The organism is Actinomadura kijaniata, assembly GCF_014138665.1.
GTDB lineage: Bacteria > Actinomycetota > Actinomycetes > Streptosporangiales > Streptosporangiaceae > Spirillospora > Spirillospora kijaniata.
Map to the genome: position 1 here is coordinate 564,565 of NZ_JACJIA010000002.1, position 54,110 is coordinate 618,674.

Below are 54,110 nucleotides of genomic sequence, written 5' to 3' on the forward strand. Positions count from 1 at the left end.
GTGTCGGTCTACCGCCCCTGATCCATGGCCTCGTCCCGCAGGACGCTGTAGAGGACGCCGTCGCGCCAGGCCCCGTCGCGGAACGTGACGCTGCGCATGACCCCCTCGCGGGTGAAGCCCGCCTTCTCCAGGGCGCGCTGCTCGGCGCGGTTGTCCACCTCGGTGCCCGCCTGGATCCGCACGGCCTGGGTGTGCGCGAACAGGTAGCGGACGAGCCGGCGCTGCGCCTCGGTGCCGATGCCCCGGCCGCGCGCCTCGGGCAGCAGGTTGATGCCGATCTCCCAGCAGAACGAGGAGCGCGAGGTGACGACCTTCCACCAGGCCACGAACCCGTGCGTCTCGGTGTCGGAGCAGACCATCAGCATGCTGCGGTCCGTGCCGAGCAGGCCGTCGTCGGCCCAGCGGCGGCGCCAGACGTTCGGGTCCGACCAGCCGTACCACTCGAACGCGCCCGTGGCCTCCGGGTCCGTCAGGTAGCGGTCGAGGACGTCCAGGTCGCCCTCCAGTACGGGACGGAGCCGCACGGGGGCGGGGACTGAGGTGTCAACGGGCTCGGCGCTCACAGGTCACGCATCGTAGGCCCGCATGGCGAGCGCGGCCACCCTCTCCAGGTCTTCCCTGCTCGCGCCGTCCTGGGCCTGGCGGGACATTCCCTGGATGACGGCGGCGTAGTAGGTGGCCAGGGCGGTGACGTCGGTGCCGGCGGGCAGGCGGCCCGCGCGGACGTCGTCGGCGACGCGTTCGCCGATGGCGCGCTTGGACGCCTCGCGGTGGCCGCGCAGCTCCTCGACGACGTCGGGGTCGGCGCAGTTGGTCGCGGCGGTGATGATGAGGCAGCCCGGCGGGTGGGCCGGGTCGGTGTAGTCGGCGGCGGCCCGCGTGAGGACGCGTTCGATCGCGGCGCGGCCGGTCGGCTCCTCGCGCAGGGCCCGCGTCGTGGCCGCGCCGTAGGTCTCCTGGTAGCGGCGGATCGCCTCGGAGAACAGCGTCCGCTTGTCCCCGAACGCCGCGTACAGGCTCGGCGGGCGGATCCCCATCGCGCCGGTCAGCGCGGCGATGGAGGTGGCCTCGTAGCCGTCGCGCCAGAACGCCACCAGGGCCTTCTCCAGCGCCGCGTCGCGGTCGAACGAGCGGGGCCGGCCCGCGGTCTTCGTCATACCCGGATTCTATAGCGATCGATACAGCTTGACCTCAAGTTAAGTCGAGGTCGCAGTCTGGGGGGCAGGCCGTCGAACCCAGTCATCCGACAGATTCCCCCGGCGGCCCGGCCCCGTAGCTTCACAGAAGTCGAAAACCGGCTCTGATCAGGGAAAACAGGAGGATGTCATGACCGAGCAGCCGCTGCGCGTCGCCATCATCATCGGCAGCACCCGGGACGGCCGGTTCGGGCCGACCGTCGCCCGGTGGGTCGAGGAGCAGGCGGGCGGGCACCCCGGGCTGGACGTCGAGGTGATCGACCTGGCCGACATCCCGCTGCCGCACGCGCTGGGCACCCGCCCCGCCGACCCGGCCGGGCTGGACCGGGCCACCACCGCGCTGGAGACCGCCGACGCGTTCGTCGTGGTCACGCCCGAGTACAACCACAGCTTCCCCGGCGTGCTGAAGAACTTCATCGACACGCACTTCACGCAGTGGCAGGCCAAGCCGGTCGCGTTCGTCTCCTACGGCGGGATGGCGGGGGGCCTGCGGGCGGTCGAGCAGCTCCGGCTGGTCTTCGCCGAGCTGCACGCCGTCACCGTGCGCGAGTCGCTGTGCTTCCACAACCCGTGGAACCGGTTCGGCGAGGACGGCCGCCCCGACGACCACGAGTCCGCCTCCGTCGCCGCGAAGAAGATGTTCGAGCAGCTCGCCTGGTGGGCGCACACCCTGCGCGACGCCCGCGCCACCCGCCCCTACGCGGCCTGATCCCCCCGCTTCCCCCGCGAACCCCTAGGAGTTCCCCATGGCCACCGCCGCCCCGCCCCGGGAGGATGCCGCCGCGTCTCCCGCCGCCGACCCCCGCGCGATGACGATCGCCCTCGTCCTCGTGCTCGGGGCGATCATGACGACCCTGGACATGACCATCGTCAACGTCGCGATCCACCGGTTCACGCTCCAGTTCGACGCGCCCCTGGCGACCGTGCAGTGGGTCACGACCGGGTACTCGCTGGCGCTGGGCGCGGTGATCCCCAGCACCGCGTGGGCGGTGGGCCGGTTCGGCGCGAAACGGCTGTACCTCGTGGCGATCGTGCTGTTCGTGGCCGGGTCGGTGCTGGCGGGGCTGGCGTGGAACATCCAGTCGCTGATCGCGTTCCGGGTGGTGCAGGGCCTCGGCGGCGGGATGGTGATGCCGGTCGGCATGACGATCCTGATCCGGGCGGCCGGGCCGGACCGGATGGGGCGGCTGATGTCCACGCTGGGGCTGGCGATCCTGGTCGGCCCGCTGGCCGGGCCGGTACTGGGCGGCTACCTGGTGGACGAGGTGTCGTGGCGGTGGATGTTCCTGCTCAACCTGCCGCTCGGCGCGGTCGTGCTGCTGCTGGCCACGCGGATCTTCCCCGCCGACGTGCCGGGTGAGCGCCGCCCGCTGGACGTGCTGGGGCTGGCGCTGCTGTCGCCGGGGCTGGCGGCGTTCGTGTACGGCGTGACGGCCGGGGGCGAGCGGGGCGACTTCGGTTCCGCCGGGGTGCTGGTCCCGACGGTCGCCGGGGTCGTGCTGGTGGCGGCGTTCGTGGCGCGGGCGCTGACCGCGCGGTACCCGCTGATCGACCTGGGGCTGTTCCGGAACCGGGCGTTCGCGGCGGCGACCGCGACCACGACGGTGTTCGTGCTCGGCTACTTCGGCACGATGATCCTCGGCCCGCTGTACTTCCAGGTGGTGCGGGGCGAGAGCGCCACGGTGGCGGGCGCGCTGGGCATCCCGTTCGCGCTGGCGTCGGGCACGGCGATGCAGGTGACCGGGCGGATCGTCGACCGGGTGGGGCCGGGCCGGGTCGTGCCGTTCGGGGTCGTGACGGCGGTCGCCGGCTTCGGGCTGTTCGTGTTCCTGCTGTCGGCGGACGTGCCGTACTGGGCGCTCGGCGGGGCGATGCTGCTGATGGGCGCGGGCGGCGGATCGACGATCATGCCCGCGATGACGGCCGCGACCAAGCAGCTCGCCCCCGGGCAGGCCGCGTCGGGCAGCACGACCGTCAACCTGGTCAACACGACGATGGGCGCGGTCGGCACGGCGGTGATCTCGGTGGTGCTGGCCGCGAACCTGCCCGGCGGGTCGGGCGCGCTGCGCGGCGCGGTCCCGGCCGACGCCGGGGCGCTGGCGGAGGCGTTCCGGGGGACGTACGTGTGGTCGCTGGCGTTCGTCGCGCTGGCCATCGTGCCCGCCCTGCTGATCCCGCGCCGGAGGTGACCGCGCCGGCGGCCCCGGTCCCGCGTGGACCGGGGCCGCCGGCGTGCCCGGTTCAGCGCGCGGACGACAGGGCGCGGACGGCCTCCACGACGGCCGCGCGGCGGCGGGCGAGGGCGGCCTTCCCGTCGTCCTCGTCCAGCATCAGGCGGCACAGCTGGGGGACGGCGAAGTTCCAGGCGATCAGGCCGAGCAGCGTGAACATCCAGTCCTGGGCGGCGCGGACGCGGGCCCCGTCGGCGAGCGCGTCGGCGGCGTACCCGGCCTCGATCCACTCGCGGACGTGACCGCGGTAGGCGTCGCGGCGCTCCGGCTCGCCCTGGACGGGGCCGGGGCCGTTCTCCAGCGCCTCCCAGAGCAGGAGGCGGATCAGCTCGGGGTGCTCCTGGTACCAGTCGAACAGCCGGCCGACGGTCTCGGCGGCGGCGTTCGGGTCGAGCGCGTCGACGTCGCAGACCTCGTCCACCTTGGCGCGCACGACCGCGCCGAACAGCTTCTCCTTGTTGCCGAAGTAGAGGTAGATCGCCTGCTTGTTGGCCTTGGCGGCGGCGGCGATCCGCTCGATGCGCGCCCCGGCCAGGCCGTGCGCGGCGAACTCCTCGGTGGCGGCCTGGAAGATCCGGCGGCGGGTGGCCTCGGCGTCGTACCCCATGACGAAATTAAACCATCCGGTTGACTTTCCGCCCGCATCCGATCATTCTCTAAACCAACCGTCTGGTTTATTTCGAACGGAGAACCCCATGGACCTCGCCGCCGCCCCTCTCCCGGTCCGCTCGCCGCTGCCCGACGGGCTCGCCGGATCGACCGCCGTCATCCTCGGCGGCACCTCCGGCATCGGGCTGGCCGCCGGACGCCTGCTGGCCGGCCTCGGCGCCCGCGTCGTGCTGTCCGGGCGCGACCGGGACCGGCTGGACGCCGCCCTCGCCGGGCTGCGCGCCGAAGCCCCGGCCGGCGCCGTGCTCGGCGGCACCGCCGACGCCGCCGACGAGGACGCCGTCCGCCGCGTCTTCGACCTGGCCGAACGCGTGGACCACGTCCTGGTCACCGCGGGCGGCTACGTCGGGGCCGGTCCGCTGGAGGAGCTGACCCCCGACACCGTCCGCGCCGTCGCCGACCTGCGCCTGTGGGGCGCGCTGGCCGCCGTCCGCGCCGCCGCCGAGCGGCTGCCGGCCGGCGGATCGGTCACCCTGACCTCCGGCACCTTCACCGTCCGGCCCGTGCCCGGGGTGAGCGGGGCGGTCGCGGCGGTCGGCGGCGTGGAGGCGCTGGCCCCCGCCCTCGCGGTCGAGCTCGCGCCGCGCCGCCTGCGCGTCAACACGGTCCGGTACGGCGCGTTCGACACCCCGCTGATGCGCTCGGCCGGCGGGCTGGGCACCGACGCGAAGATCGCCGAGGCCGGGGCGGCGGTGCCGCTCGGCCGGTACGGGACCGCCGAGGAGGCCGCCGCGGCCGCGCTGTTCCTCATGGCCAACCCCTACATGACCGGCCAGGTCGTCACCGTCGACGGCGGCCAGACCCTCGCCTGACCCGCCCGCACGGCTACGAGGGGATCGGGATGCGCACCTTCGGCAGCGTGGGGCGGGACTCCCGCCACGCTCCCGACAGCAGGACGGCCAGGGTGTAGATGTGCCAGGTCTGGAGCACCCACTTCCCGGAGACCGCGGCGAAGTGCTCCTTGGCCTTCACCTCGTCGACGATGTCGAACAGCTCGCGCGGGGCCGCCGTCACCTCGTCGCGCAGGAGCTTCAGGAACGCGTCGTCGTAGCTCTTGCGCCAGTTGAAGCCCGAGGTGCGGCCCCGGGGGACGACGGCGGCGCGGCGCCGCCAGGCCAGCACGTCGCGCAGGCCGCACGGGCGGTTCTCCTCGAACCGCCAGCGCTTGCCCTCGGGCGGGATGTCGGCGAGCTCGGGCGCGAGCGTCTCGATCAGCCGGAAGACGACCTCCTCGCTCGCCCGCCAGCCCGGCGGCAGCGCCAGGGCCTCGCGGACCACCCGGTTGTCGAAGAACGGGTGGTAGTAGGGGCCGTTGGTCAGCGTCGCGGTGTGCGAGCCGACGATCCAGCGTCCCGAGCGGTAGTAGAGGTAGAGGCGGTCGAGGACGCCCGCGCCGTCGCGCTCGGCGCGTTCGGCCCAGGGCCGGAGCGCCGCGCGGGCGCGGTCGTTGGCGTCCGGGGTGCAGAACCGCTCGGCCGACAGGAAGATCGTGCGGACGCGCCCGGCGATGCCCGCCGGGGACCGGTCGCCCTGGTCGTAGAGGAAGCCGCCGCGCAGCGTCTCCCCGCCGGACCCGGAGGTGCGCGGGGTGAGGGAGTAGGGCGTCCAGCCGTTGACCCGCTCGTAGGCCGAGGTCATCCCCTCGCAGCGCCGGATGATGTCGTAGGCGCGCAGGAACGGGTGCTCGACGACGACCTCGTCGCGCGCGTCGTCGGTGGCCGGCAGGCTCACCCGGTGCTCGATCCCGAGGCGGCGCGCGATGCGGGTGGCCAGCACGACGTCGGGGTCGTCGGCGAACCCGTGGGTGGCCGCCGTCATCGGCACGCCCGCCGCCTTCAGCACGGCGGCCATGAGGCGGCTGTCGCGGCCGCCCGACAGCGCCAGGGTGACCGGTTCGCCGTGCCGGGCGAGCGGCGCGGCGGACGCGACCAGCGCCTCGGCGAGGTCGGCGACGCGGGCGCGGGCCCGGCGGGGGCCGCCGGGGGCGGGCTCGGCGACGGGGGTGGGGACCTCGCGGGTCTCGGTGGGCTCGCCGGGACGGGCGGTGAGGACGGTCGCGGCGGGCAGCGCGCGCACGCCCCGGAAGGGGGTGTCGTCGTTGGTGAAGAACCCGTGCCGGATCATCGGCTGCAACGCCGGGACGTCGAGGTCCACGCCGGGGTCCACGCCGGGGTCGGCGGCGCCGCTCCCGATCGCGCGGGCGACCAGGTGGACCAGCAGCGCGCGGGTGCCGATCACCCGGGCCCCGCCGGTCTCGGCGTGGTAGACGGGGCAGACGCGCGCGATGGAGGTGGCGGCCTCGACGCCCTCCGGGCCCGCCCGGAAGACCGAGAAGCAGCCGCCGAGCGTCTCGGTGACCGGCCCGACCCGGTCGGCGGCCAGCAGCGCCCGCTCCCCGGCGTCCGGGTCGGCGAGATAGCCGCAGTAGCCGAGGGCGCGTCCGCCCTCGCGCCGCAGCGGTCGGGGCAGCAGGGCGTGCTCGGGCTCGTTGGCCCAGGCGAGCAGGGTGACCGCGCCGTCCTCGCTCGCCCAGCGGTCGGCCGTCAGGACGTCGGCCGGAACGGGGACCGCCTCGTGCACGGCCCGCTCCGCGGCCTCGATGACGCGCCGGGGGACGGGTCGGCCGCGGTCCACCGCCACGACGGCCAGATACGCGCGCATGCGACTCCTGTGCGGGGTGGGACTCCCCATCGAAGCAGCGCGCGGTGAACGTCCGTCGAGCCGGACGGTAGCGCCGCGTGAACGCCGTCTGGCGTCCGGCGCGGCCGGGGTCAGTGGACGAGCTCCCCCTCTCGCTCGGCGCGGCGGTCGTAGGTGTGGCGGGCCTCGGCGATCTCGCGCTGGTGGCTCTCGGTCCAGTCGACCAGGGCCTTGATGGTGGCGTGCAGGCTCACCCCGAGCGGGGTCAGCTCGTAGTCCACCCGCGGCGGGACCACCGGGTGGACGGTGCGCCTGACCAGGCCGTCGCGTTCGAGGTGGCGCAGGGTGCGGGTCAGCATCCGCTGGCTCACCCCGTCGATCTCGCGCTTGAGCTCGGTGAAGCGCAGGCTCCGCTTGTCCAGCAGCGCGATCACCAGCAGCGACCACTTGTCGGCGACGCGGTCGAGGATCTGCCGGACCTCGCAGCCCTCGCGGGTGTCCCACTGGAACGCGTCGTAGTCGGGGCCGGTATCACAGCGGGTACCGGGGAACTCTGAAGTGCCGTCTTCCATGGTCACCAATGGTGACCCAAGATGAGGTCGGTAACAAGAGGGAACCGGCGCCCCTATCGGTGACCGCCCCTCGTCCCCCTTTCCTTCCGACGAGGAGACAGCCATGTCCGCAACGCTGTCCGGCGCGCGTCCGCCGGGCCAGATCACCGAGATGAACGGCCGCGCCTGGGCGATGCTGCTGGTGCTGTGCGGTGCGATCTTCCTGGAGGGGATCGACGTCGCGATGCTGAACGTCGCCCTGCCGAAGATCCGCACCGACCTGGACCTGTCCACCGGGATGCTGAGCGGTGTCGTGTCCGCCTACGTGCTCGGGTACGGCGGGTTCATGCTGCTGGGCGGGCGCGCCGCCGACCTGCTGGGACGCCGCCGCATGTTCCTGACGTGGCTGGTGGTGTTCCTGGTGTTCTCCGGCCTCGGCGGGTTCGCCACCGAGGGGTGGACACTGCTGGTCTCCCGGTTCGTGACCGGGGTGGCGGCGGCGTTCCTGGCCCCGGCCGGGCTGGCGCTGATCACCACGAACTTCGCCGAGGGGCGGGCGCGCAACCGCGCGCTGATGTTCTACGCGGGCACGGCCGCGGGCGGCTTCACGCTGGGCCTGGTCGTCGGCGGTCTGCTGACGATGGCGGGCTGGCGGTGGGTGTTCTTCGCCCCGGTCGTCTTCGCGGCGCTGATCCTGGCGGCGGCGGTTCCGCTGGTGCGCGACGACGCCGTCCCCGTGCGGGTGCGCGGGCGGTTCGACCTGGCCGGATCGTTCAGCATCACCGGGGCGATGCTGCTGCTGGCCTACGGCGTGGTGCGGCTGGAGCACCCGGCGGACGGGCCGTGGCTGACGGTCGCGGCGTTCGCGGCCGGGCTGGCGCTGCTGGGCGCGTTCGTCGCGATCGAGCGCCGGTCGGCCGCCCCGCTGGTGCGGCTGGGCGTGCTGCGGTCGGGGCCGCTGGTGCGGACCAACATCGCGGCGCTGCTGTTCATCGGCTCGTTCGCGGGCTTCCAGTTCCTCGTGACGCTGTACCTCCAGGAGCTGCGCGGCTGGTCCACGCTGGAGACCTCCCTGGCGATGCTGGTGATCGGGATCGACATGGTGCTCGCGCCGACGGTGACGCCGAGGCTGACCGAGCGGTTCGGCAACGTGCGGGTGCTGTTCGGCGGGCTGGTGCTCGGCGCGATCGCCTACGCGCTGTTCCTGCAGGTCTCCCCCGACTGGTCGTACGCGGCGATGTTCCCGGCGTTCCTGCTGCTCGGGCTCACGTTCTCGCTGGTCTACGGGCCGCTGACGGTGGCGGCCACCGAGGGCGTCGCGGAGGAGGAGCACGGGCTGGCCGGTGGCCTGCTCTACACGTCGATCCAGTTCGGGACGGCGCTCGGGATCTCGGCGGTGACGGCGGTGAGCGTGGCGGCCGGGCCGTTCGGGATCGACGCGGTGCGGGCCGCGATGGTGGTGCCGGTGGCGGGCACCGTGGCGGCCCTGCTGGTGACCGCGTTCGGGCTGGGGCGGCGGGTCTCCGCCGACGTTCCCGCCCCCGCCGCCGAGCGCGTCGAGGCGGGGGTCTGAGCCATGGCGATGAGGGTGAGGTCGTTCGCCGACCTGCGGGAGCAGTTCGAGGCGTACGTCGGGAGCATCGTGTACGCGACGATGACCACGGTCGACAAGAAGGGACGGCCGCGGGCCAGGGTCCTGATCCCGGTGTGGGAGGTCGTGGACGGGAAGCCCGTGGGGTGGCTGGCCACCTACAAGACGCCCGTGAAGGCCGCGCACCTGGCGAACAACCCGCACACGACGTTCTCCTACTGGACCCAGCGGCAGAACGCGGTCAGCGTCGACACCGTCGCCCACTGGGTGGAGGACCGCGAGACCAAGCGGCACGTGTGGGAGCTGTACCGGCGGACCAGCCCCCAGGGCGCGGGGTACGACCTCGGGCAGTTCTGGAAGGGGATCGACGATCCGGAGCTGCACGTGCTGCGGCTCGACCCCTGGCGGGTCCAGGTGATCCGGGGAACGGACCTGGCCAGCAAGATCTGGCGGAGCGAGTGAGGGACGGACGAGAGAGAAGACCCCCTTTCCCGGGGGTCTTCTCCTTTTCGTCTAGGCGATGTGGTGGTTGAGGCGGAACAGGTCCGACGGGTCGAGCTTCGCCTTCAACGCCACCAGCCGCTCGTGGTCGGCGGGCTCGTAGGCGCGGCGGACCTCGGCCTCGGTCGCGTTGTCCCCGTAGAGGAAGTTGACGCTTCGGCCCAGGTCCCAGGGGGCGAGCGCGCCGATGAACGCCTCGTGGCCCGGCCTCGACGCCTCGGGGCCGTGGCCCGGCAGGATCGGGGACAGCACGGCCGCCAGGTACCGCGCGTCGCGGTGGCCGACGGCGCTCGGCGTCGCCGGGGGCCGGGACATCGCGCCGCCCAGGTGCCGGATCTCCACGATGAACCGCTCCCCGGCGTCCAGCGCGGCGGCCACGATCGCCGGGTCGAGCTCACCGACCAGCGCGTGCGCGCTGTGGTAGGCCATCGGGAACGGCGGCTCGGCGTGGATGGTGGCGCACTCGGCGTACGGCATGTCCCGCACGGTGTCGATCAGGCGGGGGGCGACGGCCCGCAGCGGCTCCACCAGGCGCTCACCGGTCGCGGAGTCGCCCGCGTGGATGATCCGGACGTGCGCGGCGTACCGGCCGCGCAGCGGCTCGGGCACGCCCGGGGCGTCCGGGAACGGCACCAGCGCGACCGAGGAGGTCATCTCCTCCGGAACGGTCGCGGTCCACTCCCGGTAGGCGTCCAGCACGGCGGGGATGTGGCCGGTGTCGAAGTACAGGCCGCCGCCGTGGATCCGCTCCACCGGCACCAGGTCGAACTCCAGCGCCGTGACGACGCCGAAGTTGGCGCGGCCGCCGCGCAGCGCCCAGAACAGGTCCGGGTCGCTCTCGGCGGTGACGTGCCGGAACGCGCCGTCGGCCGTGACGACGTCGATGGAGCGGACGTGGTCGGAGGCGAACCCGAACCGGCGCGACAGCAGGCCGACGCCACCGCCGAGCGTGTACGACACCGCGCCGACGGTGGGTGAGGAGCCGTTGACGGGGGCCAGCCCGTGGTCGGCGGCGGCCGCGACGACCGCGCCCCACCGGACGCCCGCCTCGACCCGCGCCGTGCGGGCCGCGGCGTCGATCCGGACCCCGTCCATCCGGCCCGTGGTGATGAGCATGCCGCCGTCCGCGCCCCGCGGCAGCCCGTGCCCGGTGGCCTGCACGGCGATCGGCGTCCCGTGCGCGGCGGCGGACGCGACGGCCTCCCGCACGTCCTCCGCCCCGGCCGCCGCGACGATCACGTCCGGGCGGTGCTGCCCGTGGAGCTGGAAACCGGAACGCTCCGCGTCGTAGCCCTCGTCGCCGGGGACGAGCACCGCGCCCGCGATCCGGTCGGCCAACCCCTGATGGTCCTTCATTTCGGTCTCCCCGTAACGGTCGTTCTCGCGTTACCCCCAACCCTGCCGCCGCCCGAACCAGAAGTCCAAGAGATGGTTTTGCTAGATATGAGAAGCGATACTTATAGCGATGGCCGTGCCGGACCCCGAGGGATCCGGCACGGCCAGGGGTGTCGCCTACAGCCCCTTCAGGGAGCCGCCGTCCACCACGACCTCGGCCCCGGTCGTGCTGCCCGAACGCGGCGACGCCAGCAGCACCACCGCGTCGGCGACCTCCTGCGGCTCGACCAGGCGGCCGGTGACCAGGTTCATCATCTCCGGCGCGACCTTGTCCATCACCGCGTCCCGGTCGGCGCCGGTCGCGCCCGCCAGGATGTCGGCCGCGCCGCCCTCCTCGGTCCACCACGCGGTGCGCACCGGACCGGGCGAGACGGTGTTGACGCGGATCCCCTGCGGGCCGAACTCCTCCGACAGCCCCTTGGTCACGTTGGCCAGGCCCGCCTTGGCGGCGCTGTAGTCGTAGTTCATCGGGCCGGGCTGGCGCGCCATGGTCGTGGACACGTTGACGATCGCGGCGGCGTCGCTCTCCAGCAGGCGCGGCAGCGCCTCCCGGATGAGCCGCACCGGCGCGAACAGGTTGAACTCGAACATGCGCCGCCAGTCGCCGTCGTCCGGCGTGGTGAACCCGAACTGCGGCAGGCTCACCCCGGGCGGCGGGCCGCCGGCGTTGTTGACCAGCACGTCCACGCCGCCGAACGCCTCCACCGCCCGCGCGACGATCCGCGCCGGGGCTCCCTCGTCCATCAGGTCGGCCGCGACGTGCAGCAGGTTCGGCCCGGCCAGCGCGTCCAGCTCGGGGGTGGTCCGGCGGGAGACCGCGACCACCTTCGCGCCCTCCTCCAGCAGGGTGCGGGTCACGGCCAGGCCCATGCCCTTGGACGCTCCGGTGACGATCGCGACGCGGCCGGTCAACTGCAGATCCATATCGGTTCCTCTCATGGGGGACAGGGGGTGGAACCCCGTCCCCGCCCCGGCGGTTGCAGGGGAGATCAGGAAATCTCGGCGAGATCGACCGCGTCGGCCATCGCGCGGTATCCGGCGGCGTTGGGGTGCTTGTGGTCGCCGCTGTCGAACGCCGCGCGCAGCCGCTCCGGGTCGCGGGGGTCGGCGACGGCCCGGTTGAAGTCGGCGACCGCGTCGTACTCGCCGGAGGTGCGGATCCAGTGGTTGAGCCGCCGGATCTTCTCGGCCGAACGGGGCGTGTGGTACTCGGCGCCCTTCATCGGCAGCAGCGTCGCGCCGATCACCTTGACGCCCCTGGCGCGCGCCTGCCGGATCAGGGCGCGGTGCCCGGCGACCAGCTCGGCGAGCGAGCGGTCCGGGTTCGGCTTGTAGGTGGGCAGGTCCACCTCGCTGAAGCCGATGTCGTTCAGGCCGTGCAGGACCACGACCGTGCCGACGCGCGGGTCGGCGAGCGCGTCCCGGCGGAACCGGTCGAGCCCGCGGTCCCCGAACCAGGCCGAGTCGGACAGGATCATGTTGCCGCCGATACCCGCGTTCAGGACCGGGCGGGGGCGGCCCGCCTTCGCCAGCCGCTCGGCGAGCGCGTCGGGGTAGCGGGCGTCGGTGTCGTTCCCGGCCCCGAACCCGTCGGTGATGGAGTCGCCGAACGCCACCACCGTGTCGCGCCGCGCGGCGCCTCCCGCCACGTCGATGCCGCTCAGGTAGTACCGGGAGTGCGTCACCTTCTCGGCGCCGGTGGGGAACGCCCCGCCCGCGTCGGCCGTCCGGTCGCCCTGGGCGCGGTAGGCGGTCGCGTACCCCTGGAGGTGCGCGGTCGCCGGGCCGGTGGTCTCCGGCAGGTACATCGTCACGGTCAGCGACTCCAGCGGCGCGACCTTCAGCTCGGCCCCGTCGCTGACGACCTGCCCGCCGACCGGGACCACCACCGACCGGGACCGCCCGAACGTCAGGTGCCGCAGGCTGCCGGGCCGCACCGCCGGGCCCCGGCCCGCCTTCGCGACGGTCATCGCGGCGACCTTCAGCGGGGAGGCCCCGTAGCGGTTCGACAGCCGCACCCGCACCGCCGACCCTCCGGCGGTGATCCGCATGACCTGCCGCACGGTCTGCCCGGAGAACCCCTGCTCCGACCAGTTCGGCTCGAACCCGACGCTGGGCCGCTGCGGGGCCGCCGCCCACGCGGCCGTCCACTGCCGCGCCGCCTGCGTCCCCCGCTCCGTCCGCTCCGCCCGCTCCCGCGCCGCCAGCGCGATCCCCGGCGTCGCCGCCACCAGGGCGAACCCCACCGTCGCCGCCATCAGCTTCCGCATCACTGCCTCCGTTCATCGGTCGAACGGGAGACAGCCTGCTGCGCGCCGCACCGGCCACCCAGCCACCGTGCTTTCGTACCACCGGCAGGGTCAGGCTGAGGCGTCGAAGCTCTCCAGGACGTTGCGGCGCGAGTGCTGGAAGATCACCGAGGTGCGGAAGCCGCCGATCTCGGGGCGCGGGGCCAGCCGCTCCACCAGGAACGCGTGCAGGTGGTCCAGGTCGGGGACGGCCACGTGCAGCACCAGATCGTCCTCACCCGCCACCACGAACAGCCCCATCACCTCCGGCATCCGGGACACGTCCCCCTTCACGCCGTCGATCGCCGCCCGGTTCGGGGTCCGCAGCCGCACCGACACCAGCGCCTGCACGCCCCGGTTCAGCGCGGGCAGGTCGATGTCGGCGTGGTAGCCGCGGATCACGCCGCGGCGGGTGAGGGAGCGGACGCGCTCCAGGCAGGTGGAGGGGGCCACGCCGATCCGCCGCGCCAGCTCGCGGTTGGACAGCCGGGCATCCGTTTGGAGGAGCCGCACGATCTGCTCGTCGAGTTCGTCCATGACCGGATTATGGGCTCGATTCCGAACGAACGTTCGGCAGAGGACCCAACCTTCCGTGCGAGTGCCTAACTTTCGTGGCGTTTCGCCTCCCCCCTCCGAAGGACCCTCCATGACCGTCTCCACTTCGGCCCGGCCGCGCGCGGACGTCGCGGCCGGGCACCGGCTCGGGCTGGGGCAGGGCACCGCGCTGCTGACCGGCGCGGTGCTCGGACCCGGGATCCTCGCGCTGCCGCACGCGGCCGCCTCGGCGGCCGGTCCCGCCGCGCTGGCCGCCTGGGCTCTGCTGCTGGCGCTGAGCGTGCCGGTGGCGTTCACGTTCGCGGCGCTCGGCGCGCGGTTCCCCGACGGCGGCGGGGTCGCGGCGTTCGCGGCCCGCGCGTTCGGGCCCCGCACCTCGGCGGCCGTCGGCTGGCTGTTCCTCGCCGTCGTCCCGGTCGGCACCCTGGCGGGCGCGATGATCGGCGGCGGGTACGTGGCGAACGCGGCGGGCTGGGGACGGCCGGGCGCGGCGGTCATGACGGCCGCGCTGCTGGCCGCCGCGTTCACCGCCAACCACGGCGGGCTGCGCATGTCGGGCCGGGTCCAGCTCGTCCTGGTGGCGGGGCTGGCGGTGCTGCTGGCCGTCGCCGTCCTCGCGTCCGCGCCGCACGCCGACGCCGCGCACTTCACGCCGTTCGCCCCGTACGGGATCGGCGGGGTGGTCCACGCGGTCGGCGTGCTGTTCTTCGCGTTCGCGGGCTGGGAGGCGGCCAGCCACCTGTCGGCCGACTTCGCCGACCCGCGCCGCCTGCTGCCGCGCGCGACCGGGCTGGCGCTGGCCCTGGTCGGAACGCTCTACCTCGCGCTGGCGGCGGCCGTCACCGGCGTGCTGGGCGAGCGCGCCGAGACCTCGGCCGTCCCGCTGGCCCTGCTGATGGAGACCGGGCTCGGCGACCTGGCCCGCGCGGCGACGGCCGTGGCCGCGATGGTGCTGAGCTTCGTCGCCATGAACACCTACATCGCCGGAGGCTCCCGGCTCGGCGCGGCGCTGGGCCGCGACGGCGCGCTGCCCGCCTGGTTCGGGCGGGGCGGCCCGGTGCCGCACCGGGGGCTGCTGCTGCTGGAGGCGCTGGCGGTCCCGCTCGCGGTCGCGGTGGTGGCCACCGGGTTCGGGCTGGACCCGCTGCTGCGGGCGACCGCCGCCTGCCTGGCCTCGGTCACCGTGGTCGGCATGGCGTCGGCGACCCGGCTGCTGACCGGCCGCGCCCGCGCCGCGGCCCGCCTCACCACCGCCCTCACCGCCGCCGCGGCCCTGTCCTGCGGCCCCTACCTGGTGATCCCGGCCGCGGTGGCGGCGGTGGCGGCGCTCCGGGGACGATTGACCTCAAGCAAAGTCGAGGATCTACGTTGAGCGGCATGGACGACAGGAACCAGCCGATCGCCTACTGGCTCGGCGTCGCGCACCGCGCGGCCATCGACTTCATCCGCTCCGAGATCGGCAGGCAGGGGATCACCCAGCCGCAGTACTGGATCCTGCGGCACCTGCACCCCGGCGACCTCGGCGACGGCGCGCCCCGCACCGTCGCCGGGCTGACCGAGGCCATGCGCGACTACCTGCTGCCCGGCGACGACCTGGCGTCCGCCGCCGCCGACCTGGCGGCGCGCGGCCTGGTCGACCGGGACGCCACCGGCGGGCTCACGATCACCGAATCCGGCCGGGAGCTGCACGGACGCGTCAAGAAGGCCGCGCCCGCCATCCGCGACCACCTCCACGAGGGGGTCGCCGACGAGGACTACGCGGTGGTGCTGCGCGTGCTGCGGCAGGTGATGGCCAACGCCGGGCGCTCCTGATCAGCCGAACTGCACCGAGCGCTTGGCCATCCCCAGCCAGAAACCGTCGATCACGGTGCGCCGGGCGTCCAGGTCGGCCCCGGCCGCGCCGAGCGCGACGAACAGCGGCGCGAAGTGCTCGGTGCGCGGGTGCGCGAACCGGGCCGCCGGGGCCTTGCGCTCGAAGTCCAGCAGCGCGTCCACGTCCCCGGCGTCCAGCGCGTCCCGCCCCCACTCGTCGAACTCGGCGGTCGGGGTGGCCACCCGGTTGTCGGGGGACAGCGCCCGCAGGTTGTGGGTGAAGAACCCGCTGCCGACGATCAGCACGCCCTCGTCCCGCAGCGGCGCGAGCCGCCGCCCCACCTCGTACAGGCCGCGCGGGTCGAGCGTGGGCATCGACATCTGGAGAACGGGTACGTCGGCGTCCGGGTACATCTCCTTCAGCGGGACGTACGCGCCGTGGTCCAGCCCCCGGTCCGGCGCGTCGTGGACCCGGTCCCCCGGCCGGTCGAGCAGCCCGCGCACCCTGGCGGCCAGCCCGGGGGCGCCGGGCGCGGGGTAGGTCACCCGGTAGTAGCGCTCGGGGAAGCCCCCGAAGTCGTGGACGAGCGGGACCGTCCCGGTCGCGCCCAGCGCCACCGGGGCGTCCTCCCAGTGCGCCGACACCATCAGCACGGCCTCCGGCCGGGGCAGGTCCGCGGCCCAGGCGGCGAGCTGGCCGGGCCAGACCGGGTCGTCGGCCAGCGGCGGCGCGCCGTGTCCGAGGTAGAGGGTCGGCATCCTGTCGGCGGCCATGGGCACCTCCGGGGCGGGATCATTAAGTTCAAATTTGAACTACAACGGCAGCCTACCTCCGTATTCCGGATTTCAGCAGGTCGGCGAGCACGCCGATCCCCTCGGTGATGTCCGTCGCGCCGCCCGCCGCGTACCCCAGGACCAGCCCCGGCGCGAACGGGCGCTGCGCGTGCCACGACAGCGGGTGCACCTTCACACCCCGCGCGAGCGCCGCCGCCGCCAGCTCGACGTCGCCGACGTCGCCGTCGAACGTGACCGTCAGGTGCAGGCCCGCCGCCGTCCCGTGGACGGTCGCGCCGGGCAGCGCCGCGTGGATCGCCTCGACCATGCGGTCCCGGCGCCGCCGGTGCCGCCGCCGCACCAGCCGCAGGTGGGCCTCCAGCCGTCCCGACTCCATCAGCCGCGCGAGCACGAGCTGCGGAAGGACGGCGTTGCCCAGGTCGGCGTGGCGCTTGGCGGCCACCAGCGCCTCCCGGTACCGGGACGGCACCAGCACCCACCCGGTCCGCAGCGCGGGCGCCAGCAGCTTGGAGACGCTCCCGGCGTAGCAGACGCGCTCGGCGAGCACCGACCGCAGCGCCGGGACCGGCGGCCGGTCGTAGCGGTGCTCGGCGTCGTAGTCGTCCTCGATGACCAGGCCGCCCCAGCGCATCAGCGCGCGCCGCCGCTCCCCGCTCAGCACGACGCCGGTGGGGAACTGGTGCGCGGGCGTCAGCAGCACGGCCTCCAGCCCCGCCAGCTCCGAGACCCGCGCCCCCTCCCCGTCGACCGGGACCGGCGGCGTCGCCAGCCCCGCGTCCGCCAGGTGCTGCCGCACCCCCAGCGACCCGGGGTCCTCCACGCCGACCGCCCCGATCCCGTCCTCCCGCAGCACCCGGGCCAGCAGCCCGAGCGCCTGGGCGGTCCCGGCGACGACCACGACCTCCTCGGGGTCGGCCCGGATCCCCCGGAACCGCGCCAGCCAGCGCGCGACCGCCACCCGCAGCGCCGGGGCGCCGCGCGGGTCCCCGTAGCCGAAGTCCGCCGCCGACAGCCCGGCCAGCACCTCCCGCTCCGCCCGCAGCCAGGCGGCGCGCGGGAACGCCCCCAGGTCGGGAACGCCCGGCGACAGGTCGATCCGCGCCGGAGCGGCCCGCAGCGCCTCGAAGACGTCCCCGCCCGGCGGGCCGTCGAAGACCCCCGACGGCGCGCGCCCCGACGGGACGGGCGGCGCGACCGGGGCCGCGACCACGACCGTCCCGCTCCGCCCGCGCCCGGCGACCAGCCCCTCCTCGGCCAGCCGCTGGTACGCCTCGGTCACCACGCCCCGCGACACCCGCAGCTCGGCCGCCAGCACCCGCGTCGCCGGGAGCCTGCCGCCCACCGGCAGCCGCCCGTCGGCGACCGCCTCCCGCAGCCGCCCGGCCAGCCAGCCGGCCAGCCCTCCGGGCGGGGCCGCGCCCACGTCGAGCTGGAGGAAGTCCGACCCGCCTACGGACCTGTCGAAAGCACGCCCATTGGACCTGTCCACCGCGCCATGGTCGCAGCGAGAGTGCCGGGCATGAGCATCGCGTTCCTGCTGACCGCGCTCGTCGTGGTCGCCACCCCCGGCACCGGCGTCGTCTACACCCTCGCCGCCGGGCTCGCCCACGGCCGCCGCGCGAGCGTCGTCGCCGCGTTCGGCTGCACCCTCGGCACCGTCCCGCACATGCTGGCGACGGTGACCGGCGTCGCCGCGCTGCTGCACACCAGCGCGGTGGCGTTCCAGACCCTCAAGTACCTCGGCGTCGCCTACCTGCTCTACATGGCGTGGGCCACGCTCCGGGACGAGGGGGCGCTGACCGTCGAGCGGACCGCGCCCGCGAGCCCCGTCCGCGTGATCGTCTCCGGGGTGCTGGTGAACGTCCTCAACCCGAAGCTGACGATGTTCTTCCTGGCGTTCCTGCCGCAGTTCGTCGGCTCGGCCGACCCGGTGCCGCAGATGCTCCGGCTGAGCGCGGTCTTCATGGCCGTCACGTTCGCGGTCTTCGCCGCCTACGGCGTGCTGGCCGCGTCGGTCCGCGACCGCCTGACCGCCCGGGCCATGACCTGGATCCGGCGGGTCTTCGCGGGGTCGTTCGTGGCCCTGGGCGCGCGGCTGGCCCTCTAGGTCAGGCGGGCCTGTGGCGCTGGTAGTGGCGGGCGACGCGCATCCGGTTGCCGCACCGCGAGGCCGAGCACCACCGGCGCCGGGGGTGCGCGGGCAGGAACAGCAGGACGCAGTCGTCCGCCTCGCACCGCCGCACCCGGGTGACCGCCGGATCGCCCAGCAGGTCCGCGGCGGCCTCGGCGAGCGCCGCCGCCAGCCGCGCCCCGTCCGGGCCGGTCCGGCGACGCTCGGCCACGACCGCCGAGCCGTTCCAGGCCAGCTCGCTGATCGCGGGCGCGGCGCGCTGGGCGTCGTTGAGCGCGGCCAGATCGGCGGGGGCGGGGGGCTCGCCGCGCCGCGCGCGCTCCAGCGCCCCGGCCGTGTGCTCCCGGACGGCGCGCACGACGGCCAGCGCGTCCGGCCCGACGCCGGCCTCCGGCAGCCTCCCCGCCTGGAGGCCCACCCACGCGCGCAGGTCGTCGGGCGTGGCGAGCAGGTCGCCGACGGCGGTCCGGGTGTTGACCAGGTCCAGCGCAAGGGGCTCCCCGGTCAGGGGGACGAGATCGCTCACACCTCTAACGCTACATCACGGCATTGACGCATTAGTCGGAGGATCGCTATACCTAATGCATCGAAGCCAACGAAAGGCATTAGTCATGGTCGCCCGCACCGTCCACCGCCACCTCGACGTCGACGGGGTCCGCGTCTTCTACCGCGAGTCGCTGCCCGAACGCCCGGACGCGCCCGTGCTGCTGCTCCTGCACGGCTTCCCGTCCGCGTCCCACCAGTTCCGCCGCCTGATCGACGCGCTCGGCGCGCGCCACCGCCTGATCGCCCCCGACTACCCCGGCTTCGGCCACACCGAGGCCCCGGACGGCTTCGCCCACTCCTTCGACCGCCTGGCCGACGTCATCGAGGGCTTCGTCGGGAAGCTCGGCCTGGAACGCTTCGTGATGTACGTCTTCGACTTCGGCGCGCCGGTCGGGTTCCGGATCGCCGAACGCCTCCCCGAACGGATCGCCGGCCTGGTCGTCCAGAACGGCAACGCCTACGAGGAGGGCCTGTCGGAGGGCGCCCGCGACTTCATCGCCCTGCGCCCCGACGTCCCCGGCGCCGAGGACACCATCCGCGGCCTGCTCACCCTGTCCGGCACCCGCGGCCAGTACGAGACCGGCGTCGCCGACCCCGAGACCGTCGCCCCCGACGGCTGGACGCTGGACCAGCACTTCCTCGACCTGCCCGGCCGCAAGGAGGCCCAGGTCGCCCTGGCGTTCGACTACCACTCCAACGTCGAGCGCTACGGCCGCTGGCAGGCGTGGCTGCGCGAGCACACCCCGCCCACCCTGATCACCTGGGGCGCGGACGACCCGTTCTTCCCCGCCCCCGGCGCCCGCGCCTACCTGCGCGACCTGCCCGACGCCGAACTCCACCTGTTCGACACCGGCCACTTCGCCCTGGAGACCCACCTGCCCGAGATCGCCCCGCTCATCGCCGCGTTCCTCGACCGCGCCTGGGACCAGGCCCGCCCCGGGACGCGCTGAACGACGGCGAAGGGCCCCTCCGCGTCCACGGAGGGGCCCTTCGACCAGCGTCAGCGCGCGGGCGCGGGGTTCAGCCGGCCGGGCGCGTCGTCCATATCTGCGCCATCAGGACGGCGCCGGCGCCGAACAGGGCCACGCCGAGGGGGACGTGGACGACGACGTCGCCGCTGGAGCCGATCAGGAACTGGACGCTGGTGAACACGAACAGCAGCGCGGTGACGGCCAGGTACCGCACCGATCCGCGGCCCGCCCGCCACACCAGGAGCGCGGCGACGATCTGGAGGATCAGCGCGAACGTGACGACGGCGCCGGTGGCGCCGTGCAACCGGCGGCCGTCCTCGTCGGACATGAGGAAGCCCGCGGTGACCCCCTGCGTCAGCAGGGCCGTGGCCAGGAACACCGAGGTCGCCTTCAGCAGGCCGAAGAACCGGGGCGGCCGGGCCCGCTCCGCGGAGGCCGGGGAGGGCAGATCGATCGGTGAGGACATGGGTTGCTCCTTGTGCTGGGTGGGGTGGGTCCGGAACTCACCCCAGGTCGGGAACCTTCGCGAGCTTGTCGGGGTTGCGGACGAAGTCGATCGCGGTGATCCGTCCGGCGTCCGTGGTGATCGCCATGACCGACAGCTCACCGTCGCCGTTCCGGACCACCAGGCCGGGAGCGCCGTTGACCTCGCAGACCAGCATGTCCACCGGGATCTCGATCCGGGCTCGGGCGAGCATCAGGCGGGCCACCCGCTCCGCCCCCCGCACGGCGTTCGGCAGCGTCGCGACCTTGCCGCCGCCGTCGCCGCGCACCACGACGTCCCGGTCGAGCAGCGCGATGAGCCCCGGCAGGTCGCCCTCCTGGCAGGCGGCCATGAACGCCGCGACCAGCTCGCGCTGCTCGGCCTCGGTCGCCGGCGTCCGCGGCCGCCCGCTCTCCACCTGCCGCCGCGCCCGCGAGGCGAGCTGGCGCACCGCGGCCGGTGACCGGCCGACCACCTCGGCGATCTCGGAGAAGGGCACGCTGAAGACGTCGTGCAGCACGAAGGCCGTGCGCTCGGCGGGGGAGAGCCGCTCCAGGACGACGAGCAGCGCCATGCTCACCGACTCGTCCAGGGTGACCCGGTCGGCCGGGTCGTGGGTGCGGGTCTCGACCAGCGGCTCCGGCAGCCACGTGCCGACGTACTCCTCCCGGCGCGCCCGCGCGCTGCCCAGGACGTCGAGCGCGAGCCTGCTCACCGTGGTCGTCAGCCAGGCGGCGAGGTCACGGACCGACCCCGGGTCGTCGAGCCCGCGCAGCCGCAGCCACGCCTCCTGGACGCAGTCCTCGGCCTCGACCAGCGAGCCCGTCATCGTGTACGCCACGCGCAGCAGGCGCGGCCGGTTGTCCTCGAAGGCCCGCGCCAGCAGTTCTTCGGCGTCTCGTGTCTTTCCCACGCCCTAGTGACGACGTAGCCGTCCCGGATGTAACACGACCCGCCGACGTCACACCCCGGAGCGCTGCGTCGTCAACTACCCGAAACCAGGGCCGATCACCGGGAAAGGATCATGACTCTTACCGAGACGAACGCAGAACCGGACACCCGGCCGCCCTCGCGGCCAGGGGTGTTCGCCCGCGTCGCGGGCTTCGCCCACCGCCGCCGGTGGATCGCGCTGATCCTGTGGGTGGCGGTCATGGGCGGCGTCTGGACCGCCGCCTCGCTCACGGGCGACGACTACCGCAACGACTTCGCGCTCCCCGGCACCGAGTCGCAGCAGGCCGCCGACCTGCTCACCGAGCACGGCGCCGCCCGCGCCGGCGACACCGTCCAGATCGTCCTGCACCGCGAGGGCGGCCTGCGCGACCCCGGCGCGCAGCAGCGCGTCCGGACCATGCTCGGCGAGGTCGCCGGGCTGCCCAAGGTGGGCCAGGTGCGCAGTCCGTACGACGGCGCGGGAGCCCTCTCCAAGGACGGCACGATCGGCTTCGCCACCGTCGTCCTGGAGGTTCCCTCGGAGGAGATGCCGAAGGCCGACGCCCAGCGCATCTTCGACACCGCCCAGAAGGCCGAGGGCGACGGGCTCCGGGCCGAGCTGGGAGGCGACGCGGCCCGGCTGCTGGGGGAGGGCGGGACCGGGGCCGCGGAGGGCGCCGGGCTGCTGGCCGCGCTGGTCATCCTCGTCCTGATGTTCGGCACGGTCATCGCCGCCGGACTGCCGATCATCATCGCCCTGTTCGCCGTCGGCTCCACGGTCGGCATGATCATCCTGGCGTCGCACGTCTTCACGATCGCCGAGTGGACGCCGCCGACGATGACCCTGGTCGGCCTCGGCGTCGGCATCGACTACGCCCTCCTCGTCTTCGCCCGGTACCGCGCGGAGCTGGTGCGCGGCGCGTCCCCCGAGCAGGCCACCATGAGCGCGATGGACGCCGCCGGTCGTTCGGTGTTCTTCGCCGGCTGCACCGTGATCCTGGCGTTGCTCGGCCTGGTCGCGCTCGGTCTCGGCTCGCTGCAGGGCATGGCCCTGTCGGTCGCGCTGACCGTCCTGGTGACCATGCTGGCCGCCCTGACCCTGCTGCCCGCGCTGCTCGGCGTCTTCGGCCGGCGCTTCGCCCGCCAGTTCGTCCGGCGGGACGAACGCCGCCGGGCCAAGGGCAAGCCCCCCGAGGGCACCGTCTGGCGGCGGCTCGCGGCCGCGGTGCAGCGGCGCCCGCTGGTCGCGCTCCTGACGGCCGCGGTGCTGCTGGGCGCCCTGGTCCTCCCGGCGCTGAGCATGCGGCTCGGCTTCTCCGACGCGGGCAGCGACGCGCCCGACACCACCAGCCGGCAGGCGTACGACCTGCTCAGCAAGGGGTTCGGCCCCGGCTTCAACGGCCCTCTCCTCGTGGTGGCCAACACGCCGAACCCCGCGGCCACCCAGACGCTCAACGCCACCCCCGGCGTCCAGTCCGCGACCGACCCGGTGCCCACGCCGGACGGCAGGGCCGCGACCATCCTCGTCTTCCCGACCTCGGCGCCCCAGGACGAGGCGACCTCCGACCTCGTCGGCACCCTGCGCGACGACGTCCTTCCCGGACTGTCCGCGAAGACCGGCGCGCGGTACCTGGTCGGCGGCGCCACCGCCGCGGCCGAGGACTACTCCGCCAAGGTCGCCGAACGCCTCCCCCTGTTCATGGCCATCGTGGTGGGGCTCTCGCTGCTGCTCCTGATGGCGGTGTTCCGTTCGATCCTCATCCCCCTGAAGGCCGCGGTGCTGAACCTCCTCAGCATCGGCGCCGCGCTGGGCGCCATGACGCTCGTCTTCCAGGACGGCTGGTTCGGCGTGGAGTCCGGCCCCGTCGAGGCGTACCTCCCGGTCATGGTCTTCGCCATCGTCTTCGGGCTCTCCATGGACTACGAGATCTTCCTGATCTCCCGGATCCAGGAGGAGTGGATCCGCTCCAGGGACCCCTCCCACGCCGTACGGGAGGGCCTGGCCCACACCGGCTCGGTCATCACCGCGGCCGCCGCGATCATGATCGTCATCTTCGGCGCCTTCATGCTCAGCCCCCAGCGCCTGCTCCAGCAGACCGGTTTCGGCATGGCCGTGGCGATCTTCGTGGACGCCGTCGTCATCCGCTGCCTGATCGTCCCCGCCGCCATGGAGCTCATGGGCCGCCGCGCCTGGTGGCTCCCCGCCCCCCTCGCCCGCCTCCTGCCCAAACTGGAGCTGGAACGCCACTGAACCCGACGGCGAAGGCCCCTCCACGTCCGTGCGGGGGCCTTTCGTCACCCGCCGCCCGCGAGATCCCTCGCACGAGGGAGGCGATCATGCCCGGTCCGGCCGTGATACTGGGGGGATGTCGGATCGGTTCCGTGGTCTCGGCCTTCCCGCGCGGCCGCGTTCCCGCGCGGTGTCCGGCCGTCTCGTGGACGTGCTGATCGCCGCGGCGGTCGCCGTCCCGGTGTTCGTGCCGTTCGCCACGGCGCCGGAGGTGACGCCGCTCGGCGTGCTGTTCAACCTCGGCACGGTCGTGCCGCTGGTGTGGCGGCGGCGGGCGCCGTTCGCGATCGCGCTGGTCGTGGCGGCCTTCGCCATGGGGGTGTCGCTGCACCACCGGCCGGGCCAGATGTTGCAGTACGGCGCGCTGGTGGCCATCTACACCCTCGCCGACCTGGGGCGGCACCGCTGGCAGCGCTGGGGCTTCATCGGCGCGCTGGTGGCGACGACCCCGCCCGGCGCGCTGCTCGTCAAGCACAACGACGCGGGCGAGTTCATGTTCACGCTGCTGCTGCCCATGACGGCGTTCCTGCTCGGCACGCTGGCGCGCACGGCGCGGGAGCGGTCGAACGCGCTGGTGGAACGCTCCGCGCAGCTCGAACGCGAACGCGAGGCGCTCGCCCGCGAGCGCCAGGCCGAGGCGGCGCGGGCGGCGGCGGAGGAACGCGCCCGCATCGCCCGCGACATGCACGACGTGCTCGCGCACGCCGTCAGCATCATGGTCGTGCAGGCCGAGGCCGGTCCGGTGGTGGTCCGCACCGATCCCGACCGGGCCGAACGGTCCTTCGACGCGATCGCGGACGCGGGCCGGGACGCGATGGCCCAGCTACGCCGCATGCTGGGCGTCCTCAAGGAGGAGCAGGACCACGGCGTACGCGCGCCCCAGCCGACCATCGGCGCGCTGCCCGGCCTGGTCGAGCACGTCAACCGCACCCAGATCCGGGTGCGGCTCACGGTCGAGGGCGGGAGCCGCGCGCTGCCCCCCGACGCCGACCTGGCGGCGTACCGCATCGTGCAGGAGGCGCTCACCAACACGGTGAAACACGCCAACGCGACGACGGCCGAGGTCCGGCTCCGCTGGGCCGAACACGAACTGGAGATCACGGTGACCGACGACGGGCGGGGCCACGACGGAACGGACCCGGGGTGGCGCCGGGGCGGCGACGGCCTCATCGGCATCCGGGAACGCGCCGTCGCCTGCGGCGGCACGGCCGAGGCGGGTCCCCTGCCGGGCGGCGGGTTCCGGGTCCTCGCGCACCTCCCCCACGCCGGGACGGTGGCCGCGTGATCCGGGTGGTGCTCGCCGACGACCAGGAACTCGTCCGCAGCGGCTTCGCGATGATCCTGGACTCGCAGCCCGACATCGAGGTGGTGGGCGAGGCCGGTGACGGCGCCGCCGCGATCGCCGCCGTCGCCGAACACGACCCCGACGTCGTGCTGCTCGACATCCGCATGCCCGGGCTGGACGGCATCGAGGCCGCGAAGGTCGTGTGCGCCGAGACCCGGACCCGCGCGATCATGCTCACCACGTTCGACCAGGACGACTACGTCTACGACGCGCTCTACGCCGGCGCGAGCGGGTTCCTGCTCAAGGACGTGCGCCGCGACGACCTCGTGCACGCGGTCCGGGTGGTGGCGGCGGGGGAGTCGCTGCTCGCGCCCACCGTCACCCGCCGCCTCATCTCCGACATCACGCGCAACCGCCCGCGCGCCGGCACGACCCCCTCCGACCGCCTGTCGGCCCTGACCGAACGGGAGCGCGAGACCCTGCGCCTGCTCGGCCGCGGCCTGTCGAACGCGGAGATCGCCGCGGCCATGGTCGTCAGCGAGCACACCGTGAAGACCCACGTGAGCAACGTCCTGGCCAAGCTCGGCGTCCGCGACCGCGTCCAGGCCGTGATCGTCGCGTACGAGACCCGGCTGATCGAGCCCTCCTGAGGGGCGGCTCCGTCGCGCGGGGGAGTCGCGCCCCGGTCCTCCCCCGCGCCACCGATGCCCGAAGACCCCTCGCGACGGCGATCCGCCCGCACACCGCCCTCCCAGAGGATCGAGAACGAGAGAACGCAGGTCTCGAACTCCGGGAGAACCCCTCATGACCAGGATCGCCTTCCACCTCGCCCCCGCCCTCATGCTCGCCTACGGTGTCGTCCGGCTGATCGACGGCCGGGACGGGCAGCACGGCCCGGGCCCCGCCTGGACGGTGGGACACCTGATCTTCCTCGGTTCCCTCCTGCTGTACGGCGGGGTGATCGCGGGCCTGCACGACCGCGTCCGGGCCGCGTCCGCCGGCACCGCACACCGGGTCGCGGCGGGCGTCACGGCCGCCGTCGCCGCCTTCGGCCTGGTGACGTTCGTCCGCGTCGCGATCGTCGACATCGTCGTCGGCCTGCAAGCCGCGAACCCCGCCGAGAAGAGGGCGCTCGCCGACCGGTACGCGGACGTCCCCGCCGTGCTCCCCCAGGCGGTCTACGAGATCGGCCCGGTGTTCTTCATGCTCGGGCTGCTGGCGCTGCTCGTCCAGTTCGCGGCCGTCACGCCGGGACGCAGGGCGGTGGCCGCCCTGAGCCCCGTCCTGGTCCTCCTCGGCTTCGTCACGATCACCCTCGACCTGGACCTGCTCCCGGCGGGCGCGGCCCTGATCTGGCTCGCCCTCGCCCTGGCCACCCGCGAGCCGAACCCGTCCTCCCCCGCACGCCACAGGACCCCCGCGACGGCCTAGTCCGACCGACCGCCTCGACCCGGGCGGCACGAAAGCGCAGAGCAACGAAGAAGGCCCCTCCGCGTTCGCGGAGGGGCCTCTCGTCTGTGGGCGAGGAGGGATTTGAACCCTCACGTCCTTTCGGACACACGGACCTGAACCGTGCGCGTCTGCCGTTCCGCCACCCGCCCGGGTGTCGTCGCCGACTTCCAGCGGCCACGAGCTTACACGCACCCCGGCACAGCTTCGTCCCACCGCTAGCCAGGCCCACCCCGGCCGGGGGACAGTAGAGACATGTCCCAGGCCCGCCGCCGGGCACCGAAACATGTCCCGGAACGTCACTCAAGGCATGAAATGTGTCCCAGAACACTCTGGAAATCGCACTCCGAGCCCCAGATCTTTCTCCGGGAGTCAGTGCCCCCTTGCCCCACGCCCCCGGGCCAAGGCCACAAGAAGCCACTCGACAAGGCGAAGGAACCCGGACCAAAACCCGACCGAGCGGACGTTCCAACAAGAAGTTCACCAAGAGAAGGTGACAGCGACCGCAACCTTCCCCACCCCACAGCGACCACCAGGGGGACGTGGGGACGGAGAGACCGCAACTTTCCCCACCCCACAGCGACCACCAGGGGGGCGTGGGGGCGGAGCCCCCACATCGGGGGTCTGGGGGTCGCCCCCCAGGCAGATACGACGAGAGCCACCATGGCCCACGCTTTCCGTGGGCATAGTGGCTCTGTGGATCGAGTGGGCGAGGAGGGATTTGAACCCTCACGTCCTTTCGGACACACGGACCTGAACCGTGCGCGTCTGCCGTTCCGCCACCCGCCCGGGTGCGGCTCCCGTTTCCGGGTGCTCGACGAGATTAGCACGGGTGAAGGGGTGGATAGGAACTCGGATACTTCAAGCGAACCTTCGCACCGATACGATCGTCTACCAGTGGGGAAGGGAGGTGCCCGTGGGCGTCATTCAGCGCTTCGAGCGACGGCTTGAGGGCATGGTCGAAGGAGCCTTCGCCAGGGCCTTCAAGTCGGAGCTCCAGCCGGTCGAGGTGGCCAGTGCTGTGCAGCGCGAGATGGACGACCGAGCCGCCATCGTGGCCCAGGGCCGCACGTTGGTACCGAACGACTTCGTCGTCGAGATCTCGCAGCAGGACGGGCAGCGGCTCCAGGTGTACGCCGACAGCCTGAGCCAGGAGCTGGCGAATCTGGCGCGCGAGTACGCGAAGGAACAGGGGTACTCCTTCGTCGGTCCGGTGCGGGTGCGGTTCGAGAACGCCGGCGACCTGGCGACGGGCATGTTCCGGATCCGTTCGGGGGTGATCCGGGGTTCGACCGTCGAGGGCGGGGAGATCCGCCGTCCGGCGAGCGACGTCCCGCCGGGCGGTCGCGGCGCGTTCGGGGGCCATCCCCGGCTGCTGGTGACCACGGCCCTCGAGGGCGCCGACGCCACCCAACGCACCTATGAGATCAACACTCCGGTGACGCTGCTGGGCCGCGGCACCGACTGTGACCTGCGTCTTGTCGACCCCGGCGTCTCCCGGCACCATGCCGAGATTCGCGTAGAAGGTCCCGAAATCGTTCTCGTGGATCTAGGGTCGACCAACGGCTCCTTCGTGAACGGGCAACAGATCCGGCGGGTGACGCTCGTCGACGGTTCCCGCGTCACGATGGGGCGGACAACCCTGGTCTTCCGCCGCGATAGGGAGTAACCCCGACTCCGATGTCCGAATTCACCCTCACGCTGATCAAGCTGGCGTTCCTCGCGGTGCTCTGGCTCTTCGTCATCGCGACCGTCGGCGTGATCCGGGCCGACCTGTTCGGGTCGAAGGCCGCGGCGCGGGCCGCCGAGCGCGCGTCCCAGCCGCGTCCTGCCAAGGCGTCCCGGCCGCCCAAGCCGCCGCGGGCCCCGCGCGCGAACAACGCTCCGACGAAACTGGTGGTGGTCCAGGGGGAACGGGCGGGCACCGTCATCGACCTGACCAGCGCCCCCGTCACCATCGGCCGCGCCAATGACGCCACGCTCGTCGTGACCGACGACTACGCTTCGAGCAGGCACGCCCGCATTTACGCGCAGGACGGTCAGTGGATCGTGGAAGATCTGGGCTCCACCAACGGCACCTATCTGGGTCGCACGAAGGTGACCCGGCCCATGCCGATCCCCCCGGGCGTGCCGGTCCGTATCGGCAAGACCGTGATCGAGCTGCGCAAATGACCCTGGGAATCCGCTACGCCGCCCGCTCCGACGTGGGAATGCTGCGCGAGGGCAACGAGGACTCGGCCTACGCGGGCTCCTACCTGCTCGCCGTCGCCGACGGGATGGGCGGCCACGTCGGCGGGGAGATCGCCAGTGCCGCGGCGATCGACGCGCTGCGCAAGCTGGACAAGAACCTGCCCGCCACCGAGCTGCTGGCGGCGCTGGAGAAGACGGTCAAGGCCGCCAACGAGAACCTGCACCGCATCGTCGAGTCCGATCCGGCCCTGCAGGGCATGGGGACCACGCTGACGGCGATGCTGTGGGCGGGCAACCAGGTCGCGCTGGTGCACATCGGGGACTCCCGGGCGTACCTGCTGCGCGACGGCAGCCTGTTCCAGATCACCCACGACCACACGCTGGTGCAGTCGCTGGTGGACGAGGGGCGGATCAGCCCGGACGAGGCGGCGTCGCACCCGCAGCGCAGCCTGCTGCTGCGCGCGCTGGACGGGCGCGGCGAGGTCGACCCGGACCTCTCGCTGCGCGAGGCCCGGGTCGGCGACCGCTACCTGCTGTGCTCCGACGGGCTGTCGGGCGTGGTCACCGCCGAGACGATCTTCCAGGTGCTCACCGAGGTGGCCGACCCGGAGAACGCGGTACGGCAGCTCATCGACCTGGCGAACCGGGGCGGCGGCCCCGACAACATCACCTGCGTGGTCGCCGACGTCGTCGACCTCGGCGGGCAGGCCCCGCAGGCGCAGGCGGGCCACGCGGTCGGCGCGGCGGCCAACACCACGCCCCCCGACCTCACCGGCGGCCCGGGCGGACCCGGCGCCTCCGACACCCCGGCCGGACGGGCGGCGCAGCTGCGCGACACGATGCCGCAGCCGCCGGTCGCGGTGGACGAGATGCCACCCCCCGCGCCCGCGCCGCTGCACGAGCCGATGGCCGCGCCCGGCGTCACCGTCCCCGACACGGCCCCCGGCCGTCGCCGCCGCACCGCGCGGAGCGGCGGGGCACGCCGGTGGGCGTGGCTGGCGGGCGCGCTCGGCGTGACCGTCGTGGGCCTCGGCGCGGTGGGCTTCGTGGCGCTGGAGAACATCCGTAGCGGCTACTACGTCGGCGAGGAGAACGGGAAGGTCGTGCTGTACCGGGGCACCACGCAGGAGATCCCCGTGATCAGCCTGTCCCGTAAGGCCGACGCGAAGCAGCAGCCGAACCCGTCGATCCCGGTGGCGGACCTGCCACCGGTCCAGCAGGCCGCGGTGAAGGCGAAGTACGAGGTCAAGGGCCCCCAGGCGGTCCAGGACCTGATGAACGTGGTCTGCCGGCACGCGATCACTGCTGAGGGCGACAAGGTCGTCGTCATCAAGGGCCGCGGCCAGAACCAGTGCAAGCCCGAGAAGGTCATGGACGGCCAGCTCACCCTGGGCGAGCTGCCGGAGAACGACCAGAAGGCGATCCGCGACGGCAAGCTCGCGCTCGTCGGCAGGCAGACCGCCGAACAGGAGCTGGCGAAGCTGAAGGCGCACCGGGACCAGTGCCGCGACAACCCCTCGACCCAGGGCTGCCCACAGCCGCGTGAGGGAGGAGGTCGTCCCCGATGAGCTCACTCGGCAACCAGATCAAGGCCCCCTTCCAGCGCCGCGGCGGCGCGTCCCTCGCGCTGCTGGTCTTCGCGATGGTGCTGACGCTGTCGGCGTTCGCCGAGGTCGGCCTGGCGCGTGACGGCCACCTGCCGATCGGCCTGCCGCTGTACGGTGGCGGCCTGGCGGTCCTGGCGGTCGCCGCCTACTTCGTGCAGGCGAAGTTCGCGCCGTACGCCGACCCGGTGCTGCTGCCGCTGGCGGTGGCGCTGAACGGCCTCGGCCTGGCGATGATCTACCGGCTCGACCTGGACCTGTCCCGGGACAAGCAGACGGCGCTGATGACCGGCAAGGCGGTCAAGGACGCCGCCGACGCGCCGAGCCAGCTGATGTGGACGTTCGTCGGCGTCGCGCTGTTCGTCGCCGCCGTCCTGATCATGCGGGACACCAACCGCTCGGACGCGCCGCTGTCGTTCAGTCCCAAGACCGCGCAGCGCTACACCTACCTCATCGGCCTCGGCGCGATCATCCTGCTGCTGCTGCCGATCGTCCCGGGCATCGGCCAGGAGATCAACGGCGCCAAGGTCTGGATCAACGTCGCCGGGTTCTCGGTGCAGCCGGGCGAGTTCGCCAAGCTGATGCTGGTCGCGTTCTTCGCCGGCTACCTGGTCAACAAGCGGCAGGCGCTGTCGCTGGTCGGCAAGAAGGTCGGCCCGATCAACCTGCCGCGCGCCCGCGACCTGGGACCGATCATCGTGATCTGGGTCCTGTGCCTGGGCGTGCTGTTCCTCCAGAAGGACCTGGGCACCGCGCTGCTGTTCTTCGGGCTGTTCGTGTCGATGCTGTACATCGCCACGCAGCGCACCTCGTGGGTGGTGATCGGTGTCGGGCTGCTGGCGGTGGGCGTGTTCATCGCGACGCTGCTGCCGTTCATGGGCCACGTGAACCAGCGCATCGACATCTGGCAGCACCCCGAGCAGTACTTCGACGGCGGCTGCACGGTCGCCGGCAAGGTCGTCCCGGTCAACCCCGAGACCGACATCTTCAAGCGGACCGACGACTTCCTGGAGCAGCGGGCCCAGCAGTACGAGGCGGCCGGGGAGAAGGCCAAGGCCCAGAACACCCGGCTGATCGCCCCCGGCTGGTACGCCTGCACCAACGAGCTGAAGGGCAAGTACGCCGACTCGGCGCAGCTCATGCACGGCATGTTCGCGCTCGGCCAGGGCGGGGTCCTCGGCACCGGCCTCGGCAAGGGCGAGCCGTGGAAGACGCCGCTGTCGTTCAGCGACTTCATCTTCGACTCGCTCGGCGAGGAGCTCGGGCTGACCGGCCTGATGGTGATCCTGCTGATGTACCTGCTGATCGTGCAGCGGGGCATGAAGACCGCCGTCGAGGCCCGCGACCCGTATCTGAAGATGTTCGCGGGAGGGGTGTCGTTCGTGCTGGCCCTCCAGGTCTTCGTGATCGTCGGCGGGGTCACCAAGCTCATCCCGCTGACGGGTCTGACCACACCGTTCCTGTCGCAGGGCGGCTCGTCCCTGATGGCCAACTGGATCCTCATCGCGATCCTGGTGCGGATGAGCCACGACGCCCGCAAGCCCGCGCCCCAGGCCATCCAGGACGAGGGCATGACCCAGATCGTGAGCATGAGGTGATCTCCGCCCGATGAACATGGACAAGCCGGTCAGGCGCGTCGCGATCTTCGGCGGGCTGCTGATGTTCGGACTGATGGCCCAGGTCAACTACGTCCAGGGCACCCAGGCCGAGTCGCTGCGCACCCATTCCAAGAACCCCCGGCAGTACGCGGGGGTGTTCAACTCGCCGCGCGGTGACATCATCGCGGGCGGCCAGGTGCTGGCCAAGTCGATCGCGACCGGCAAGAGCAATCCCAAGTTCGGCCGCACCTACCAGGACGGCGCGATCTTCTCGCCGGTCACCGGATTCTTCAACGGCAACGCCAGCAAGGTCGAGCGTGGCTACAACGGGCTGCTGTCGGGCACCGACAAGCGCATCACGCAGCAGCGCTGGTTCGACATGTTCATCGGCAAGAAGCCGCTGGGCGCGAACGTCGAGCTGGCGCTGAACACGGCCGCGCAGAAGGCGGCCTACCAGGCGCTCCAGGGGTCGGTCTCGCCGGGCCGGCGCGGCGGCGTCGTGGTGATGGACGTCAAGACCGGCGCGGTCGTGGTGATGGCGTCCTACCCGTCGTTCGACCCGAACGAGATCGCCCCGCAGAAGGGCACGGCGGGCATCAAGCGGTTCACCGAGCTCGACAACGCCAAGGGCGTCGTCAAGCCGCTGATCGACAACGCGATGAGCCAGACGTTCCCGCCGGGCTCGGCGTACAAGACCGTCGTCGCGGCGCTGGAGATGGAGACCAAGGGCCTGAACACCCGGAGCCTCGTGGAGACCGGTCCGCTGCGGCTCCCCGAGTCGAACCGCAACCTGCCCAACTCCCACGACACCGGCGCCTGCGCGGGCCAGGCGCCGCTGATCGAGGCGTTCGCCGAGTCCTGCAACACCACCTTCGGGCGGCTGGCGCTGGACATGGGCATGCCGAAGCTCGCCGAGGGCTCGGCCAAGTTCGGGTTCGGCAAGGACGTGTTCGTCGAGCCGCGGGTGCCGGCCGCCAAGAGCGACGTGCCGGTGCAGTTCTACAACATGACCACCAAGAAGATGGAGACGACCGGACAGGACGGCACCGCGCGGTCCGGTATCGGCCAGGAGAACGTGCGGGCCACGCCGCTCCAGATGGCGATGGTCGCCGCGGCCGTCGCCAACAACGGCAAGATCATGAAGCCGTATCTGGTGGAGCGGGTCCGCGCCAAGGACCAGAGCGTGCTGTACCAGGCCAACGCGGAGGAGTACGCGCAGCCGATCAAGTCGGGCACCGCCGACCAGCTCGCCGAGATGATGCGCGCGGTGGTCACCACCGGCACCGCCAAGAACCTGCAGGGCCAGAACATCGCCGGTAAGACCGGCACCGCCGAGCAGGACGAGACGGGCCGCTTCAACGCCCGCTGGTTCGTCGGGTTCTCCCCGATGCAGAACCCGCGGTACGCGTTCGCCGTGGTCACCGAGGGCCCCGGTTCGGCCGCCACGAACGCCGGCCCGATCGCGGGCCGGGTCATGAGCGCGGTGCTGAGGAAGTGAGTGCGGACCTCGTCCTGAACGCCCGTTACCGCCTGCTGGAACGGCTGGCGGCCGGTGGGATGGGCGAGGTCTGGCGTGCCCGCGACGAGGTGCTGGCCCGGGACGTGGCGGTGAAGCTGCTGCGCGCCGACCGGTCGGACGACGACCGTGACACCGTCGCGCGCGAGGCGCTCGGCCGGTTCCGGGCCGAGGCGCGGTTCGCGGCCGGGTTGCAGCACCCCGGGATCGCGCAGGTCTACGACTTCGGCGAGCAGGACGGCCGGGCCTACCTGGTGATGGAGCTGGTGCCGGGCGAGCCGCTGGCGGCGGTGCTGGCCCGCGAGGGCGCGCTGCCGGTGGACCGGGCGCTGGCGATCGTGGCGCGCACGGCGCGGGCGCTGGCCGCCGCGCACGCCGCCGGGATCGTGCACCGCGACGTCAAGCCCGCCAACCTGATGGTCGCCGCCGACGGCACCATCAAGATCACTGACTTCGGGATCGCGCGGGACCTGCGCGGCGCCTCGGTCACCCGGACCGGGATGGTCGTCGGGACCGCGCAGTACCTGTCGCCGGAGCAGGCGTCGGGACGGCCGGTGACCCCGGCGTCGGACCTGTACTCGCTGGGCGTGGTGGCCTACGAGTGCCTGGCGGGGCGGCCGCCGTTCGACGCCGACAGCGCGGTGGCGGTGGCGCTCAAGCACGTGCGCGAGGTTCCGCCCCCGCTGCCCGGCCGGGTGGCCGGACCGGTGCGGGACCTGGTGGCGGAACTGCTGGCCAAGACGCCGGGGGAGCGGCCCGCGAGCGCCGAGGAGGTCGCCCGCCGGGCCGCGGAGCTGTCCGGCGCGCGGGCGGCGGGGGTGACGGGCGGCACACCGCGGGCTTTGCCGGGATTTGACGGCGCGGTGGCTCCGGATACCCTCGGCTACGGAGACGCGAGCGGGGAACGGCGGAGGGCCGGGCAACGACGCACGGCGCTGTTGGCCACCTCGATCGTCGCCGGGCTGCTGCTGGCCGGTACCGTGTCAGCCGTCTCGTTGTGGTGGCGCGGGAGCTCGGCCGAGCTCACCCGTGACGAACGGGACCACGTCCCGGCCGTGGAGTCGGGCGTGGGCGGCGGGAGCACCGTGCGCCCCGGTCTGACCGGCGGGCGCGGCACGTCCCCGGCGCCACCCGCGGTGATCTCCCGTTCCTCCGGAACGACACGTCCGTCCACGACCGCCGGTCCCGGCGAGTCCCCCCCAGCGAAGCCGTCCAGCGAACCGACCGGGGTCAGGCCCAGCGCCCCGCAACCGCCGAAACCCACCCCGACGGGGAGCACCACGACTCCGTCAACTCCGAGCCCGGTTCCCTCGCCGACCCCGAGCGGGGAGCTAGGTTCGGAGGACAAGGTGTAGAGGTACAAGGGAAAGTGCACACATGAGTCAACCTCGGCTGCTCGGCGGCCGCTACGAGCTCGAAACCGTCATCGGGCGCGGTGGCATGGCCGAGGTCTACCGTGCCCGTGACCTGCGCCTCGATCGAGTGGTCGCGATCAAGACGCTCCGCAGCGACCTGGCCCGCGACCCGATCTTCCAGGCCCGGTTCCGCCGCGAGGCCCAGTCGGCCGCGTCGCTGAACCACCCCTCGGTCATCGCCGTGTACGACACCGGCGAGGACACCATCGGCGACACCCAGATCCCGTACATCGTGATGGAGTACGTGGACGGCAGCACGCTGCGCGACCTGCTGCGGGAGAACCGCGCGCTGCTGCCGGAGAAGGCCCTGGAGATCACCGACGGGATCCTGCGGGCCCTGGACTACAGCCACCGCGGCGGCATCGTGCACCGCGACATCAAGCCCGCCAACGTGATGCTGACCCGTGCGCACGAGGTCAAGGTCATGGACTTCGGCATCGCGCGGGCCATGCACGACGCCGCGTCCACGATGACGCAGACCGCCCAGGTGATCGGCACCGCCCAGTACCTGTCGCCCGAGCAGGCCCGCGGCGAACGCGTCGACACCCGCAGCGACATCTACTCCACCGGCTGCGTCCTGTACGAGCTGCTGACGGGGCAGCCGCCGTTCACCGGCGACTCGCCGGTGGCGATCGCCTACCAGCACGTCCGGGAGGAGCCCGTTCCGCCGTCGCAGGTGGACCCGGACATCCCGCAGTGGGCCGACGCGATCGTGCTGAAGGCGATGGCGAAGGACGCGGACCACCGGTACCAGACGGCCAACGATTTCCGGCAGGACATCCAGCGGGTGGTCCAGGGCCAGCAGGTCCACTCCACGGCCGCCTCGACGATGCTGATGGGGTCGCAGCCGCAGGGCACCCAGGTGATGGGCCAGGTGCCGGGGATGCATCCGACGCAGATGCAGCGCCCGGTCGGCGGGCAGACCGGCTACGACCTGCCTCCCGTCCACTACGACGAGAGCCGTGCCGACCGCGAGGGCGCCGGCAAGAAGGTCGCCCTGTGGGTGGCGCTGGCGGTGCTGTTCATCGGCGGCGCGGGCTTCCTGGGCCTGAAGCTGGCCGGCGGGGGCGGCGAGGAGCAGCCGAAGGTCCCGGTCCCGGCCTCGCTGGTCAAGATGTCGCTCCAGCAGGCCACCGCCGAGATCCAGAAGGCGGGCCTGGTGCTGGGCGACACCAAGGAGGACTACAGCACGGAGTTCCGCAGGAACACCGTGATGGCCTCCGACCCCTCGCCGGGCACCCCGGTCGACAAGGGCAGCAAGGTGAACCTGACGATCTCCAAGGGCCCGAAGCCGCCGGAGCAGGTCGAGGTCCCCGACGTGGTCGGCAAGACCCTCGCCGAGGCCCAGGACGATCTGTCGGACAAGGGCTTCCGGGTGAGCGTCAAGCGGATCACCGACGAGTCCGTCGAGAAGGGCAAGGTCATCCGGACCGACCCGATGGGCGGCAACAAGGAGCCCAAGAACACGGTGGTCACCGTGTACGTGTCGGTGGGCTCCAACCAGGTGAAGGTCCCCAACCTGTTCAACAGCAGCCAGCGCGCCGCCTGCAACACCCTGGCCTCGCTGGGGCTGAGGTGCAAGCCGACGCTGGCTCCCCCGCCGCCGGACAAGCAGCTCCCGCCGGGCCAGGTGTACGACCAGCAGCCGGGCGCGGACGCGACGCTGGCGCGCGGCGAGGTCGTGACGATCTTCGTGGTGCCCAAGCAGACGACCCCGCCGACCGACCCCAACTCCCCGCCCCCGAACCAGAACACCCCGCCGGACGGCCAGGACGGCTGACCGTCCCGCTGCGAGCGTGCGAAGGGCCCGGCCCCGTTCGGCGAACGGGGCCGGGCCCTCCGGCGTTTCCGGGGCCGTCAGGGGCCCGGGACGTGAAGGAGGGCTTCCGCCACTCGGGGGCAATGGCGGAAGCCCTCGTCTGGTCTTCGGAACGCGGGGATCGGGCGTTACGGACTTCTCCCGAATTTTTCCGAGAAACCGGGGTCAGACGGTGGAACCGCAGGTCGTGAGCCAGTTCCGGAGCAGGTCGTGGCCGCCGACGGACAGCACGGACTCGGGATGGAACTGGACGCCCTCGATGCGCCGTTCCCGGTGCCGCAGCCCCATGATCACGCCGTCCTCGGTGCGGGCGGTGACCGCCAGGACGTCCGGAACGGTCGCGGGGTCGACGGCCAGGGAGTGGTAGCGGGTCGCCGGGAACCCGTCGGGCAGGCCCGCGAACACGCCGCGCCCGTCGTGGTGGATCAGGCTCGTGTAGCCGTGCACGACGTCGGGGGCGTGGCCGACGGTCGCGCCGAACACGTGGGCGATGGCCTGGTGGCCCAGGCAGACGCCGAGCAGCGGCAGGTCCCGTTCGGCCGCGTGCCGGACCAGGTCCAGGGAGATCCCGGCGTCGGCGGGGTGCCCCGGCCCGGGGCTGACCAGGACGCCGTCCACGTCCCCCGCGTCGGCGAGCGTCACGTCCGAGCGGTCGGCGACCGCGCAGTCCACGCCCAGCTCCCGCAGGTACTGGACGATGTTGAAGACGAAGCTGTCGTGGTTGTCCACCACCAGAACACGCACGTTCCCATTGTCGCCGAGGGAACGGGGCCCGCGGTCAGCCCTTCGGGGCCGGGGTCGTGCCGTCCACCACGCCGTGGTCGAACTGGACCTTCGGCTCCAGCCAGGGGAAGACCAGATACCACAGCACGATGCCGACGGCGAGGACCAGGACGAGCGCGAGCGCGGCCCTGACGGGGCGGCTGCCGGGCAGGTTGCGCCAGATCCAGGCGTACACGGGGCCTCCTACTTTCCCGCCGCGGCGGGGGCGACGCGGGGCTTCTCGTCGACCAGCTCGCCGAAGACGATGAGGCGCTGGGCGGCGGAGTACTTGGGGTGGCAGGTGGTGAGCGTGATCAGCCGCTGGGTGGGCTTGCGGCCGGGGTGCAGGGGGACGGGGGCGGTGACCTCCACCGCCGTCGGCTGGACGATCTTCCGGCCGGTGACCTCGTACACGTACTGCGTGTCGCGGGTGTCGATGAGGATCTGGTCGCCCTCGCCGAGCTCGCCGACGCGGTTGAACGGGGCCGAGTAGGTGGTGCGGTGGCCGGAGACCACGAAGTTGCCGACCTCGCCGGGCAGCGCGCTGCCGGGGTAGTGGCCGGGGCCCTTGCGCAGGTCCGACAGCTCCACGCCCTCGATGACCACGAACCGGTACTTCGGCCCGAACTTCGGGATGCGGATCATCGCGAGCCCGCTGCCGATCCGCACCCTCTCGGTGGTGACGTCCCGCGGGCGGGGGGCCTGCCAGGACCGCATCAGCTCCTGGTCGAGCCTCTGCTGCTGCTCCTGGGTGTAGCGGCCGGTCCCCCAGAGCTCGTAGGTCACGAACAGCAGCAGGACCAGGCCCGCGGTGATGCACAGCTCGCCCAGCCCGCGGATGAGCATCCGCACCGCGCGTACCCCCTCACGTGTCGCGGCGCCGCGTTCAGTTCCCGCCGTCCCCGGGGGTGTCGTCCGGCACCGTCGCGTGGTTCACGGTCACGTTTCCGGTGTAGGCGGGCAGCGTCACCCCGTCCAGGGTGCGCTCCGCGTAACCGAGCCCGTATTCACGTACGTACTTCTTGTAGAGCGCGATCTGCGGAGAGGCGTCCAGCGCGGCCCGCAGCCGCCGCGGGTCCCCCACGGCGGTGATCCGGAACGGCGGCGAGTAGACGACCCCCTGCAGGATCAGCGTATTGCCCACGCACCGGACGGCGCTGGTGGAGATCACGCGTTGGTCCATTATTTGCATTCCGGTGGCGCCGCCCGCCCACAGGGCGTTCACGACCGCCTGCACGTCGGCCTGGTGGACGACCAGGTCGTCGGGGACCGGCCCGCCGCGCGCGGAGCCGCCCGGACGCTGCGGGGCGTCGTCCAGGGCGACGCGGACACCGGGGCCGCGCAGCGGTGCGAACCCGGCGCGGGCGGCCAGCCGGTCGGCGCCGGCCTGGGCCTGCCGGACGCGGAAGTCGCGCTCTCCGGCCTGCCGGGAGATACGGTCGACCTCGTCGCGGAGCCGCTGGTACTCGTCGCGGTCGCGGGCGGCGCGCCGCTGCTCGGCGGCGATCAGCTCGGTGAGGCGGGTGCGCCCGTCCTCGCGCAGGTCGGTACCGCGGGCCGTGCTCGCGCTCGCCGCGAACAGGGTTCCCGAGACAAGCGTGAGGGCTGGAATGATGCTTCCCCACGCGCGACGCCGTACGCTGCTCACCAGCGACTACGCTAACCGACAAAACGACCATGCGCGGACCGGCGCTCCGGCCGCCAGCCGCCCGAGGAGATCGATCCCACCGTGGCCAAGTCCAAAGTGCGCAAGAAGGCCGTCTACACGCCGCCGCAGAAGTCCAAGGCCCCCGAGGTCAGCCCGCGATGGCTGGCTCCCACGATGATCGCCCTCTGGCTGATCGGACTGGCCTGGATCGCGACGTTCTACGTGACCGCCAGCACCGGCACGAAGGTGCCGGTCATGTCCGACCTGCAGAACTGGAACCTGGGCATCGGGTTCACCGCGATCATCCTCGGGGTGATCCTGTCGACCCGCTGGCGGTAGGGGAAACGGTTTTCTTACCCCGCCTCCGGGGCGGCGAATCCACGAAAGTTATCCACACTCTGGGGATTCACCGCCTCGCCTTTCCCCAGGTTTTCCACAGGTTTGCGTTTCGGGTGAAGAAGACGGCGCCGCCGTGTTCCGGACTTTTCCGGAACACGGCGGCGCCGCGCGTTCCCGGTCAGCCGAGCAGCGGCTGGAGCTGGGCCGTCTTCACCAGGACCGCGGCGACCAGCGCCATCAGCACCACCGCCGTGGCGGCGACGTGCAGGGCCTGCTGGCGCGGCCCGCGCGGGACGTAGGCGTACGCCGCCGCCAGCACCCCGCCGGTGAGCAGGCCGCCGACATGGCCCTCCCAGGAGATCCCCGGCACCGCGAACGTGATCACCAGGTTGAGGCCCAGCAGGAACACGATCGGTCCCATCGGCGCGCCCGTCTTCCGGCTGAACACGAAGAACGCCGCGAACAACCCGAAGATCGCCCCGGACGCCCCGACCGCCGCGGAGGTCGGGGCCAGCACGTACAGCAGCACCGACCCGCCGAGCCCCGCCAGCAGGTACAGCGCCAGGAACCGCCACCGGCCCAGCGCCTGTTCCAGGGCCGGGCCGATCGCCCACAGCGCCCACATGTTGAACAGGATGTGGGTCAGCCCGAACGATCCGCCGGCCGGCCGCTGGTGCAGGAACATCGAGGTGAACAGCCGGTACCACTCGCCTCCGGCCACCCCGGCCAGCTCCCCGCCGGGCAGGTATCCGGCGCCGACCATCATGTAGTCGAGCACCACCCGCGGCGAGGCCAGCTCGGCGAGGTAGACCAGCACGCACGCGGCGATCAGCACGTAGGTGACCGTGGGGCGCGCCGCCGCGACCGTCCGCGCGCCGCCGACCGTTCGCGGTTGGCGAACGCCGCGGTTGCCCTCGGCGACGCACTCCACGCACTGGAACCCGACCGACGCGTCCCGCATGCAGTCGGGGCAGATGTACCGGTCGCAGCGGGTACAGCGGACATGGGTCTCGCGCCCCGGGTGCCGGTAACACGTCGGCGGGGCGGTCTCGGGCGCGTTGTCCGTGCTCATCAGTCGGCTCCGTGGGCGCGGGGGCTGCGGGGTCTCACCCTGGGTAACGACTAACGCCGCTCGATCGTCACCGACTCGATGACGACGTCCTGGCGCGGACGGTCGTTCGCGCCGGTCTGGACGCCGGCGATGGCGTCCACCACGTCGGTGCCCTCGATGACCTTGCCGAAGATGGTGTGCCGGCCGGTCAGGTGGCGGGTGTTGGCCACGTTGGTGGTGATGAAGAACTGCGAGCCGTTGGTGCCGGGCCCGGCGTTGGCCATCGCCAGCAGGTACGGCCGGTCGAACTTCAGCTCGGGGTGGAACTCGTCCTGGAACTGGTAGCCCGGGCCGCCGTAGCCCTGCCCGAGCGGGTCCCCGCCCTGGATCATGAAGTCCGGGATGATGCGGTGGAAGATGGTGCCGTTGTAGAGCGGCTTCTTCGACACCTCGCCGGTCTCGGGGTGCTTCCACTCACGGGTGCCCTCGGCCAGCTCCACGAAGTTGGCCACGGTGATCGGGGCCTTGTCGGCGTAGAGCTGAGCGACGATCTTGCCCTTGTTGGTGTTCAGCGTCGCAAAGATTTCGTTGGCCACGGCTGGCCGCCTCCTCGTCGGAAGTCATGTACATGCTGCGTACGGACCATGATGGCCCGCCGCACCCCCACCCCGCCTACCCAGCGTCACCATGTGATCACCAGCACAGGGTTTGTCCCCCGCTCGTTGGGAAGGCTGACGGACAGGACCTCGCAAACAGGGAGGTTAGCGTGTCCCTAACGATGAACATCCGTCGCAACCGTCAGGCCGCGATGGCCCGGTCCCGTCTGGAGCGCGCCCAGGAGGCGTACCTGCAGGCGATGACCGCGTGCCGGGGCGGGGTCGGTGCCGCGTCGGAGCGCATCACCCCCGCCGCCGAACGCACCCGCGACATGGCGGCCGAACGTCTGCTGCTCGCGCGTGGCTGGAGCGCGCCTCGGTTGGAGACCGCCGCGCACTACGTGGAGGCCGACCTCGCGCCGCGTGTGAGCTCGTTCCTGGCCGACATGGCGCACCGGGTCGAGCCCGAGCAGCCCCAGCGGAGCCGCAAGGCGATCGTGGGCATGGCGGTCGCCGTGGCGGCGATCGGCGTGGCGGGCGTGATGGCGACCCGGCGCAACAACGCGTTGAGCTGGACCGAGATGGAGTCCGAGGTCGAGCGGAAGGCCCGCGAGGCGGCGGACACCACCGGGTCCGACGACAAGGTGCGCTCGACGTGACCGCAGGCGTGGTGAACCGAGGGCCCGGTCCCGATGACCGGGCCCTCGGCCCGTGCCGGGGCCCCGTCCGGCGGCGGTGCCCCGGCCGGTAAGGGGGACCGGACGGACCGCGGGCTACCAACCGGTACGGTGGGCGCCATGTCGCCGAACGTCCGTTCCCTCCGGCACCTGATCAAGGACCGGTTCCACCGGGGCATGCACCTGGCCGTCCACCGGGGCTGGGAGTGGGTCCAGCGTCATGGCGAGATCACCCCGCACACCCCCGGCCGCCGCCGGTTCGCCTATCTGGGCGAGGGCGCGTGCATCGGCTTCCCGGTCGGCTCCCTGTACGGCGAGCCGTGGATCTCGATCGGCGACCACACCCTGGTGGGCACGCACGTCACGATCTCCGCGGGCTTCGTGCCCGGCCTGGACCTCGGCCCGGACGTCATCGTGCGGATCGGCCGGGGCTGCTCGCTGGGCCGCGGCACGCACATCGTCGGCCACCAGTCCATCGAGATCGGCGACGACGTCTTCACCGGCCCCAACGTCTACATCACCGACCAGAACCACACCTACGGCGACCCGGACACGCCCATCGGCCGCCAGTGGCCGGAGAACAACCCGGTGGTCATCGGCGACGGCTGCTGGATCGGCACCGGAGCGATCATCCTTCCCGGCACGCGGCTGGGCCGGAACGTGGCGGTCGCGGGCGGCGCGGTGGTCCGGGGCGAGTTCCCCGACCACTCGGTGATCGGCGGCGTCCCCGCGAAGGTCCTGCGCAGCTACGACGGGGACGCCGGATGGGACCCGCCGCTGCGCAACCAGTCGGTCATCTCCCTGGAGGAGCTGGCGGCCCTGTCGATGGACGGCATGGAGGGGCTCCAGATCCTCCAGGACCGGCTGCGCGAGGAGGACCGGCGCCGGGTGAGGGACCGCGCCCGCGAGGAGGAGACCCTGCGGGAGGAGGCGGGCTGAGCCCCGCGCCCCCCTCAGGCCCCCTCCCGGAAGAAGCGGGCGGTGGCGTCGTCGGCGGGGAAGTACGCCTCGACGGCGATCTCCTCCAGCGTGACGTCGAAGGCGGCGCCGAACGTCGTGACGGTGTTGATGAAGCACAGCTCCGCCCCGCGATGGCGGATGCGGAGGGGCAGCGCGATGTCGGCCGGGTCGGGCGGCGGCGGATCGTCCTCGGGGCCGTAGGACAGCAGTTCCTCGTACAGCGCGCTCAGTTCCGGGTCGCCGCTCCCGGCCACCTGGCGGGCGAGCCGGGGCAGCAGGTGGGCGCGGACCTGGTCGAGGTTGCGCAGGCGCGGCGCGAACCCGTCCGGGTGCAGGCCCAGCCGCATCATGTTGACCGGCGGCTCCAGCAACGACGGCTCGACGTCCTCCAGGAAGACGTCGATGGCCGCGTTGGCGGACAGCAGGTTCCAGCGGCGGTCCACGGCCAGCGCCGGATACGGTTCGTGCCCCCGCAGGATCTGCTCCAGGGCGTCGCGCGCCGAGGCCAGGTCCGGGTCCTCCAGCGGCCGTTCCCGGACGACGGGCGCGTGCCCGGCCGCCACCAGCAGCCGGTTGCGCTCCCGCAGCGGGACGCCCAGATGCTCGGCCAGCCGCAGCACCATCGCGCTGCTGGGGATGGTCCGCCCCGTCTCCACGAAGCTGACGTGCCGGGCGGACACGTCCGCCTGGATGGCCAGGTCCAGCTGGCTGAGCCCCCTGCGGTGCCGCCACTCGCGCAGCAGGTCCCCGACCGGCCGATCCTCCATCATGCGGTGATTATCGCCGTGCCGCGCCGGCCGCCGCGATGACAAGGCATGTAATCGACAGGACCGGGCGGCGGCGGGGACGGTGGGCGGCATGAGCGAGGACAGCAAGGCCACACGCAACAAGAGGCTCGTCGTCGACGGCTTCCGGCGGTTCGCGGCGGGGGACGTCGAGGTGCTCCGCACGCTCCTGCGGGAGGACTTCGTCGAGCACAGCCCCGACAACCCCTCCGGGCGGGAGGCGTTCATGGCGTTCGTCGCGCGGGCTCCCGTGGCCCGCGCCCGGCTCGACCTCAAACGGGTCGTCGCCGACGACGACCACGTGGTGGTGCACTACCACATGACCACCGACGACGACCCGCGCGGTGTCGCCGTGGTCGACATCTGGCGGATGGTCGACGGTCGGATCGCCGAGCACTGGGACGTGCTCCAGCCGGTGCCGGACGCCGCGCGGACCCCCCACGGCATGTTCTAGAGCGGACGCCGCCACCGGACCGTCTTCCCAACGTGAACGAGCCCCGCCCGGGTCGGGCGGGGCTCGCACGTGTCACGCGCTAGTTCTGGCGGGCGGGACGACGGTCGTTCTCACGGCGGGGGCCGCCGCCGCTGTAGCCGCCGCGGCGGTTCTCACGGCGCGGGCCGCGGTCGCCGTTGAAGCCGCCACGGTCGTTGCTGAACCCGCCACGGTCGTTGCTGAACCCGCGACGGTCGCCGTGACCGCCCTCACGGTGATCGCGGTGGCCGCCCTCGCGGTTGTCCCGGAAACCGCCCTCACGGCGCCCCTGGGAGCCGCCCTCGCGGTCCCCGCGGTAGCCGCCCTCACGACGCTCGCCACCGTTGAAGTCGCCGTCGCGACGGCCCCGGTAGCCGCCGCCGCCCTCACGGCGCGGGCCGCGGCCGTTGAAGCCGCCACGGCCGCGACCGCGGCCCCGGCCGGGCTCGCGGCGCGGGCGCTCGGGGATGATCGGCTCGATGATCGGCTCACCGGACGGCTGGCGCGCGCCGGTCAGCCGGATCAGGGCCTCGTCGCCCAGGGACACGCGGGTGCGCGGGGCCTCGATGCCCGCACGGCGGGTCATCGCCGAGGTCGAGCGGACCTGGTGCGGCAGCACCAGGGTCACCACGGTGCCCTTCTCGCCGGCGCGGGCGGTACGGCCCGCGCGGTGCATGTAGTCCTTGTGGTCGGCGGGCGGGTCGACGTGCATGACCAGGCTGATGTTGTCCACGTGGATGCCGCGCGCGGCGACGTCGGTGGCGACCAGCACGTTGAACGAGCCCTCGTGGAACTCGGCGAGGGTGCGGGTGCGCAGGCCCTGGCTCTTGCCGCCGTGCAGCCCGGCGGCGCGGACGCCCGCGTCGGTGAGCTGCTTGGCGAGACGGTCCACGCCGTGCTTGGTGCGGGCGAACAGGATCGTCCGGCCCTCACGGTTGGCGATCTCGGCGGTGATCGCGGCCTTCTCCTTGGGCGCCACCAGCAGGAGGTGGTGGTCCATGGTGTCGACCGACTCGTCGACCGGGCCGATGGCGTGCGTGACCGGGTCGTTCAGGTACCGCTTGACGAGCACGTCCACGTCGCGGTCCAGGGTCGCCGAGAACAGCAGCCGCTGGCCGCCGGGGCGGGCCTCGTCGAGGATGTCGGTGACGTCGGGCAGGAAGCCCATGTCGGCCATGTGGTCGGCCTCGTCGAGGATGACCATCTCCAGGTCGGACAGGTCGGCGGCGCCCTGGCGCATCAGGTCCTTGAGGCGGCCGGGCGTGGCGACGAGGATCTCGACGCCGCGGCGCAGCGCGTCGATCTGCTTGAACATCGAGGTCTGGCCGATGACCGTCTTGAAGTGCAGGCCGACGCTGCGGCCGAGCGGCTCCAGGTTCGTCTGGACCTGCTGGGCCAGCTCGCGGGTCGGGACCAGGATCAGGCCGAGCGGGCGGCGCGGCTCGGCGCGGCGGCCGGCGAGGCGCGCCAGCAGCGGCAGGCCGAAGGCCAGGGTCTTGCCGGAGCCGGTCTTGCCGCGGCCGAGGACGTCGCGGCCCGCCATCACGTCGGGGATGGCGGCGGCCTGGATCGGGAACGGGCTCTCGATGCCCTGGCGGGCCAGGACGGCCACGAGCTCCGCGGGGAGGCCGAGTTCGGCGAAGGTGGGGACCGCCTCGTCGGTGGACGGGGTCAGGTCATGGGCAGCAGGAACGTTGGTCACGCAATACCTTCCGAGAGGGGGGCACGTCTCAAGGAGGCATCGCGGGATCGGCGATGTGCGGCCTGCAAGGACGAGCCTGACGCGTTCGGCGTCGTAAGAGTGATTTGTTCAGTCTAACGTCGTCGGGGCCCCTGGTTATGCCCCGTCCCACAGGGTGAAACGGATCTCACCTCCGCGCCGGTCCGCTTCCGCCCCGCCGGACGGGCCCCGGCACCGGGTCCGGAAGGGTCCGGACCGGCACCGGGGCGGGCGGCTCCCGCTCCCCTCCGGAACGGTCAGCAGGCGCAGGTCAGACCGTTGATCAGAGCCGTGAGCGGGTCGGGGGAGCGGCGGGTGACGCCCGCCGACGTCGCGACCGGACAGCCCTCGCGCGCCCAGTACTCGAAGCCGCCGATCATCTCCTTGACCGGGTACCCGAGGCGGGCGAACTCCAGGGCGGCCTTCTGCGCGCCGTTGCAGCCTGGACCCCAGCAGTAGACGACCACGGTGGCGCCGCGGGGGACCAGCGCCGCGGCGCGCTCGGCGATCTCGGCGGTGGGCAGGTGGATCGCGCCCTCGACGTGACCCTGGTCCCAGCTCGCCCGGTTGCGGGAGTCCACCACGACGACGTCCGGGGCGTTCGCGGCCAGGTCGGCGGCGACGTCGGAGGCGTCGGTCTCGAACGCCAGGCGGGCGGCGAAGTGCGCGGCGGCCTCGGCGGCGGGGGCGGCGGGAACCTGGGTGACCAGCGGCATCGGTACTCCTCGTTCGCTTGGGGACGTCTCGATCCTGGCGGGCGGGGGAGCCGCCCCGACAGTGGCACGAACGCCGTTCACCGCTAAGATCTCGCCATGTTCCTGAACTCCCCCGCGCGGCGGCACACGGTGTCGGTGCTGGCGTTCGACGGCATGGCGCCGTTCGAGCTGGGATCGGTGGTCGAGGTGTTCGGGCTCCCCCGGCCCGAGCTCGACGTCCCCTGGTACGACCTGCGGGTCTGCTCGCGGGAGCGGGGGCCGATGCGGGCGGTCGGCGGGTTCACGATGGCGACCGAGCACGGGCTCGACGTCTTCGCGGCGGCGGACACGGTGATGGTGGTGGCCGTTCCGGACGTGCGCGGGGAGGTGCACCCGGAGGTCGTGGCGGCGCTGCGGGCGGCGCACGCGCGGGGCGCGCGGGTCGTGTCGATCTGCTCGGGGGCGTTCGCGCTGGCGGCGGCCGGGCTGCTGGACGGGCGCGAGGCGACCACGCACTGGCGGTACGCGGGGCTGCTCCAGCAACGCCATCCGAGGATCCGCGTGACGCCGGACGTGCTCTACGTGGACGGCGACGACGTGCTGACCGGCGCGGGCAGCGCCGCCGGGCTGGACCTGTGCCTGCACCTGGTGCGCAGGGACCACGGGGCGCGGATCGCGAACGCCGTCGCGCGGCGGCTGGTGATCCCGCCGCACCGGGAGGGCGGGCAGGCGCAGTTCGTGGAGGCCGCCGTGACCGCGCCGGAGGTGGACGACGCGGTGGCGCGGGCGATCGGGTGGGCGCTGGAGCACCTGGCCGAGCCGATCACGGTGGCGGACCTGGCGCGGGTGGCGTGCCTGGCGCCGCGCACGTTCATCCGGCACTTCAACCGGCAGACCGGGACCAGCCCGCTGCGCTGGGTCATCACCCAGCGGGTCATGGCGAGCCTGCCGCTGCTGGAGGGCACGGCCGTCCCGGTGGAGGAGGTCGGCGCGGCCGTCGGGTTCGAGAGCCCGGTGACGTTCCGGCACCACTTCACGAGGCTGATGAGGACGTCGCCGTCGGCGTACCGCAGGACGTTCCGCGCCGAAACCGCGTGACCGGGCCGGGTCAGCGCCGCCAGCGCGGCCGGCCGGGCCCCTTGCAGACGTAGCCGCGCCCCCGGTGGGCGCCGGTCGCTCCGGCGGGGGAGCAGAACGCGCCGGGACGGACGTCGGCCTCGGGCGGCCTGGTCGTCGCCGTCCCGGTCGGCCGCGGCCTCTTCGGAAGGCGGGGCGGTTCGACGTCGGGGACGTTCGCCCGGCACCAGGTCCACATCGGGGTGAGGCCGCCCGCGCCCAGCGCCTTCACGGCGGGGAGCCCGGAGGCGCGGGCCGCCGCCTGCGCGCCCGTCCGCATCCGGGCGGCCTCGGCGGCGTTCCCGGCGGCGCGGTGGGCGACCGACCGCGCGGCGTACCGGCACATCCTCCGCGCCGCCGCGTCCGGCCGGGGGACGGCCGTCGCGGTCCGGGACGCCGTCGGCCCGCGCGTGACCGGCCCGGCCGGGGGCTCGCGGCCGTCCCCCCTCGAACCCGCGCTCAGCAGCACCGAGCAGCTCACCAGGAGCAGGGCCGTCGCCAGCCCCACCGAGACGCAGCCGACGGCCGTGGCGACCCCGTTCCGCGGGCGCCCCGGTGGCGGGTACGGGGCCGGGTAGGGCTGCGGCATCGTCACACGGGCTCCAGAGGGTCGGTCGGCGTTTGGTGAGACGTCCGAGGTCAGGCGCCGGTTGACCATGGTTCACCGCCAAGATCGCCGGGTAGGTTCCGTCCACCGGACGGGGAGGGGCGATGGCGCGCACCTGGCTGAAGGTCCTGTGGGTGGGGCTGACCCTGTGGGCCGCCACCGTGATCGTCACGATCGTCACGGCGAACGCCAACCTGCTGCCGACGATCGTGCTGCTCGGCAGCTTCGTGGTGCCGGTCGCGTTCGTGGTCTGGGCCTACGAGCACGGCACCTCGGGCGAGGTGACGGTGCCGCTGCTGTTCGGCGCGTTCGTGGTGGGCGGCGTGCTCGGCGTGCTGGGCGCCTCGCTGCTGGAGACGTACCTGCTCCATCCGTCGCTGTGGATGTACCTGGGCGTGGGCCTGATCGAGGAGGCGGTCAAGCTCGCGGCGCTGTGGTTCATCGCGCGAAGGATGCGGGTTCACACGCCGCGTGACGGTTTGGTGCTGGGCGCGACGGTGGGGTTCGGGTTCGCGGCGTTCGAGAGCGCGGGGTACGCGTTCAACGCGCTGTTCACCGTGCAGGGGATCAGCGTCCGGGCCATGGTCGAGACCGAGATCCTGCGGGGGATGCTGACGCCCCTCGGGCACGGGCTGTGGACGGCCATCGCGGGCGGCGTGCTGTTCGCGGCGGCGGCCCGGCACCGAGGGCGGCTGCGGCCGCTGGACGGCGCGGTGCTGCTGACGTACCTGGGGGTGGCGGTCCTGCACGCGCTGTGGGACTCGATGCACGGCATCGCGATCGCGACGACGCTGCTCCTGACGGGCACGATCTGGCAGTTCCAGCTGCTGGAGCACGGGTACCTGCCCCAGGCGACCGCCGCCCAGAACCACCTCATCACGGTCCTGAACTGGATCGGCCTGGGAGCGATCTCGGTGGTGGCGCTGGTCTGGCTGCGCGTGCTGGCGGCGCGGTCCCGGATCGGGTCCCCGCCGCCCGGCCCGCTGCCCTGAACGGGTTCACAGGCAGCCCTCGAACTGGGGCACCGTCGTGGTGAGGTGCAGCCCGGTCGCGCCGAACCAGCGGTGCAGCAGGCGGCCGGCGGTGCCGTCCTGGTACATGTCGGTGATCGCCCGGTTGACGGCCTCGCAGCCGTCGATGTCGCCCTTGCGCATGCCGACGCCGTAGGGCTCGTCGGTGAACGGGGCGTTGACGATCCGCACCCGTCCGCGCGCCTCGGAAGCGAACCCGGCCAGCACCAGGTCGCCGGTGGAGATCGCGTCGATCCGGCCGGCGAGCAGCCCGTCGAAGCAGGCGCTGTAGGTGGCCGCGGGGACGAGCGTGGCGCGCACGCCGAGACCGGCGGTGACGCGTTCGCTGGAGACCGACCCCGCCGCCTGGCACATGCGCCGCCCCGCCAGGTCCCGCACGTCGCGGATCCGCTGGTCGCCGGAGCGGACCATGATGTCCTGGTGGGCGATGTAGTACGGCCCGGCGAAGGAGACGCGGGTGGCGCGTTCGGCGGTGATGGAGTAGGAGGCCAGCACCAGGTCGACGGCGCCGACGCCGAGCAGGCGCTCGCGGTTGTCGGAGGTGACGGCCCGGAACACGACCTTCTCGGCCCCGAGCCGGTGCGCCACGTACCGCCCCACGTCGACCTCGAACCCGCGGAACTCCCCGTCCCGCGCGACGCCGAGCCCCGGCTGGTCGTCCTTGACCCCGATCGTCAGGGTCTCCTTCCCCACCACCGAGACCGACCCGGCCTGGGCGGCGCAGCCCGCGACCAGCATCCCGGCACAGCCCGCACGCAAGAGAGCAGACATCACCCTCTCAGGCGTAGCCCCCGAACACGTCCGCCACGTGAACTGCGGCCCAAGGGCCGGTGGCGGGCGGACGGGGGCGAGGTCACGCCCGGAGGGCCCCCAGGGCCCGCATCATGCCCAGGGCGTCCGAGACGACCCAGTACTCGGCGAACCTGTCGCCTTCCACGCGGAAGATGTCCTGCCCGCTGAACGCGACACGGGTGCCGGGCGCGGCCGTGGCGCCGGGGATGCCGTCCCGGTACGTCCCGTGGAAGGTCCACCGCGCGGCGACCAGGTCGCCGTCGACGATCGGGCCGACGTCCAGGGTGTTCTCGATGTCGGCGAAGAACCCGTGCGAGCGGCGGATCTGCTCGACCACCCCCTGGGGGCCGCGCACCTCCAGGGACGGCCAGCGCCCGACGAACCCGGGCGTGAAGATCTCCTTCGCGACCGGGTAGTCACCGGGCCACAGCTCGAACAACCAGCGCCGGTAGAGCGTCGCACTGTCCATGCCCCATGGTGCGTACGCGTACGCAAAAAGGTCAAGCCCCGGCCGTCAGGGCGTCCACCAGCGCGGCGAGGTCGTCGGCGAAGTGTTCCCGGCGGTCCGGGGCCCGCCAGTACACGCCGAGCGCGGCGAGGTGGGGGTAGGCGGCGGGGTCCGCCCCGGCCGGAACGCTCACCTGGTAGGGCTCGCGGTCGCGGGGGTGCCGCCGCCCGCGTTGGGCCAGGTCGCCGAGGGTGAACGCCCACGCGATCCGGTTGGCGGCGACGGCCCGTTCCAGCGGCAGCCCGCAGGCCCGCCAGGCCGCGTAGATCTCCTCCAGCAGCCACAGGACCGAGGGGGCCATCACATCGCCCCTGGCCAGCACGTCGACCACCCAGGGCCGTTCGGCCAGCCGGTCGTGCTGCCAGGTCAGCAACGCGATCAGCCGCTCCCGGGGCTCGCCGGGCAGGACGGGCCGCGCCAGCCCGCCCACGACCCGGTCCAGCAACAGCACCAGCAGCTCGTCCTTGTCGCGCACGTGCCGGTAGAGGCTCATGGGGGCGCTGCCCAGCGCGTCGGCGATCCGCCGCATGGACAGCGCGTCCCCGCCCTCCCTGCCGACGATCTCCAGCGCCGCCTCGACGATCAGCTCCCGCGACAGCCGCGCGGGCCGCCCCCGCCGCGCATCGTTCCCACCCACGACCACCAGTGTCCCCGCCCCGGGCGGGTTCCCGTCCCCGCCGCGGTCAGCCCGCCCGCAGGGCGTCGATCCGGCGGGCCAGTTCGGCGCGGGCGGAGTCCGCGGTGTGCCGCCCGACCAGGATCTGGACGTTCAGCCCGTCGGTGAAGGTGATCAGCGCGTCCGCCTCCCGTCCGGGGTCCAGGTCGGGCCGGGCGTGGCCGGAGTCCTGGGCGGTGCGGATGAGCAGGGCGAAGAGCTCGGCCAGGCCCGCGTACTGCTCGCGCTGGACGGCGGCCAGCCTCGGATCGACGGCCGCCTGGGCGGTGAACGCCAGCCAGACCTTGGTCTCGGCCACGCTCGGCCCGTCGAGCGGCACGATCCCGACCAGCGTCTGCTCCAGCATCGTCAGGGGCGACCCGGGCTCGGCGGAGCCGGAGATCCGGGCCTGGACGCGCTCGGTGATCCGCCGGTTCATGTGCTCCATCACGAAGGCCACCATCTCCTCCTTGGTGGAGAAGCACCGCTGGACGGCCCCCATGGAGACGCCGGCCCGCGCCGCGGCGTCGCGCAGGGTGGCGCCCTCCATGCCCCGCTCGCTGATGAGCTCGAAGACCGCCTGGGCGATCTGGCGACGCCGGCTGTCGTGGTCCACCTGTCTCGGCACCCCACGAGTCTAAGTGATGCAGTTGCATCGGAACGGTGCTATGTTCCGATGCAAGCGCATCGGAACGTCCGCGAAAGGGAGGCCGCATGGCCAGACAGCAGAAGAACGGCACCGGCCGGCAGAGCGCCCGCTGGATCCTCGGCGCCCTCCTGTTCGTCCAGGGATTCGGCTCGGCCGCCACGGAGGCGCTGGCGGACACCAGTTTCGGCGTGGTCGGCCTGCTCCGCGCGGCGGGACTTCCGCCCTGGACGGACCTGGTGGTCGGCACCGCCGGCGCGGCCCTGCTCGGCTGGGCCCTGACCCGGCGCGGCACGCGGAGGAGGACGCATGCCTGAGCCGTCGAGCCGCCGCCACCTGCTGCGGACCGCCGCGATCCTGGGCGGGGTGAGCGCGGTCACCAGCGCGGCGGGCGTCCGGGCCGCGCCCCGCCCGCACGGCCCCACGTTCGTGCTCGTGCACGGCGCCAACGGCAACGCCGCCTCGTTCGCCCCGCTGGTCGCCGCGCTGGCGCGGGCGGGACACCGCGCGCTGGCGGTGGACCTGCCCGGCCACGGCCCGGACGGCAACTTCCCGGTGTCCTACCAGGCCCCGCAGGACCTGGCCGCCCTCGCCGCCGCCCCCTCGCCGACGCTGGCCCGGACGACCCTCGCCCACAACGTCCGCCATGTCGTGGACACCGTGCGCCGCGTCGCCCGCCACGGCCCGGTCGTCCTGGTCGGCCACAGCATGGGGGGAGCCACGATCACCCGGGTGGGGAACGAGGTCCCCGAGCTGATCGGGCGCCTGGTGTACCTGTCGGCGTTCTGCTGCGTCCGGCTCCGCAGCGTCGTCGACTGCTTCCAGACCCCGCAGGCCGCCACGACGCTGCTCCCCATGATCCCCGCCATGAGGGCGCCGGAACGGCTCGGCGTCAGCCGCACCAACTGGCGTTCCGCCGACCCCGCCTTCCTCGCCGCGGCCAAGGCCGCCCTGGCGGCGGACTACGACGACGCGTCCTTCCGCGCGGCCCTGAACACCTTCGAGCCGGACGAGTCGGCCGCGGTGCCCACCGACGACGCCCGCGGCGCCCCGGCGACCTGGGGCCGGATCCCCCGCGCCTACGTCCGCTACACCCGCGACCGGGCGATCCCCCTCGCCCTCCAGGACCGGATGATCGAGGAGGCGGACCGGGCCACCCCCGGCAACCGGTTCGACGTCCGGTCGCTGGAAGCACCCCACCTGGGCCCCAAGGACCCGCGCCCCCTGGCGGCCGTCCTCACCGGCCTCCTCTGAGAACATCCCGAACGACTACCTAATGTCGAATCTATCACTTCAAAATCAGGAAGTAAGGCGCTAGGGTCGGGAATCCCACGACAACCGGGAGGACCGCCGATGACCACGTTCGTTCTCGTCCACGGGGCCTGGCACGGGCCCTGGGCCTGGGACCGGGTCGTTCCGCCGCTGCGCGCCGCCGGAGCGCGCACGCTCACCCCCGACCTCAGCGCCGTCCAGGACGTGGGGCTCCACGACCACGCCCGGACCGTCGTCGCCGCCCTCGACACCGTCCCGGACGGCGAGGACGTCGTGCTGGTCGGGCACAGTTACGCGGGCCTGGTCGTACGGGAGGCCGCCGACGCGCGGCCGGGCGCCGTCGGCCACGTCGTCCTGGTGGACGGCTGGGCCGGGCCGGACGGCGCCAGCCTGTTCGACCTGGCCCCCGGCGCCTTCGCCGAGGCGGTCCGCGCGGCGGCCGAGGCGCGCGGGGACGGCTGGCGGGTCCCGGCCCCGCCGCCGGAGAGGTTCGGCATCGTCGACACCGGCGACGCGGCCTGGCTGTCCGCGCGCCTGCTCCCCCAGCCGCTGCGCACGTTCACCGAGCCCACCCGCCTCAGCGGAGCCGTGGACCGGATCCCCGGAACGGCCATCTGCTGCCGGCCGCCGACCTACCCGTTCGACCGGTTCGGCGAGGCCGTCGGATACCGCGCCCTCCCCCTCGACGGCCCGCACGACGTGATGCTCACCGACCCGGAGGCGCTCGCCCGCCTGCTCCTTCGGGAGCGGGAGGCACGGGCCTCCGCCTGACCGCCGATCATACGAACGCATGCCGGGAGGCGGGTTCCGCGCTGGAGGCCCTAGAGGAGCCTGCTGGTGAAGCCCGCTTCGACGAGTCTCTGGTAGGCGGCCCTGACCTCGTCGGGCATCTCCTGCGGGATCGCGAAGCCGCGCTCCGGGTAGAGCATGATCCGCTGGGTGTCGCCGACGAGCATGTCGATGACGCGCCTGGCGTCCCCGATGCCCGCGACGTACTCGTCGAGCGGCAGCGGGCGTGACGCGCAGACGACCTCGAGCTCCGGCCAGAGCTTCCGGACGGTGGCGTACACGCGGCGCTGCTGGTAGGGGCGGGAGACCAGGACGGCCGACGCCACCTCGATGCCGTCGCCGGCCAGCAGTTCGCGGGTCAGCTCGATGTTCTCGCCGGTGTTGGTCGCCCGTGGCTCCACCATGACGGCCTCGGCGGGCACCCCCGCTTCGATGGCGTGCTCCCGGTAGTGAACGGCCTCCCCCCGGGGGAAACGGCCGATCGTGGTCGGGGCGTTGGCTCCGGTGAACACGACGCGGGGGAACATCCCGCGCCGG

Annotated in this window: 59 protein-coding genes and 2 tRNA genes (2 of these 61 only partly in view); 30 read left to right on the forward strand and 31 right to left on the reverse strand. The window is 73.1% G+C overall.

Annotated features, from left to right (window positions below; genetic code table 11):
* On the forward strand, nt 1-21 hold the final stretch of the coding sequence (locus HNR61_RS09925; protein ID WP_182842817.1) for a GNAT family N-acetyltransferase. It extends 609 nt beyond the left edge of the window; only the last 21 of its 630 coding nucleotides appear in the window; its start codon lies off the left edge, out of view; its stop codon occupies nt 19-21.
* On the opposite strand, the gene HNR61_RS09930 is transcribed toward HNR61_RS09925, so the two are convergent.
* On the reverse strand, nt 9-524 hold the full coding sequence (locus HNR61_RS09930) for a GNAT family N-acetyltransferase (protein ID WP_182843199.1): 516 nt from the start codon (nt 522-524) through the stop codon (nt 9-11). The two genes, HNR61_RS09925 and HNR61_RS09930, sit on opposite strands and share 13 nt — an antisense overlap.
* Before the next feature lie 42 nt (nt 525-566).
* Nucleotides 567-1,157 carry a TetR/AcrR family transcriptional regulator gene (locus HNR61_RS09935; RefSeq protein ID WP_182842818.1) on the reverse strand — a complete coding sequence of 197 codons (591 nt, stop codon included), beginning with the start codon at nt 1,155-1,157 and terminating at the stop codon, nt 567-569.
* Nucleotides 1,158-1,326: 169 nt separating this feature from the next.
* On the opposite strand from HNR61_RS09935, the gene HNR61_RS09940 reads away from it, so the two are divergent.
* Complete coding sequence (locus tag HNR61_RS09940; protein WP_182842819.1) at nt 1,327-1,905, forward strand: NADPH-dependent FMN reductase; 579 nt, start codon at nt 1,327-1,329, stop codon at nt 1,903-1,905.
* A gap of 37 nt (nt 1,906-1,942) precedes the next feature.
* Complete coding sequence (locus HNR61_RS09945; protein ID WP_182842820.1) at nt 1,943-3,385, forward strand: DHA2 family efflux MFS transporter permease subunit; 1,443 nt, start codon at nt 1,943-1,945, stop codon at nt 3,383-3,385.
* A gap of 52 nt (nt 3,386-3,437) precedes the next feature.
* On the opposite strand, the gene HNR61_RS09950 is transcribed toward HNR61_RS09945, so the two are convergent.
* Complete coding sequence (locus HNR61_RS09950; RefSeq protein WP_182842821.1) at nt 3,438-4,034, reverse strand: TetR family transcriptional regulator; 597 nt, start codon at nt 4,032-4,034, stop codon at nt 3,438-3,440.
* 88 nt (nt 4,035-4,122) lie between these two features.
* Here HNR61_RS09950 and HNR61_RS09955 point away from each other — a divergent pair, with 88 nt between their 5' ends.
* Complete coding sequence (locus HNR61_RS09955) at nt 4,123-4,908, forward strand: SDR family oxidoreductase (protein ID WP_182842822.1); 786 nt, start codon at nt 4,123-4,125, stop codon at nt 4,906-4,908.
* 13 nt (nt 4,909-4,921) lie between these two features.
* Here HNR61_RS09955 and HNR61_RS09960 read toward each other — a convergent pair whose 3' ends face one another.
* On the reverse strand, nt 4,922-6,757 hold the full coding sequence (locus HNR61_RS09960) for an asparagine synthase-related protein (RefSeq protein ID WP_182842823.1): 1,836 nt from the start codon (nt 6,755-6,757) through the stop codon (nt 4,922-4,924).
* 110 nt (nt 6,758-6,867) lie between these two features.
* Nucleotides 6,868-7,308: a winged helix-turn-helix transcriptional regulator gene (locus HNR61_RS09965; protein ID WP_182842824.1), complete on the reverse strand. Its 441-nt coding sequence runs from the start codon at nt 7,306-7,308 to the stop codon at nt 6,868-6,870.
* A 103-nt stretch (nt 7,309-7,411) separates the two neighbouring features.
* On the opposite strand from HNR61_RS09965, the gene HNR61_RS09970 reads away from it, so the two are divergent.
* Entirely contained in the window at nt 7,412-8,860 is a 1,449-nt protein-coding gene (locus HNR61_RS09970; RefSeq protein WP_246442395.1) for an MFS transporter, read from the forward strand.
* Nucleotides 8,861-8,863: 3 nt separating this feature from the next.
* On the forward strand, nt 8,864-9,340 hold the full coding sequence (locus HNR61_RS09975) for a pyridoxamine 5'-phosphate oxidase family protein (protein ID WP_182842825.1): 477 nt from the start codon (nt 8,864-8,866) through the stop codon (nt 9,338-9,340).
* 51 nt (nt 9,341-9,391) lie between these two features.
* On the opposite strand, the gene HNR61_RS09980 is transcribed toward HNR61_RS09975, so the two are convergent.
* The 4 genes from HNR61_RS09980 to HNR61_RS09995 all read right to left on the reverse strand — a co-directional run bounded on the left by HNR61_RS09980 (nt 9,392) and on the right by HNR61_RS09995 (nt 13,599).
* Nucleotides 9,392-10,735, reverse strand: coding sequence for an FAD-binding oxidoreductase (locus HNR61_RS09980; RefSeq protein ID WP_182842826.1), 1,344 nt, complete (start codon nt 10,733-10,735; stop codon nt 9,392-9,394).
* 156 nt (nt 10,736-10,891) lie between these two features.
* On the reverse strand, nt 10,892-11,698 hold the full coding sequence (locus HNR61_RS09985) for an SDR family NAD(P)-dependent oxidoreductase (protein ID WP_182842827.1): 807 nt from the start codon (nt 11,696-11,698) through the stop codon (nt 10,892-10,894).
* Nucleotides 11,699-11,763: 65 nt separating this feature from the next.
* Nucleotides 11,764-13,044: an SGNH/GDSL hydrolase family protein gene (locus HNR61_RS09990; protein ID WP_182842828.1), complete on the reverse strand. Its 1,281-nt coding sequence runs from the start codon at nt 13,042-13,044 to the stop codon at nt 11,764-11,766.
* 90 nt (nt 13,045-13,134) lie between these two features.
* Nucleotides 13,135-13,599: an Lrp/AsnC family transcriptional regulator gene (locus HNR61_RS09995; protein ID WP_067812495.1), complete on the reverse strand. Its 465-nt coding sequence runs from the start codon at nt 13,597-13,599 to the stop codon at nt 13,135-13,137.
* A 109-nt stretch (nt 13,600-13,708) separates the two neighbouring features.
* Here HNR61_RS09995 and HNR61_RS10000 point away from each other — a divergent pair, with 109 nt between their 5' ends.
* Nucleotides 13,709-14,989, forward strand: coding sequence for an APC family permease (locus HNR61_RS10000; RefSeq protein WP_182842829.1), 1,281 nt, complete (start codon nt 13,709-13,711; stop codon nt 14,987-14,989).
* A gap of 5 nt (nt 14,990-14,994) precedes the next feature.
* A complete protein-coding gene (locus HNR61_RS10005; protein ID WP_182842830.1) occupies nt 14,995-15,429 on the forward strand; it encodes a winged helix DNA-binding protein in 435 nt (144 codons plus the stop codon).
* Here HNR61_RS10005 and HNR61_RS10010 read toward each other — a convergent pair whose 3' ends face one another.
* Together HNR61_RS10010 and pdxR are read right to left on the reverse strand one after the other, a co-directional pair.
* Nucleotides 15,430-16,203, reverse strand: coding sequence for a dioxygenase family protein (locus HNR61_RS10010; protein WP_246442397.1), 774 nt, complete (start codon nt 16,201-16,203; stop codon nt 15,430-15,432).
* A gap of 52 nt (nt 16,204-16,255) precedes the next feature.
* Nucleotides 16,256-17,713: a MocR-like pyridoxine biosynthesis transcription factor PdxR gene (gene pdxR, locus HNR61_RS10015; protein WP_182842831.1), complete on the reverse strand. Its 1,458-nt coding sequence runs from the start codon at nt 17,711-17,713 to the stop codon at nt 16,256-16,258.
* A gap of 30 nt (nt 17,714-17,743) precedes the next feature.
* Here pdxR and HNR61_RS10020 point away from each other — a divergent pair, with 30 nt between their 5' ends.
* Nucleotides 17,744-18,331 (forward strand): LysE family translocator, encoded by a 588-nt coding sequence (locus HNR61_RS10020; RefSeq protein ID WP_182842832.1) that lies wholly within the window; start codon nt 17,744-17,746, stop codon nt 18,329-18,331.
* A 1-nt stretch (nt 18,332) separates the two neighbouring features.
* On the opposite strand, the gene HNR61_RS10025 is transcribed toward HNR61_RS10020, so the two are convergent.
* Complete coding sequence (locus HNR61_RS10025; RefSeq protein WP_182842833.1) at nt 18,333-18,881, reverse strand: CGNR zinc finger domain-containing protein; 549 nt, start codon at nt 18,879-18,881, stop codon at nt 18,333-18,335.
* A gap of 85 nt (nt 18,882-18,966) precedes the next feature.
* Between HNR61_RS10025 and HNR61_RS10030 the strand changes: the two genes are divergently transcribed.
* Nucleotides 18,967-19,851 carry an alpha/beta fold hydrolase gene (locus HNR61_RS10030; RefSeq protein ID WP_246442398.1) on the forward strand — a complete coding sequence of 295 codons (885 nt, stop codon included), beginning with the start codon at nt 18,967-18,969 and terminating at the stop codon, nt 19,849-19,851.
* Nucleotides 19,852-19,921: 70 nt separating this feature from the next.
* Here the strand turns inward: HNR61_RS10030 and HNR61_RS10035 are convergent, their stop codons facing one another.
* Complete coding sequence (locus HNR61_RS10035; protein WP_182842835.1) at nt 19,922-20,338, reverse strand: hypothetical protein; 417 nt, start codon at nt 20,336-20,338, stop codon at nt 19,922-19,924.
* 37 nt (nt 20,339-20,375) lie between these two features.
* Nucleotides 20,376-21,269 (reverse strand): RNA polymerase sigma factor SigJ, encoded by an 894-nt coding sequence (gene sigJ / locus HNR61_RS10040; RefSeq protein WP_182842836.1) that lies wholly within the window; start codon nt 21,267-21,269, stop codon nt 20,376-20,378.
* Between the two features lie 111 nt (nt 21,270-21,380).
* Between sigJ and HNR61_RS10045 the strand changes: the two genes are divergently transcribed.
* From HNR61_RS10045 to HNR61_RS10060, 4 genes are all read left to right on the forward strand, one after another.
* Nucleotides 21,381-23,537 carry an MMPL family transporter gene (locus tag HNR61_RS10045; protein WP_182842837.1) on the forward strand — a complete coding sequence of 719 codons (2,157 nt, stop codon included), beginning with the start codon at nt 21,381-21,383 and terminating at the stop codon, nt 23,535-23,537.
* A gap of 115 nt (nt 23,538-23,652) precedes the next feature.
* A complete protein-coding gene (locus HNR61_RS10050; protein WP_182842838.1) occupies nt 23,653-24,861 on the forward strand; it encodes a sensor histidine kinase in 1,209 nt (402 codons plus the stop codon).
* The gene (locus tag HNR61_RS10055) at nt 24,858-25,511 is read left to right on the forward strand and encodes a response regulator (protein WP_182842839.1); all 654 of its coding nucleotides are present in this window, start codon (nt 24,858-24,860) and stop codon (nt 25,509-25,511) included. Before HNR61_RS10050 ends, HNR61_RS10055 begins: the two co-directional genes overlap by 4 nt.
* A gap of 154 nt (nt 25,512-25,665) precedes the next feature.
* Nucleotides 25,666-26,292, forward strand: coding sequence for a hypothetical protein (locus HNR61_RS10060; protein WP_182842840.1), 627 nt, complete (start codon nt 25,666-25,668; stop codon nt 26,290-26,292).
* 87 nt (nt 26,293-26,379) lie between these two features.
* Here the strand turns inward: HNR61_RS10060 and HNR61_RS10065 are convergent.
* Together HNR61_RS10065 and HNR61_RS10070 are read right to left on the reverse strand one after the other, a co-directional pair.
* Nucleotides 26,380-26,462 (reverse strand) — tRNA-Leu (locus HNR61_RS10065).
* 554 nt (nt 26,463-27,016) lie between these two features.
* Nucleotides 27,017-27,099, reverse strand: a tRNA-Leu gene (locus HNR61_RS10070).
* Between the two features lie 127 nt (nt 27,100-27,226).
* Between HNR61_RS10070 and HNR61_RS10075 the strand changes: the two genes are divergently transcribed.
* From HNR61_RS10075 to pknB, 7 genes are read left to right on the forward strand one after another with little or no spacing between them, the layout of a single operon-like run.
* A complete protein-coding gene (locus HNR61_RS10075; RefSeq protein WP_067832699.1) occupies nt 27,227-27,979 on the forward strand; it encodes an FHA domain-containing protein in 753 nt (250 codons plus the stop codon).
* 11 nt (nt 27,980-27,990) lie between these two features.
* Entirely contained in the window at nt 27,991-28,482 is a 492-nt protein-coding gene (locus HNR61_RS10080; RefSeq protein WP_182842841.1) for an FHA domain-containing protein FhaB/FipA, read from the forward strand.
* Nucleotides 28,479-30,068, forward strand: coding sequence for a Stp1/IreP family PP2C-type Ser/Thr phosphatase (locus HNR61_RS10085; protein WP_182842842.1), 1,590 nt, complete (start codon nt 28,479-28,481; stop codon nt 30,066-30,068). The genes HNR61_RS10080 and HNR61_RS10085 overlap by 4 nt, the downstream gene beginning before the upstream one ends.
* Nucleotides 30,065-31,702 carry an FtsW/RodA/SpoVE family cell cycle protein gene (locus HNR61_RS10090; protein ID WP_182842843.1) on the forward strand — a complete coding sequence of 546 codons (1,638 nt, stop codon included), beginning with the start codon at nt 30,065-30,067 and terminating at the stop codon, nt 31,700-31,702. Before HNR61_RS10085 ends, HNR61_RS10090 begins: the two co-directional genes overlap by 4 nt.
* A 10-nt stretch (nt 31,703-31,712) precedes the next feature.
* Entirely contained in the window at nt 31,713-33,200 is a 1,488-nt protein-coding gene (locus HNR61_RS10095; RefSeq protein ID WP_182842844.1) for a penicillin-binding transpeptidase domain-containing protein, read from the forward strand.
* The gene (locus HNR61_RS10100; RefSeq protein ID WP_182842845.1) at nt 33,197-34,573 is read left to right on the forward strand and encodes a serine/threonine-protein kinase; all 1,377 of its coding nucleotides are present in this window, start codon (nt 33,197-33,199) and stop codon (nt 34,571-34,573) included. The genes HNR61_RS10095 and HNR61_RS10100 overlap by 4 nt, the downstream gene beginning before the upstream one ends.
* 22 nt (nt 34,574-34,595) lie before the next feature.
* Nucleotides 34,596-36,413, forward strand: coding sequence for a Stk1 family PASTA domain-containing Ser/Thr kinase (gene pknB / locus HNR61_RS10105; RefSeq protein WP_182842846.1), 1,818 nt, complete (start codon nt 34,596-34,598; stop codon nt 36,411-36,413).
* 204 nt (nt 36,414-36,617) lie between these two features.
* Here pknB and HNR61_RS10110 read toward each other — a convergent pair whose 3' ends face one another.
* The 4 genes from HNR61_RS10110 to HNR61_RS49865 are packed head-to-tail and all read right to left on the reverse strand — an operon-like array spanning nt 36,618 to nt 38,862.
* Entirely contained in the window at nt 36,618-37,196 is a 579-nt protein-coding gene (locus HNR61_RS10110; protein WP_182842847.1) for an anthranilate synthase component II, read from the reverse strand.
* Nucleotides 37,197-37,230: 34 nt separating this feature from the next.
* Nucleotides 37,231-37,410 (reverse strand): hypothetical protein, encoded by a 180-nt coding sequence (locus tag HNR61_RS10115; RefSeq protein WP_182842848.1) that lies wholly within the window; start codon nt 37,408-37,410, stop codon nt 37,231-37,233.
* An 8-nt stretch (nt 37,411-37,418) separates the two neighbouring features.
* A complete protein-coding gene (locus tag HNR61_RS10120) occupies nt 37,419-38,060 on the reverse strand; it encodes a class E sortase (protein WP_182843202.1) in 642 nt (213 codons plus the stop codon).
* A gap of 40 nt (nt 38,061-38,100) precedes the next feature.
* Nucleotides 38,101-38,862 carry a DUF881 domain-containing protein gene (locus tag HNR61_RS49865; RefSeq protein ID WP_182842849.1) on the reverse strand — a complete coding sequence of 254 codons (762 nt, stop codon included), beginning with the start codon at nt 38,860-38,862 and terminating at the stop codon, nt 38,101-38,103.
* An 81-nt stretch (nt 38,863-38,943) separates the two neighbouring features.
* Here HNR61_RS49865 and HNR61_RS10130 point away from each other — a divergent pair, with 81 nt between their 5' ends.
* Nucleotides 38,944-39,201: a cell division protein CrgA gene (locus tag HNR61_RS10130; protein WP_067816630.1), complete on the forward strand. Its 258-nt coding sequence runs from the start codon at nt 38,944-38,946 to the stop codon at nt 39,199-39,201.
* Between the two features lie 178 nt (nt 39,202-39,379).
* Here HNR61_RS10130 and HNR61_RS10135 read toward each other — a convergent pair whose 3' ends face one another.
* Nucleotides 39,380-40,273, reverse strand: coding sequence for a rhomboid family intramembrane serine protease (locus tag HNR61_RS10135; protein WP_182842850.1), 894 nt, complete (start codon nt 40,271-40,273; stop codon nt 39,380-39,382).
* Nucleotides 40,274-40,323: 50 nt separating this feature from the next.
* Nucleotides 40,324-40,848 carry a peptidylprolyl isomerase gene (locus tag HNR61_RS10140; RefSeq protein ID WP_182842851.1) on the reverse strand — a complete coding sequence of 175 codons (525 nt, stop codon included), beginning with the start codon at nt 40,846-40,848 and terminating at the stop codon, nt 40,324-40,326.
* Nucleotides 40,849-41,030: 182 nt separating this feature from the next.
* On the opposite strand from HNR61_RS10140, the gene HNR61_RS10145 reads away from it, so the two are divergent.
* Nucleotides 41,031-41,507, forward strand: a complete 477-nt coding sequence (locus HNR61_RS10145) for a hypothetical protein (protein ID WP_182842852.1) — start codon at nt 41,031-41,033, stop codon at nt 41,505-41,507.
* Between the two features lie 138 nt (nt 41,508-41,645).
* The gene (locus HNR61_RS10150; protein WP_246442400.1) at nt 41,646-42,464 is read left to right on the forward strand and encodes an acyltransferase; all 819 of its coding nucleotides are present in this window, start codon (nt 41,646-41,648) and stop codon (nt 42,462-42,464) included.
* Between the two features lie 14 nt (nt 42,465-42,478).
* On the opposite strand, the gene HNR61_RS10155 is transcribed toward HNR61_RS10150, so the two are convergent.
* Nucleotides 42,479-43,255 carry a helix-turn-helix domain-containing protein gene (locus HNR61_RS10155; protein WP_182842853.1) on the reverse strand — a complete coding sequence of 259 codons (777 nt, stop codon included), beginning with the start codon at nt 43,253-43,255 and terminating at the stop codon, nt 42,479-42,481.
* 88 nt (nt 43,256-43,343) lie between these two features.
* On the opposite strand from HNR61_RS10155, the gene HNR61_RS10160 reads away from it, so the two are divergent.
* Complete coding sequence (locus HNR61_RS10160; RefSeq protein WP_182842854.1) at nt 43,344-43,724, forward strand: nuclear transport factor 2 family protein; 381 nt, start codon at nt 43,344-43,346, stop codon at nt 43,722-43,724.
* A 79-nt stretch (nt 43,725-43,803) separates the two neighbouring features.
* Here HNR61_RS10160 and HNR61_RS10165 read toward each other — a convergent pair whose 3' ends face one another.
* Together HNR61_RS10165 and HNR61_RS10170 are read right to left on the reverse strand one after the other, a co-directional pair.
* Complete coding sequence (locus tag HNR61_RS10165) at nt 43,804-45,444, reverse strand: DEAD/DEAH box helicase (RefSeq protein ID WP_182842855.1); 1,641 nt, start codon at nt 45,442-45,444, stop codon at nt 43,804-43,806.
* 275 nt (nt 45,445-45,719) lie between these two features.
* The gene (locus HNR61_RS10170; protein ID WP_182842856.1) at nt 45,720-46,178 is read right to left on the reverse strand and encodes a rhodanese-like domain-containing protein; all 459 of its coding nucleotides are present in this window, start codon (nt 46,176-46,178) and stop codon (nt 45,720-45,722) included.
* A gap of 96 nt (nt 46,179-46,274) precedes the next feature.
* Between HNR61_RS10170 and HNR61_RS10175 the strand changes: the two genes are divergently transcribed.
* Nucleotides 46,275-47,255, forward strand: coding sequence for a helix-turn-helix domain-containing protein (locus HNR61_RS10175; RefSeq protein ID WP_182842857.1), 981 nt, complete (start codon nt 46,275-46,277; stop codon nt 47,253-47,255).
* 10 nt (nt 47,256-47,265) lie between these two features.
* Here the strand turns inward: HNR61_RS10175 and HNR61_RS10180 are convergent, their stop codons facing one another.
* On the reverse strand, nt 47,266-47,868 hold the full coding sequence (locus tag HNR61_RS10180; RefSeq protein ID WP_182842858.1) for a hypothetical protein: 603 nt from the start codon (nt 47,866-47,868) through the stop codon (nt 47,266-47,268).
* A 116-nt stretch (nt 47,869-47,984) separates the two neighbouring features.
* Between HNR61_RS10180 and HNR61_RS10185 the strand changes: the two genes are divergently transcribed.
* Complete coding sequence (locus HNR61_RS10185) at nt 47,985-48,872, forward strand: PrsW family intramembrane metalloprotease (RefSeq protein ID WP_182842859.1); 888 nt, start codon at nt 47,985-47,987, stop codon at nt 48,870-48,872.
* Nucleotides 48,873-48,878: 6 nt separating this feature from the next.
* Here HNR61_RS10185 and HNR61_RS10190 read toward each other — a convergent pair whose 3' ends face one another.
* The 4 genes from HNR61_RS10190 to HNR61_RS49870 all read right to left on the reverse strand — a co-directional run bounded on the left by HNR61_RS10190 (nt 48,879) and on the right by HNR61_RS49870 (nt 51,494).
* Nucleotides 48,879-49,682: a glutamate ABC transporter substrate-binding protein gene (locus tag HNR61_RS10190; protein ID WP_182842860.1), complete on the reverse strand. Its 804-nt coding sequence runs from the start codon at nt 49,680-49,682 to the stop codon at nt 48,879-48,881.
* Nucleotides 49,683-49,764: 82 nt separating this feature from the next.
* A complete protein-coding gene (locus tag HNR61_RS10195) occupies nt 49,765-50,172 on the reverse strand; it encodes an ester cyclase (RefSeq protein ID WP_182842861.1) in 408 nt (135 codons plus the stop codon).
* 31 nt (nt 50,173-50,203) lie between these two features.
* The gene (locus HNR61_RS10200; protein ID WP_312897832.1) at nt 50,204-50,848 is read right to left on the reverse strand and encodes a TetR/AcrR family transcriptional regulator; all 645 of its coding nucleotides are present in this window, start codon (nt 50,846-50,848) and stop codon (nt 50,204-50,206) included.
* A 46-nt stretch (nt 50,849-50,894) separates the two neighbouring features.
* Nucleotides 50,895-51,494: a TetR/AcrR family transcriptional regulator gene (locus HNR61_RS49870; protein ID WP_182842862.1), complete on the reverse strand. Its 600-nt coding sequence runs from the start codon at nt 51,492-51,494 to the stop codon at nt 50,895-50,897.
* Nucleotides 51,495-51,580: 86 nt separating this feature from the next.
* Here HNR61_RS49870 and HNR61_RS10210 point away from each other — a divergent pair, with 86 nt between their 5' ends.
* From HNR61_RS10210 to HNR61_RS10220, 3 genes are all read left to right on the forward strand, one after another.
* Nucleotides 51,581-51,829 carry a hypothetical protein gene (locus HNR61_RS10210; RefSeq protein WP_182842863.1) on the forward strand — a complete coding sequence of 83 codons (249 nt, stop codon included), beginning with the start codon at nt 51,581-51,583 and terminating at the stop codon, nt 51,827-51,829.
* A complete protein-coding gene (locus HNR61_RS10215) occupies nt 51,822-52,766 on the forward strand; it encodes an alpha/beta fold hydrolase (RefSeq protein ID WP_182842864.1) in 945 nt (314 codons plus the stop codon). Before HNR61_RS10210 ends, HNR61_RS10215 begins: the two co-directional genes overlap by 8 nt.
* Nucleotides 52,767-52,865: 99 nt before the next feature.
* Entirely contained in the window at nt 52,866-53,555 is a 690-nt protein-coding gene (locus HNR61_RS10220; RefSeq protein ID WP_182842865.1) for an alpha/beta hydrolase, read from the forward strand.
* 50 nt (nt 53,556-53,605) lie between these two features.
* On the opposite strand, the gene HNR61_RS10225 is transcribed toward HNR61_RS10220, so the two are convergent.
* Nucleotides 53,606-54,110, reverse strand: the 3' portion of a protein-coding gene (locus HNR61_RS10225) for a YdcF family protein (RefSeq protein WP_182842866.1). It continues 152 nt past the right edge of the window; 505 of the gene's 657 nt are visible here — the last part of the coding sequence; its start codon lies off the right edge, out of view; the stop codon is at nt 53,606-53,608.

Excerpts from the sequence above, each read along its gene's own strand:
- HNR61_RS10045 (WP_182842837.1), top strand. The coding sequence starts at position 21,381 with ATGACTCTTACCGAGACGAACGCAGAACCGGACACCCGGCCGCCCTCG.
- HNR61_RS09960 (WP_182842823.1), bottom strand. The coding sequence starts at position 6,757 with ATGCGCGCGTATCTGGCCGTCGTGGCGGTGGACCGCGGCCGACCCGTC.
- HNR61_RS10000 (WP_182842829.1), top strand. The coding sequence starts at position 13,709 with ATGACCGTCTCCACTTCGGCCCGGCCGCGCGCGGACGTCGCGGCCGGG.
- HNR61_RS10020 (WP_182842832.1), top strand. The coding sequence starts at position 17,744 with ATGAGCATCGCGTTCCTGCTGACCGCGCTCGTCGTGGTCGCCACCCCC.
- HNR61_RS10095 (WP_182842844.1), top strand. The coding sequence starts at position 31,713 with ATGAACATGGACAAGCCGGTCAGGCGCGTCGCGATCTTCGGCGGGCTG.
- HNR61_RS10170 (WP_182842856.1), bottom strand. The coding sequence starts at position 46,178 with ATGCCGCTGGTCACCCAGGTTCCCGCCGCCCCCGCCGCCGAGGCCGCC.
- HNR61_RS10195 (WP_182842861.1), bottom strand. The coding sequence starts at position 50,172 with ATGGACAGTGCGACGCTCTACCGGCGCTGGTTGTTCGAGCTGTGGCCC.
- HNR61_RS10010 (WP_246442397.1), bottom strand. The coding sequence starts at position 16,203 with ATGGCCGCCGACAGGATGCCGACCCTCTACCTCGGACACGGCGCGCCG.
- HNR61_RS10220 (WP_182842865.1), top strand. The coding sequence starts at position 52,866 with ATGACCACGTTCGTTCTCGTCCACGGGGCCTGGCACGGGCCCTGGGCC.
- HNR61_RS09935 (WP_182842818.1), bottom strand. The coding sequence starts at position 1,157 with ATGACGAAGACCGCGGGCCGGCCCCGCTCGTTCGACCGCGACGCGGCG.
- HNR61_RS09995 (WP_067812495.1), bottom strand. The coding sequence starts at position 13,599 with ATGGACGAACTCGACGAGCAGATCGTGCGGCTCCTCCAAACGGATGCC.
- HNR61_RS10135 (WP_182842850.1), bottom strand. The coding sequence starts at position 40,273 with ATGAGCACGGACAACGCGCCCGAGACCGCCCCGCCGACGTGTTACCGG.
- HNR61_RS10190 (WP_182842860.1), bottom strand. The coding sequence starts at position 49,682 with ATGTCTGCTCTCTTGCGTGCGGGCTGTGCCGGGATGCTGGTCGCGGGC.
- HNR61_RS09940 (WP_182842819.1), top strand. The coding sequence starts at position 1,327 with ATGACCGAGCAGCCGCTGCGCGTCGCCATCATCATCGGCAGCACCCGG.
- pknB (WP_182842846.1), top strand. The coding sequence starts at position 34,596 with ATGAGTCAACCTCGGCTGCTCGGCGGCCGCTACGAGCTCGAAACCGTC.
- HNR61_RS10210 (WP_182842863.1), top strand. The coding sequence starts at position 51,581 with ATGGCCAGACAGCAGAAGAACGGCACCGGCCGGCAGAGCGCCCGCTGG.
- HNR61_RS09950 (WP_182842821.1), bottom strand. The coding sequence starts at position 4,034 with ATGGGGTACGACGCCGAGGCCACCCGCCGCCGGATCTTCCAGGCCGCC.
- HNR61_RS10085 (WP_182842842.1), top strand. The coding sequence starts at position 28,479 with ATGACCCTGGGAATCCGCTACGCCGCCCGCTCCGACGTGGGAATGCTG.
- HNR61_RS10185 (WP_182842859.1), top strand. The coding sequence starts at position 47,985 with ATGGCGCGCACCTGGCTGAAGGTCCTGTGGGTGGGGCTGACCCTGTGG.
- HNR61_RS10150 (WP_246442400.1), top strand. The coding sequence starts at position 41,646 with ATGTCGCCGAACGTCCGTTCCCTCCGGCACCTGATCAAGGACCGGTTC.
- HNR61_RS10080 (WP_182842841.1), top strand. The coding sequence starts at position 27,991 with ATGTCCGAATTCACCCTCACGCTGATCAAGCTGGCGTTCCTCGCGGTG.
- HNR61_RS10030 (WP_246442398.1), top strand. The coding sequence starts at position 18,967 with ATGGTCGCCCGCACCGTCCACCGCCACCTCGACGTCGACGGGGTCCGC.
- HNR61_RS10175 (WP_182842857.1), top strand. The coding sequence starts at position 46,275 with ATGTTCCTGAACTCCCCCGCGCGGCGGCACACGGTGTCGGTGCTGGCG.
- HNR61_RS10005 (WP_182842830.1), top strand. The coding sequence starts at position 14,995 with ATGGACGACAGGAACCAGCCGATCGCCTACTGGCTCGGCGTCGCGCAC.
- HNR61_RS09945 (WP_182842820.1), top strand. The coding sequence starts at position 1,943 with ATGGCCACCGCCGCCCCGCCCCGGGAGGATGCCGCCGCGTCTCCCGCC.
- HNR61_RS10035 (WP_182842835.1), bottom strand. The coding sequence starts at position 20,338 with ATGTCCTCACCGATCGATCTGCCCTCCCCGGCCTCCGCGGAGCGGGCC.
- HNR61_RS10090 (WP_182842843.1), top strand. The coding sequence starts at position 30,065 with ATGAGCTCACTCGGCAACCAGATCAAGGCCCCCTTCCAGCGCCGCGGC.
- HNR61_RS09980 (WP_182842826.1), bottom strand. The coding sequence starts at position 10,735 with ATGAAGGACCATCAGGGGTTGGCCGACCGGATCGCGGGCGCGGTGCTC.
- HNR61_RS09990 (WP_182842828.1), bottom strand. The coding sequence starts at position 13,044 with ATGCGGAAGCTGATGGCGGCGACGGTGGGGTTCGCCCTGGTGGCGGCG.
- HNR61_RS10155 (WP_182842853.1), bottom strand. The coding sequence starts at position 43,255 with ATGATGGAGGATCGGCCGGTCGGGGACCTGCTGCGCGAGTGGCGGCAC.
- HNR61_RS09955 (WP_182842822.1), top strand. The coding sequence starts at position 4,123 with ATGGACCTCGCCGCCGCCCCTCTCCCGGTCCGCTCGCCGCTGCCCGAC.
- HNR61_RS09975 (WP_182842825.1), top strand. The coding sequence starts at position 8,864 with ATGGCGATGAGGGTGAGGTCGTTCGCCGACCTGCGGGAGCAGTTCGAG.
- HNR61_RS10050 (WP_182842838.1), top strand. The coding sequence starts at position 23,653 with ATGTCGGATCGGTTCCGTGGTCTCGGCCTTCCCGCGCGGCCGCGTTCC.
- HNR61_RS09970 (WP_246442395.1), top strand. The coding sequence starts at position 7,412 with ATGTCCGCAACGCTGTCCGGCGCGCGTCCGCCGGGCCAGATCACCGAG.
- HNR61_RS10160 (WP_182842854.1), top strand. The coding sequence starts at position 43,344 with ATGAGCGAGGACAGCAAGGCCACACGCAACAAGAGGCTCGTCGTCGAC.
- HNR61_RS10060 (WP_182842840.1), top strand. The coding sequence starts at position 25,666 with ATGACCAGGATCGCCTTCCACCTCGCCCCCGCCCTCATGCTCGCCTAC.
- HNR61_RS10145 (WP_182842852.1), top strand. The coding sequence starts at position 41,031 with ATGAACATCCGTCGCAACCGTCAGGCCGCGATGGCCCGGTCCCGTCTG.
- HNR61_RS09985 (WP_182842827.1), bottom strand. The coding sequence starts at position 11,698 with ATGGATCTGCAGTTGACCGGCCGCGTCGCGATCGTCACCGGAGCGTCC.
- HNR61_RS10215 (WP_182842864.1), top strand. The coding sequence starts at position 51,822 with ATGCCTGAGCCGTCGAGCCGCCGCCACCTGCTGCGGACCGCCGCGATC.
- HNR61_RS09965 (WP_182842824.1), bottom strand. The coding sequence starts at position 7,308 with ATGGAAGACGGCACTTCAGAGTTCCCCGGTACCCGCTGTGATACCGGC.
- HNR61_RS10120 (WP_182843202.1), bottom strand. The coding sequence starts at position 38,060 with ATGCTCATCCGCGGGCTGGGCGAGCTGTGCATCACCGCGGGCCTGGTC.